This window comes from Gluconobacter sp. ESL1110, from assembly GCF_058107395.1.
On the sequence record NZ_JBYLUK010000003.1, the window covers coordinates 1 to 56793 of the forward strand.

General features: G+C 57.0%; 57 protein-coding genes and 2 tRNA genes (1 of these 59 only partly in view). 21 read left to right on the forward strand and 38 right to left on the reverse strand.

The window, feature by feature from the left end; translation table 11 throughout:
* On the forward strand, positions 1-388 hold a 388-nt coding region (locus AC3B6F_RS00920; RefSeq protein WP_489823047.1), incomplete at its 5' end, for a lysophospholipid acyltransferase family protein.
* 164 nt (positions 389-552) lie between these two features.
* Complete coding sequence (locus AC3B6F_RS00925) at positions 553-936, forward strand: hypothetical protein (RefSeq protein WP_211567339.1); 384 nt, start codon at positions 553-555, stop codon at positions 934-936.
* Between the two features lie 127 nt (positions 937-1063).
* Here AC3B6F_RS00925 and AC3B6F_RS00930 read toward each other — a convergent pair whose 3' ends face one another.
* A complete protein-coding gene (locus AC3B6F_RS00930; protein ID WP_489823049.1) occupies positions 1064-2356 on the reverse strand; it encodes a penicillin-binding protein activator in 1293 nt (430 codons plus the stop codon).
* A 149-nt stretch (positions 2357-2505) separates the two neighbouring features.
* Between AC3B6F_RS00930 and rsmI the strand changes: the two genes are divergently transcribed.
* Positions 2506-3339, forward strand: coding sequence for a 16S rRNA (cytidine(1402)-2'-O)-methyltransferase (gene rsmI, locus AC3B6F_RS00935; RefSeq protein WP_489823128.1), 834 nt, complete (start codon positions 2506-2508; stop codon positions 3337-3339).
* Positions 3340-3343: 4 nt separating this feature from the next.
* Here rsmI and AC3B6F_RS00940 read toward each other — a convergent pair whose 3' ends face one another.
* The 3 genes from AC3B6F_RS00940 to AC3B6F_RS00950 all read right to left on the reverse strand — a co-directional run bounded on the left by AC3B6F_RS00940 (position 3344) and on the right by AC3B6F_RS00950 (position 6261).
* Entirely contained in the window at positions 3344-3976 is a 633-nt protein-coding gene (locus AC3B6F_RS00940) for a LolA family protein (RefSeq protein WP_489823050.1), read from the reverse strand.
* Between the two features lie 92 nt (positions 3977-4068).
* Entirely contained in the window at positions 4069-5445 is a 1377-nt protein-coding gene (locus AC3B6F_RS00945; RefSeq protein ID WP_489823051.1) for a glutamate--cysteine ligase, read from the reverse strand.
* A gap of 75 nt (positions 5446-5520) precedes the next feature.
* A complete protein-coding gene (locus AC3B6F_RS00950; protein WP_489823052.1) occupies positions 5521-6261 on the reverse strand; it encodes a 16S rRNA (uracil(1498)-N(3))-methyltransferase in 741 nt (246 codons plus the stop codon).
* 36 nt (positions 6262-6297) lie between these two features.
* Here AC3B6F_RS00950 and ubiA point away from each other — a divergent pair, with 36 nt between their 5' ends.
* Positions 6298-7209, forward strand: coding sequence for a 4-hydroxybenzoate octaprenyltransferase (gene ubiA, locus AC3B6F_RS00955; RefSeq protein WP_489823054.1), 912 nt, complete (start codon positions 6298-6300; stop codon positions 7207-7209).
* A gap of 5 nt (positions 7210-7214) precedes the next feature.
* Positions 7215-7883 (forward strand): class I SAM-dependent methyltransferase, encoded by a 669-nt coding sequence (locus tag AC3B6F_RS00960; RefSeq protein ID WP_489823056.1) that lies wholly within the window; start codon positions 7215-7217, stop codon positions 7881-7883.
* Here the strand turns inward: AC3B6F_RS00960 and AC3B6F_RS00965 are convergent.
* The 5 genes from AC3B6F_RS00965 to AC3B6F_RS00985 all read right to left on the reverse strand — a co-directional run bounded on the left by AC3B6F_RS00965 (position 7852) and on the right by AC3B6F_RS00985 (position 14310).
* Positions 7852-9240: an MFS transporter gene (locus AC3B6F_RS00965; RefSeq protein WP_489823129.1), complete on the reverse strand. Its 1389-nt coding sequence runs from the start codon at positions 9238-9240 to the stop codon at positions 7852-7854. The genes AC3B6F_RS00960 and AC3B6F_RS00965 overlap by 32 nt on opposite strands.
* Before the next feature lie 5 nt (positions 9241-9245).
* On the reverse strand, positions 9246-10658 hold the full coding sequence (locus AC3B6F_RS00970; protein WP_415573483.1) for a sugar porter family MFS transporter: 1413 nt from the start codon (positions 10656-10658) through the stop codon (positions 9246-9248).
* A 181-nt stretch (positions 10659-10839) separates the two neighbouring features.
* Entirely contained in the window at positions 10840-12231 is a 1392-nt protein-coding gene (gene der, locus AC3B6F_RS00975) for a ribosome biogenesis GTPase Der (protein WP_489823059.1), read from the reverse strand.
* 4 nt (positions 12232-12235) lie between these two features.
* Positions 12236-13630 carry a PQQ-binding-like beta-propeller repeat protein gene (locus AC3B6F_RS00980; protein ID WP_489823061.1) on the reverse strand — a complete coding sequence of 465 codons (1395 nt, stop codon included), beginning with the start codon at positions 13628-13630 and terminating at the stop codon, positions 12236-12238.
* The gene (locus tag AC3B6F_RS00985) at positions 13630-14310 is read right to left on the reverse strand and encodes a tetratricopeptide repeat protein (protein ID WP_489823062.1); all 681 of its coding nucleotides are present in this window, start codon (positions 14308-14310) and stop codon (positions 13630-13632) included. The genes AC3B6F_RS00980 and AC3B6F_RS00985 overlap by 1 nt, the downstream gene beginning before the upstream one ends.
* 154 nt (positions 14311-14464) lie before the next feature.
* Here AC3B6F_RS00985 and AC3B6F_RS00990 point away from each other — a divergent pair, with 154 nt between their 5' ends.
* Positions 14465-14767 (forward strand): hypothetical protein, encoded by a 303-nt coding sequence (locus AC3B6F_RS00990; protein ID WP_489823063.1) that lies wholly within the window; start codon positions 14465-14467, stop codon positions 14765-14767.
* A gap of 6 nt (positions 14768-14773) precedes the next feature.
* Here AC3B6F_RS00990 and AC3B6F_RS00995 read toward each other — a convergent pair whose 3' ends face one another.
* Genes AC3B6F_RS00995 through AC3B6F_RS01045 form a run of 11 tightly spaced genes read right to left on the reverse strand, consistent with a single transcriptional unit; the run spans position 14774 to position 24474 of the window.
* Positions 14774-15154 (reverse strand): hypothetical protein, encoded by a 381-nt coding sequence (locus AC3B6F_RS00995; RefSeq protein WP_010502385.1) that lies wholly within the window; start codon positions 15152-15154, stop codon positions 14774-14776.
* 45 nt (positions 15155-15199) lie between these two features.
* The gene (locus AC3B6F_RS01000; RefSeq protein ID WP_489823065.1) at positions 15200-16519 is read right to left on the reverse strand and encodes a dihydroorotase; all 1320 of its coding nucleotides are present in this window, start codon (positions 16517-16519) and stop codon (positions 15200-15202) included.
* Between the two features lie 34 nt (positions 16520-16553).
* Entirely contained in the window at positions 16554-18314 is a 1761-nt protein-coding gene (gene asnB, locus AC3B6F_RS01005; RefSeq protein ID WP_489823066.1) for an asparagine synthase (glutamine-hydrolyzing), read from the reverse strand.
* Entirely contained in the window at positions 18314-19387 is a 1074-nt protein-coding gene (locus AC3B6F_RS01010) for a glycosyltransferase (protein WP_489823068.1), read from the reverse strand. The genes asnB and AC3B6F_RS01010 overlap by 1 nt, the downstream gene beginning before the upstream one ends.
* A 38-nt stretch (positions 19388-19425) precedes the next feature.
* Positions 19426-20334, reverse strand: coding sequence for a glycosyltransferase family 9 protein (locus AC3B6F_RS01015; protein ID WP_489823070.1), 909 nt, complete (start codon positions 20332-20334; stop codon positions 19426-19428).
* On the reverse strand, positions 20334-21020 hold the full coding sequence (dnaQ, locus tag AC3B6F_RS01020; RefSeq protein ID WP_489823072.1) for a DNA polymerase III subunit epsilon: 687 nt from the start codon (positions 21018-21020) through the stop codon (positions 20334-20336). The genes AC3B6F_RS01015 and dnaQ overlap by 1 nt, the downstream gene beginning before the upstream one ends.
* Positions 21017-21622, reverse strand: a complete 606-nt coding sequence (gene coaE, locus AC3B6F_RS01025; protein WP_489823074.1) for a dephospho-CoA kinase — start codon at positions 21620-21622, stop codon at positions 21017-21019. The genes dnaQ and coaE overlap by 4 nt, the downstream gene beginning before the upstream one ends.
* A 3-nt stretch (positions 21623-21625) precedes the next feature.
* Entirely contained in the window at positions 21626-22456 is an 831-nt protein-coding gene (locus AC3B6F_RS01030) for a shikimate dehydrogenase (RefSeq protein ID WP_211567353.1), read from the reverse strand.
* A complete protein-coding gene (locus AC3B6F_RS01035; RefSeq protein WP_489823076.1) occupies positions 22453-23217 on the reverse strand; it encodes an N-formylglutamate amidohydrolase in 765 nt (254 codons plus the stop codon). Before AC3B6F_RS01035 ends, AC3B6F_RS01030 begins: the two co-directional genes overlap by 4 nt.
* Before the next feature lie 16 nt (positions 23218-23233).
* Positions 23234-23869: a TlpA disulfide reductase family protein gene (locus AC3B6F_RS01040; RefSeq protein WP_489823078.1), complete on the reverse strand. Its 636-nt coding sequence runs from the start codon at positions 23867-23869 to the stop codon at positions 23234-23236.
* Between the two features lie 35 nt (positions 23870-23904).
* Positions 23905-24474 carry a TlpA family protein disulfide reductase gene (locus AC3B6F_RS01045; RefSeq protein WP_489823080.1) on the reverse strand — a complete coding sequence of 190 codons (570 nt, stop codon included), beginning with the start codon at positions 24472-24474 and terminating at the stop codon, positions 23905-23907.
* A 425-nt stretch (positions 24475-24899) separates the two neighbouring features.
* On the opposite strand from AC3B6F_RS01045, the gene argH reads away from it, so the two are divergent.
* The gene (gene argH, locus AC3B6F_RS01050) at positions 24900-26345 is read left to right on the forward strand and encodes an argininosuccinate lyase (protein ID WP_489823082.1); all 1446 of its coding nucleotides are present in this window, start codon (positions 24900-24902) and stop codon (positions 26343-26345) included.
* A complete protein-coding gene (locus tag AC3B6F_RS01055) occupies positions 26342-26479 on the forward strand; it encodes a hypothetical protein (protein ID WP_023945348.1) in 138 nt (45 codons plus the stop codon). Before argH ends, AC3B6F_RS01055 begins: the two co-directional genes overlap by 4 nt.
* A gap of 208 nt (positions 26480-26687) precedes the next feature.
* On the opposite strand, the gene gluQRS is transcribed toward AC3B6F_RS01055, so the two are convergent.
* Positions 26688-27521, reverse strand: coding sequence for a tRNA glutamyl-Q(34) synthetase GluQRS (gene gluQRS / locus AC3B6F_RS01060; RefSeq protein WP_489823085.1), 834 nt, complete (start codon positions 27519-27521; stop codon positions 26688-26690).
* Between the two features lie 144 nt (positions 27522-27665).
* On the opposite strand from gluQRS, the gene AC3B6F_RS01065 reads away from it, so the two are divergent.
* Both AC3B6F_RS01065 and AC3B6F_RS01070 read left to right on the forward strand, forming a co-directional pair.
* The gene (locus AC3B6F_RS01065; RefSeq protein ID WP_010502360.1) at positions 27666-28238 is read left to right on the forward strand and encodes an HNH endonuclease; all 573 of its coding nucleotides are present in this window, start codon (positions 27666-27668) and stop codon (positions 28236-28238) included.
* Positions 28239-28279: 41 nt separating this feature from the next.
* Positions 28280-28729 carry a CHRD domain-containing protein gene (locus tag AC3B6F_RS01070; RefSeq protein WP_061931686.1) on the forward strand — a complete coding sequence of 150 codons (450 nt, stop codon included), beginning with the start codon at positions 28280-28282 and terminating at the stop codon, positions 28727-28729.
* A gap of 60 nt (positions 28730-28789) precedes the next feature.
* Here AC3B6F_RS01070 and guaA read toward each other — a convergent pair whose 3' ends face one another.
* Positions 28790-30412, reverse strand: a complete 1623-nt coding sequence (gene guaA, locus AC3B6F_RS01075) for a glutamine-hydrolyzing GMP synthase (protein WP_282857786.1) — start codon at positions 30410-30412, stop codon at positions 28790-28792.
* A gap of 75 nt (positions 30413-30487) precedes the next feature.
* Between guaA and AC3B6F_RS01080 the strand changes: the two genes are divergently transcribed.
* From AC3B6F_RS01080 to AC3B6F_RS01090, 3 genes are all read left to right on the forward strand, one after another.
* Positions 30488-30862 carry a hypothetical protein gene (locus AC3B6F_RS01080; protein WP_489823088.1) on the forward strand — a complete coding sequence of 125 codons (375 nt, stop codon included), beginning with the start codon at positions 30488-30490 and terminating at the stop codon, positions 30860-30862.
* A gap of 62 nt (positions 30863-30924) precedes the next feature.
* A tRNA-Arg gene (locus tag AC3B6F_RS01085) sits at positions 30925-31001 on the forward strand.
* 38 nt (positions 31002-31039) lie between these two features.
* Positions 31040-31116: transfer RNA gene (locus AC3B6F_RS01090), tRNA-Arg, on the forward strand.
* Positions 31117-31134: 18 nt separating this feature from the next.
* On the opposite strand, the gene AC3B6F_RS01095 is transcribed toward AC3B6F_RS01090, so the two are convergent.
* The 3 genes from AC3B6F_RS01095 to AC3B6F_RS01105 form a co-directional block, all read right to left on the reverse strand.
* Positions 31135-31569: a response regulator gene (locus AC3B6F_RS01095; RefSeq protein WP_010502898.1), complete on the reverse strand. Its 435-nt coding sequence runs from the start codon at positions 31567-31569 to the stop codon at positions 31135-31137.
* A gap of 117 nt (positions 31570-31686) precedes the next feature.
* The gene (locus tag AC3B6F_RS01100; RefSeq protein ID WP_489823090.1) at positions 31687-32400 is read right to left on the reverse strand and encodes a trypsin-like serine peptidase; all 714 of its coding nucleotides are present in this window, start codon (positions 32398-32400) and stop codon (positions 31687-31689) included.
* On the reverse strand, positions 32397-32789 hold the full coding sequence (locus AC3B6F_RS01105; protein ID WP_026017513.1) for a cytidine deaminase: 393 nt from the start codon (positions 32787-32789) through the stop codon (positions 32397-32399). Before AC3B6F_RS01105 ends, AC3B6F_RS01100 begins: the two co-directional genes overlap by 4 nt.
* Positions 32790-32857: 68 nt before the next feature.
* On the opposite strand from AC3B6F_RS01105, the gene lysA reads away from it, so the two are divergent.
* Positions 32858-34189 carry a diaminopimelate decarboxylase gene (gene lysA / locus AC3B6F_RS01110; protein WP_489823132.1) on the forward strand — a complete coding sequence of 444 codons (1332 nt, stop codon included), beginning with the start codon at positions 32858-32860 and terminating at the stop codon, positions 34187-34189.
* Positions 34143-36863: a DUF4175 domain-containing protein gene (locus AC3B6F_RS01115; protein ID WP_489823092.1), complete on the forward strand. Its 2721-nt coding sequence runs from the start codon at positions 34143-34145 to the stop codon at positions 36861-36863. The genes lysA and AC3B6F_RS01115 overlap by 47 nt, the downstream gene beginning before the upstream one ends.
* A gap of 66 nt (positions 36864-36929) precedes the next feature.
* Here the strand turns inward: AC3B6F_RS01115 and AC3B6F_RS01120 are convergent, their stop codons facing one another.
* The 6 genes from AC3B6F_RS01120 to AC3B6F_RS01145 form a co-directional block, all read right to left on the reverse strand.
* Positions 36930-37616, reverse strand: coding sequence for an HAD family acid phosphatase (locus AC3B6F_RS01120; protein ID WP_489823093.1), 687 nt, complete (start codon positions 37614-37616; stop codon positions 36930-36932).
* Complete coding sequence (locus tag AC3B6F_RS01125; RefSeq protein WP_489823094.1) at positions 37613-38755, reverse strand: MFS transporter; 1143 nt, start codon at positions 38753-38755, stop codon at positions 37613-37615. Before AC3B6F_RS01125 ends, AC3B6F_RS01120 begins: the two co-directional genes overlap by 4 nt.
* A gap of 79 nt (positions 38756-38834) precedes the next feature.
* A complete protein-coding gene (locus AC3B6F_RS01130; protein WP_489823096.1) occupies positions 38835-39602 on the reverse strand; it encodes a CDP-diacylglycerol diphosphatase in 768 nt (255 codons plus the stop codon).
* Positions 39603-39610: 8 nt separating this feature from the next.
* Positions 39611-41089: a Ppx/GppA family phosphatase gene (locus AC3B6F_RS01135; RefSeq protein ID WP_489823098.1), complete on the reverse strand. Its 1479-nt coding sequence runs from the start codon at positions 41087-41089 to the stop codon at positions 39611-39613.
* A 5-nt stretch (positions 41090-41094) separates the two neighbouring features.
* Positions 41095-43287, reverse strand: a complete 2193-nt coding sequence (locus AC3B6F_RS01140; RefSeq protein WP_489823133.1) for an RNA degradosome polyphosphate kinase — start codon at positions 43285-43287, stop codon at positions 41095-41097.
* Between the two features lie 184 nt (positions 43288-43471).
* Positions 43472-44197, reverse strand: a complete 726-nt coding sequence (locus AC3B6F_RS01145) for a DnaA/Hda family protein (protein WP_489823099.1) — start codon at positions 44195-44197, stop codon at positions 43472-43474.
* Between the two features lie 100 nt (positions 44198-44297).
* Here AC3B6F_RS01145 and purM point away from each other — a divergent pair, with 100 nt between their 5' ends.
* Both purM and purN read left to right on the forward strand, forming a co-directional pair.
* Positions 44298-45359 carry a phosphoribosylformylglycinamidine cyclo-ligase gene (gene purM, locus AC3B6F_RS01150; protein WP_489823100.1) on the forward strand — a complete coding sequence of 354 codons (1062 nt, stop codon included), beginning with the start codon at positions 44298-44300 and terminating at the stop codon, positions 45357-45359.
* Entirely contained in the window at positions 45356-45946 is a 591-nt protein-coding gene (purN, locus tag AC3B6F_RS01155) for a phosphoribosylglycinamide formyltransferase (protein WP_489823102.1), read from the forward strand. Before purM ends, purN begins: the two co-directional genes overlap by 4 nt.
* A gap of 3 nt (positions 45947-45949) precedes the next feature.
* Here purN and AC3B6F_RS01160 read toward each other — a convergent pair whose 3' ends face one another.
* From AC3B6F_RS01160 to ndk, 4 genes are all read right to left on the reverse strand, one after another.
* Positions 45950-47209, reverse strand: coding sequence for a hypothetical protein (locus AC3B6F_RS01160; RefSeq protein WP_489823104.1), 1260 nt, complete (start codon positions 47207-47209; stop codon positions 45950-45952).
* Complete coding sequence (locus AC3B6F_RS01165) at positions 47206-47940, reverse strand: TVP38/TMEM64 family protein (protein WP_211567368.1); 735 nt, start codon at positions 47938-47940, stop codon at positions 47206-47208. The genes AC3B6F_RS01160 and AC3B6F_RS01165 overlap by 4 nt, the downstream gene beginning before the upstream one ends.
* Entirely contained in the window at positions 47937-48677 is a 741-nt protein-coding gene (locus AC3B6F_RS01170) for a glycosyltransferase family 2 protein (RefSeq protein ID WP_023945320.1), read from the reverse strand. Before AC3B6F_RS01170 ends, AC3B6F_RS01165 begins: the two co-directional genes overlap by 4 nt.
* Before the next feature lie 228 nt (positions 48678-48905).
* Entirely contained in the window at positions 48906-49328 is a 423-nt protein-coding gene (gene ndk / locus AC3B6F_RS01175; RefSeq protein WP_007282334.1) for a nucleoside-diphosphate kinase, read from the reverse strand.
* A gap of 114 nt (positions 49329-49442) precedes the next feature.
* On the opposite strand from ndk, the gene AC3B6F_RS01180 reads away from it, so the two are divergent.
* The 4 genes from AC3B6F_RS01180 to AC3B6F_RS01195 all read left to right on the forward strand — a co-directional run bounded on the left by AC3B6F_RS01180 (position 49443) and on the right by AC3B6F_RS01195 (position 54778).
* Positions 49443-51344: an ABC-F family ATP-binding cassette domain-containing protein gene (locus AC3B6F_RS01180; RefSeq protein ID WP_489823106.1), complete on the forward strand. Its 1902-nt coding sequence runs from the start codon at positions 49443-49445 to the stop codon at positions 51342-51344.
* Between the two features lie 134 nt (positions 51345-51478).
* Complete coding sequence (locus AC3B6F_RS01185; RefSeq protein WP_489823107.1) at positions 51479-52696, forward strand: Hint domain-containing protein; 1218 nt, start codon at positions 51479-51481, stop codon at positions 52694-52696.
* A gap of 87 nt (positions 52697-52783) precedes the next feature.
* A complete protein-coding gene (locus AC3B6F_RS01190) occupies positions 52784-53926 on the forward strand; it encodes an AI-2E family transporter (protein WP_489823109.1) in 1143 nt (380 codons plus the stop codon).
* Positions 53927-53986: 60 nt separating this feature from the next.
* A complete protein-coding gene (locus tag AC3B6F_RS01195) occupies positions 53987-54778 on the forward strand; it encodes a MerR family transcriptional regulator (RefSeq protein ID WP_489823111.1) in 792 nt (263 codons plus the stop codon).
* Here AC3B6F_RS01195 and AC3B6F_RS01200 read toward each other — a convergent pair.
* The 3 genes in view from AC3B6F_RS01200 to AC3B6F_RS01210 are tightly spaced (each overlapping or abutting the next) and all read right to left on the reverse strand, a layout consistent with a single transcriptional unit that may run on beyond the window.
* The gene (locus AC3B6F_RS01200) at positions 54738-55163 is read right to left on the reverse strand and encodes a hypothetical protein (protein WP_010502859.1); all 426 of its coding nucleotides are present in this window, start codon (positions 55161-55163) and stop codon (positions 54738-54740) included. The two genes, AC3B6F_RS01195 and AC3B6F_RS01200, sit on opposite strands and share 41 nt — an antisense overlap.
* Positions 55160-56302, reverse strand: a complete 1143-nt coding sequence (locus AC3B6F_RS01205) for a DegT/DnrJ/EryC1/StrS family aminotransferase (RefSeq protein ID WP_489823112.1) — start codon at positions 56300-56302, stop codon at positions 55160-55162. The genes AC3B6F_RS01200 and AC3B6F_RS01205 overlap by 4 nt, the downstream gene beginning before the upstream one ends.
* A protein-coding gene (locus tag AC3B6F_RS01210) for a polysaccharide biosynthesis protein (protein ID WP_489823114.1) crosses the window boundary here: on the reverse strand, positions 56299-56793 show its final stretch. It continues 1539 nt past the right edge of the window; 495 of the gene's 2034 nt are visible here — the last part of the coding sequence; its start codon lies beyond the right edge, outside the window; the stop codon is at positions 56299-56301. Before AC3B6F_RS01210 ends, AC3B6F_RS01205 begins: the two co-directional genes overlap by 4 nt.

Here is a 56793-nt window from a genome sequence, read left to right on the forward strand (position 1 = left end):
CAAAGGAGCACGTGCAGCCCTCAGGCATCTCTCAAAAGATGGCCATCTCGGCGTGCTGGGCGACCAGAAAATGAACGATGGCATCGAAGCTCAGCTCTTTGGCCGTCCAGCCATGACAGCTTCGGCTACGGCAGTGTTTGCGCTGCGTCATAACGCCCTGATCGTGACGGGTCATGTCCGCCGCGATGGTCCGGCGAGACTCGTACTTGTTGTAGACGAACCGATTGACTTTCAGCCAACAGAAAACCGGCAGGCCGACATTCTGTCACTGACACAGCGCCTCAACGACCGCCTTCAAGAGTGGATTGAGGAGAAGCCAGGATCCTGGCTCTGGCTTCACCGCCGCTGGAACAAAGACCTGTATCGGAATATGACAACAAGATGTTGAGCTATGCGTTTTTCGCATGGCAGATTTGCCACAGTCGGGAAAGTTTATGTCGCCAGACCGGGTTTTGACGTCATTTAAGATTGTGAAAGGCCCCGTTTGGATTTTAGCCTGACCTTATCGCAATCACAGGGCTCTTCCGCCCCGCTTTGATGAGGACTTACCTGATGGCGCAGGCAACTCCCCTTCTTGACCTTTCTCCCGTTTCCATGGGGGGGAATGTCATTACCCTGAGACAGGGTGTGCTTCCCCGCCACCGTGAATATCTGTCCCGGTGGCTCGAAGCTGGTATGCGGATGGGTCTGTTCGATGCGGAGATCACGCCGGTCGATTCCAGCATCACCAATTTTGATGGAACGACCCCGATCGAGCATGTTCTTGTCTGGGTCCGTGAAAATCCCGACCCTGCCTACATGCTGCGTCCACAAGGCATGCGCTGGGTTCTGATCGACCATCTGCGGGATCACGAACTCGGTAGCTACGCCAGCTTCGAACTGGCTCTACACACCATTCGCCCCGTCCTGCCGCTGGCAGAAACATACGCCGCCTGACAGCGCTTTGAGGCATCAAACGGCCTCTTTCTGCTGTTCCCGGCGTCTTGGCCAAAAGCAGGCATAAAAAAACACGCGCTGGTCGCCGCAGACGCGTGTTTCTTCCTTTAAGAAATAAGATGCTTTCTTAGCTCGGTCGGGCCGCGATATCCCGCGATGCCGGAACAATAATCCGGGCGCCGCCGCCACGCTGGATCTGGTAGATAGCCAGCGCGCGCGTCACATGCCCATCCGGACGCAACCGGAACAGACCATCCACCCCCATATAACCATCCGCCCGAGTCAAGGCTGCCGTCGTAGGGCCACCCTGCTTCATCAGACTTCCAGCCAGAGCGGTCGCATCATAGGCAAAGTCCGTGACCGGGGACGGTGCCTGCTTGTAGACGGCCTTATATTGCCCGACATATCCGTTGCGATCCTTGGCGTCTGGCGCAGCGTACCAGGCACCATGCAGCGCACTCAGCTTGCCATCAAACGCCTTCCAGAGCGCCGGCCCCATGATCTGAACCTGACTGGTGTCAATGTGATCATCGCGCAGAGCAGTAATGATATGCCCCAGTTCCATACCGGTGTCGGCCAGAACCAACGCGTCAAACGGCGGCGGCGGAACAGGAGGGGCTGCAACAGGCTGCGAAGGTGTTGCCTGAACCGGAGTTGCAGCAGTAGCCGAATCGGGAGCAGCTTCTGCGGTCGGGTCAACAGCAGACGGACCGGGTGGCACTGTCGGCGCAGGAGCAGGAGGCTGACGGTTCGCAATATCCGACAAGCCCTTCAGGCCATCATCAATGCTCTGGGCATCCATTGCGTGGAAAACGATCTTCGGATCGTTCAAACCATCGTCGCGACAGGCTCGCTGAAGCCCCTCTGCCATGGCGTGACCAAGCGCATTGTCAGGCAGGAAAGCAGCAAATGTTTTGCGACCCGTCGCCCGTGCGGCATCCACCATGCGGCGAACCTGCTGCTCCGGTGTCAGACCCATGACCCATACGCCCGGACGCGCCTGTGTCGAATCGCTTGTGAACGCCAGGACAGGCTTGCCTGCTTCCACAGCCAGTGGCGCAACAGCGGCCGTTTCCGTAGCGGTCAACGGCCCCAAAATCATCGCATCACCACGGGAAAGCGCATCATGCGCTGCCTGTGCGGCACCTCCTGCGGCGTTGCTGTCATGAATATCCAGCGTTGGAGACCCTTGGGCAGAAAGAGCAAGCTTGGCGGCGTCTCGCATACGACCACCAATGGCTCCGTAGCGCCCCGTCAGCGGCAGAATCAGGCCAACGTCATGCGCGCCCGGCGCCTGACTAGAGCCAGGAATACCGCCCACACCCGGGATCAGCGAGGAGCCTCCGCCCGAACAGGCAGTCAGCGTCAGGAAGGTTCCAGCGGCGAGGCCAGTGCTTACACCCTTGCGCAGACGGCTCATCGGTCCAGAATAGGGCCTTGAGTTCGTCACCGAGGATGCAGATGTCCGAAAAGTCATGTTCCGCTGAAACTCCCTTGAGCGATACGGCTGAAATATTAACGGCCGCCCCGCCATCGGAGCATGGCCCGAAAGTGGGGGGACAACTGATATTGGTTGCGACGCCAATCGGCAACCTGGCTGATATCAGCGAACGCGCGATAGAGACCTTACAGAGCGTTGAGGCGATTTTATGTGAAGATACGCGGGTTACGGCAAAATTGCTGATGTCCCGCAACATCTCCACGCCCACCAGAACGCTGCACGATCACAACGAACAGGATCGCACCCCGTTTCTCATTGAAAAACTTTCTGCAGGCGCACGATACGCCGTCGTGTCAGACGCGGGCACCCCACTGGTCTCAGACCCGGGCTACCGTCTGGTGCGCGCAGCCATTGCCGCTGGTATTCCCGTTACGGCCATTCCTGGCCCGAACGCGGTCATCACTGCTCTGACCCTGTCTGGCCTGCCCCCCCTACCATTCATGTTTCTCGGCTTTCCGGCGCCACGCAGCGAAGCTCGCAAGACCGGCTTTGCAACGCTCCGCGCAGCCGAACAGGCTGGCGTACGCTCTACGCTGATCTGGTATGAGGCACCGCATCGCCTGGTTGAAACACTGGAAGATCTGGTTGAGGTGTTCGGGCCAGATCGCGAGGCCGCCGTTGGTCGCGAACTGACAAAGCGTTTTGAGGAAATGGTGCGCGGAACGCTCATAGAAGTGCTGGCTCATTTCCAAACAACAGCACCGCGCGGAGAAATCACGCTTCTGATTGGTCCATCAGCAGAAGATGACAGTGGCGCGGATGATCTGGATACGCATCTACGACAGGCTTTGGAAAGCCATTCAGTCAAGGACGCTGCAACGCTTGTCGCCGGGATTGTGAAACTTCCGAAGCGCACGGTTTATGCCCGTGCGCTGGAACTCTCAAAAGAGATGAAGAACTAAGTCCTCAGTCTTCGGATTTTGGAAGCGTGAACAAAGACTGGGACACGCTTCCACCCGTCTTTACATCTGACAAAGCAATGCGGGTCGTTCGCCCCTGCGCATCTACAACTTCCCATCCCAGAAGAGTCAAAGGCGCCTCCGAAAACACGAGGGTCAGGTTCCCCTCACCCGGGTTATCGGTTTTCTCGACCTGAAGGTGGATCTGACCGCTTTTGCGCTCGAATCCTGTAACAGTCACGTCCCCAGACAGTTTCAGGTCAGGGCGAAGCAGAAGGCCCAGCGGGGTGCGGTCCAGCGGAATGACCGTGACCTGTCCGACGCTGCGATCCTGAAACACGACCTTCCCGTCATTCGCGACCAGTAGAAGCGGGCTTGGGCTGTCATAATCGAAACGCATCCGCCCCGGACGATGCAGCGTCGCCGTGCCACCAACGGTTTTACCGTCGGGAGCAATCTGCTGAAAGCGGGCCTGAAGGACCGTAATCTGACCCAGCGTATCCTGAATACGGGCGACCCATCCCTGATCCACAGGACGAAGCTGCGCCGGAACAGCCTGCGCCAGAGCAGGAAACGGGAGAGCAGCAACGGACATGAAAGCGCTGGCTACAGCCGCGCGAAAGAAAAGATGGTTCATCATCCCTCTGGAACTACCGATCGGGGAGCGGGTTGCAAAAAGCCCCCGCTTTCCCGATTCATAGCGCCCCCCGATAAAAACCGGAATGTTCAGCTTCAGATCGAAGCTTCACGGAACAGCGGCTTCACGCTGCCACCCCATGCGCCCTCATAAAGAGCCAGCCAGTATTCGGCCTGATTCGGGCCACCTTCTGCAATCAGATGCAGCGGATCGAGGAAGTGAGCCTCATTACGAACACGCGCCCGAAGTCCCTGCTCTGCCAGTGTCAGAACCCGCTTGGCAAGAGCTTTCAGACCGCCTGGGAATTCAGCCTGCATTCCCTTTGCGGGCACATCGGCACGAAGTTGCTGATAAACGCCCCAAGGCTGTTCCAGAACCAGCTTTTCGGCCGCTTCCAGCGTGGCCGGATCATACAGAAGACCAACCCAGAGTGCGGACTGCGCAACCATCATCTCCGGCTTACCAGCATCCGCGCCACGCATTTCAAGGAACTGCTTGAGGCGTACATCCGGGAACGCAGTCGTCAGATGGTCTTCGAAATCGCCGATGGTCGGGGTCAGACCTTCCAAACCGGGCTGCGCCTCGCCATTAAGCCAACGACGGAAGGAACAACCACTCACGTCGATATTATTTCCATCGCGGGCGACGAAATACATCGGAACGTCTAGCGCCCAGTCTACATATTTCTCGAAGCTGAAATCTTCTGCGAAGAACAGGGAAGGCTGACCCGCACGCTGGTTATCAGTGTCCGTCCAGATGCGGGCACGGTTGGACATGAACCCGTTGGCCTTGCCTTCCACGAAAGGCGAATTGGCAAACAGCGCCGTTGCCAGAGGCTGGAGGGCCAGAGACACGCGCATCTTGCGGGCCATATCCGCTTCGCTGCCAAAGTCCAGATTAACCTGTACGGTGCAGGTCCGCGTCATCATGTCCAGACCGAGGCTCCCGACCTTCGGCATGTAATTCCGCATGATGGCGTAGCGGCTTTTGGGCATCCACGGCATGGCATCCCGGCCCCAGAGCGGCTGGAACCCAAACGGAAGGAAGCCAATTCCAAGCTCGGAAGCCGGACCACGAATCAGGTCAAAATGCTCCTGCATTTCAGCCTGCGTTTCCTGAAGCGAGACAACTGGCGCACCTGAGAGTTCAAACTGCCCCGCAGGCTCCAGGGAAATCGAGCGACCTTTCTGGCTGTTCTGACCAGCCAGACCAATCAGCGCCTCTCCATCATGAATCGGCGCCCAGTCCGGCCCCTCCAGCTTCTGAAGAAGAGCGCCAATACCCTTAGGCTCGTAGGGGGGAGCCGACAGCAGCTCACGCCCGTCATCCTGTCCCGGTAGCACAAACCCGAACTTTTCATGCTCGGTGCCAATCTTCCACTCAGACTGCGGTTTGGAGCCACGCTCCAGAACCTCGACGAGTTGCGCCCGATTCTCGATCGTTGCGCTATTGGACGTGCCGGGATTGGACATGGCGGTTTTGCCTCGGTTTAAAATCGTTGTTCGATATTGATTGAACTTGTAGCAGGTCAGACGATCCTGTCACCCTCACGCGCCACGTCTGAGCGCCAGACGGGACAGGCCAGCACAAACAGCAGTCTCGGCCCGCAGCACAAGCGGTCCCAGCGTCAGAGCATGGACAGCGGGATGCCGCTGAAGCAACAGAACCTCGGCGTCAGAAAATCCGCCTTCCGGTCCAATCAGCAGCGCCGCCGCTTTCAACGGGCCGTCTTCGCCAGGCCGACGCTCCAGCGCCGCAAAAAGCGGCTTGTCATCTGGCCAGGTAGAGAGAACGGTTTTCAACGGTTCAGGCGGGTGAATCATCGGAATATCCAGCCGCTCGCATTGTTCAGCAGCCTCGGACGCAATCAGGGCAAGACGGTCCAGATTCAGACGATGGGTATTGGTTCGCTCCGTAATGACGGGTCGGAAGGCGGTTACGCCCAGTTCCGTACCCATGCGGATCACAAGCTCTGTCGCATCCCGCTTCAACGGCGCGAACAGAAGCTCCACACCGTCCGTTGGCTGCGGAGGACGCTCCATTGCCCCAAGGACAATTGTCCCACGGTCTTTGCGAAGAGTCTGGATCATCGCAGCCCACTCCCCGTCCGTCGCATTGAAAACACGAACAGCGTCTCCAACAGCCTGTCGCATAACATTGCCCAGGTAATGGGCTTGACCAGCAGGAAGCGGAAGTTCCAGCCCTTCCGTGAAGGTGACATCCGGAACTTCAAGATAAAGACGGGGATCAGATCGGCTCATCCTTTTCCGATAGCGCGCTCCAGCCATTGACGGAAGCGCCTCCGCCACGCATCAGGGGCTTTGATGAACAAAACCAGCCCCCATACCGATATCAGCCTGACAGGCTGGACCGGCCGCCTGCCTGAACCATGGCGGTCCTACGCGCTTCTGGCCCGGCTGGATCGGCCAGTCGGAACGTGGTTGCTGTTCCTTCCCGGCGTGTGGGGGCTTTTCCTTGCGCCAGACGCTCCGCTTGAGCTTCGCGCCCTCTACACGGCACTCTTCGCGTTCGGCTCCCTTGTCATGCGGTCTGCCGGATGTGTCGTGAACGACATCTGGGATCGCGATATTGATGCCAAGGTTGCCCGAACCGCTGGTCGCCCATTGGCCAGTGGCGCACTTTCTCTGAAACAGGGACTCAAGCTGCTCGCTGCCCTGCTCTTCTGTGGCCTGTGTGTTTTGCTGTGTCTACCCGTGGCCTGCTGGATTCTGGCCCCTTTTGCACTGATTCTTGTGGCCCTGTATCCCGCCGCGAAGCGTGTTACCTGGTGGCCTCAGCTTGTCATGGGCTTCACGTTCGGTTTCGGGGCCCCCATGGGCTACGCTGCGGCAGGCGGGCGCCTGGATGGGAACGGCGCCCTGCTCTATGGCGCTGTCATTCTCTGGCAGCTTGGCTTTGATACCATCTATGGTTTTCAGGACATGGATGATGATGCACGCATCGGTGTGCGCTCCACGTCCCGCCTTATGGAAAAGCGTGCGAAACCCTTCATCGCCACCTGCTATAGCCTGATGCTGCTGGCTCTGGGGCTGGTCGCCATTCACGCTCATCTGCATCTTGGCTTCTGGGTGTTCTTTGCAGTGGCAGGTCTGCTTCTTCTTCAGCAGGCCCGTACGCTTAACCCCTACGACGCACCGAACTGCCTGCGCCAGTTCAAACAAAACGTCCCGATCGGTTTCCTTTTGGCTCTTGCCTTCATCTGCGGAAGACTTTGAACACCATGCCCGTCAGACTGCAGGACCCAGCGGCATTCATCCGCGACAACACGGCAGTCGAAAGTGCCGGACTTGTTCCGGAAATCGCCCTGCATCTGGCAACAGATATCACTCCCATCTGGCAAGCCAGCGAGGCGTTTCTTGAAGCGCATGGTATTGAGCCGCCCTTCTGGGCCTTTGCGTGGCCGGGCAGCCAGCTTATCGCACGCTATATTCTGGACAACCCTGAGCGGGTTCACGGCAAGCGTGTTCTGGACGTCGCATGCGGGTGCGGTCTAGCCGCCATTGCTGCAGCAAAATCCGGCGCGTTTGCTGTAGAAGCCAACGATATCGATCAGATGGCTCTGGAAGCCACTGCTCTGAACGCCACACTGAATAGTGCCACGGTGACGCTTCTTGCTGGAGATCTGATAGGCTCAAAGCCGGACTGCGATCTCTTGGTCATCGGAGACGTCTGTTACAACGAGGCCATGGCCGCACGCATCATGCCATGGCTGCTGGACTGTGCCCAGCACTGCGAAGTCTGGCTCTGCGATCCCGGACGCCATTACGCTCCCAAACTGGATCTGGACATTCTGGTTCAACAGAACGTCCAGACCACTCAGGAGCTGGAAAGTACCGACCAGCGCACAACAACACTCTTCAGTCTGCGAGGTATTTCCGCCCAAGGCTAAGAGCGGATCCTGTCAACGCGGCGATCATCGCGCCGCCGAGGCAGATAAAGGCTGGGTGGGAGAAGATTGTGAAAAGGGCAGCCACGAGCAAGGCGCCCGTCGTCTGCCCTCCAAGACGTGCGACTGAGAGCATGCCACTGGCACCACCTTCCCGACCAGCGGGAGCCGACACCATGATGGCCCGGTTATTGGGAGGTTGGAACAGACCAAAACCACACCCGGCCAGCAGGGTGCGCCACGCAATCGCAGCATTGCTCGCGTCCAGTGGCAACAGCCAGAGCAGCAGAAAGCCAAAAGCTGTAAGCAGCAACCCCAAAGAAGACAGCACAGATGCAGGAAAACGGTCAGCCACTTTCCCGACCACAAACGACATCACAGCCACCCCAACAGCCCATGGCGCAATCAGAAGCCCGATTGTGGAATCGCCACGATGAAAGGCGGACGCCAGGGTGAAAGGCATGGCGACAATATAGAGGTTTGAGGCCACAAAGCCGAGAAAACCCACCAGACACGCCAGCAGAAATGGCCGCCGCGCCAGAAGATCCACGGGAACAATCGGCTCCCGACGCCCCTTCTGATACCGGAGCAGAAGCCACCAGCAGATCAGACCAGCGCCCGTCAACAGCGATCCCGGCAGGAAATCGCCATGCATCAATCCATCAAGACCAATCCCGAGTAGAGCGAAAGACGCCACAGTCAGGATGGAGCCGGGAATATCAGCCTGCGTTTCGCTTCGGGGCGTTTGTGGCAGAGCAAAATGCGCCATGGCGAGAGCCGCCAAGGCCAGAGGTAGATTGATCCAGAAAATCCATGGCCAGGTCGCGACCGAAAGAACAATCGAACCAATCGTTGGCCCTAGAGCCACTCCAATACCCACAAACAGACCATTCAGGGCAATGCCCTTACCAAGCTCTGCATGGGGATAAATGAACCGTACGAGCGCGATATTCACGCTCATGATGCACGCCCCCCCAACCCCCTGAAGGGCCCGGGCCAGCGTCAGTTCCAGCAGGTTCTGGGACAGGGCGCAGCCGACAGACGTGATGAGAAACAGGAAAATGCCAATCTGGCTCATACGGGCAAAGCCTACCCGCGACCCGAAAGACGCCAGAGGCAAGAGGCAGGACAGGTTGGCCAACTGATAGGCATTCACCACCCAGATCGCCCGCGAAGACGGGGCATTCAGATCATGGGCGATGGAAGGAAGCGCCACGTTCGCAATGGCGTAATCCAGAACGGAAAGCAGCAGTCCAAGCAGAACGGCTGACATGGCTTTGACACGCTGGGCTCCGTAAAGCCCAGCGTGTCGTTGGTGGTCGCAGTCGAGATCTTTCTCGCCAGCGGCAGCGACTTTCATCACGATTAACGCCCCAGATCCCTCAGTTTTTTACCGGCAAAAAGATTGGTCTCAATCGTCTCAAGAGAGACACCTTTCGTTTCCGGAACCATCATGAGCGTGACAAGCACGAAAAGTCCATTGAAAGCGGCAAACATAATAAATGTTGATGCAGCGCCCATAGCGACCATGACCATCGGGAAAGTCTTGGAAATCGCCCAGTTTGCCCCCCAGTTTGTGACAGTAGAGCATCCAATTCCGAAATCACGTCCGCGCGTGGGCTGAACTTCGGAGCACAGGGTCCAAACAAGCGGCCCCTCACCGATTGCGAATCCAGCCACGAACAATAGAACAAACCCGCACAGAGCAATCTGAGCCTCAAAGCTCGAAGCGCCGACCGCCAACAGGATGCCCACACCCAGCAACGCCAATCCCGCAATGACGCAGCTCAGGATGAGAAGCGGACGACGGCCCCATTTGTCCACGCAGGCAATCGCCACACCCGTTAGGATCATGTTCGTCAGACCGACAAGTGTCGTAGCCCAGATGGACGCGTTGACACCAAAATGGGCCGCCTGAAAAACGCGCGGCGCATAATACAGCAGGGCATTGATCCCGGTTAGCTGCTGCATGACCTGAAGAAGCATGCCCAGATAGACAGAGCGACGGAAATTGGGATTGCTACGAAACAGGCCGAACCCGGCATCGCTGCTTTTGTGCAAACGCGCCTGAATGTCGGCCAGTTCAGCTTCTGCCACTTCTTCGTCGGAACGCAGGCTGTTGAGAACACGGCGCGCATGGTCCTTGCGCCCTTGCATCATCAACCAGCGCGGGCTGTGCGGGAGGATCAACACAATGCCCAGAAACAGCGTTGCAGGAACCGCCATGATTCCGAGCATCCAACGCCAGTGCTGACCGCTCGCCAGAAGACTGTCAGACACGAAGGCGAGGAAAATGCCGAGCGTGACCATCAACTGGTAAAAGGAAATCATGGACCCGCGAGCGGATTCGACAGTGATTTCAGAAATATAGAGCGGCGCAGCAAACGCTGCGAGACCTACGGCCAGGCCCAGAAAGACACGCCCGATAATCAGGATCAAAGCAGACGGTGCCAAGGCGCACAGCAGCGTCCCGAGAAGAAATAAAATTGCGGCGCCAAGCATAGCCCCGGTACGCCCGTATCGCGTGGAGATACGCCCAGCAACCAGAGAACCAAATGCGGCTCCTGCCATCATGGACGATACAATCCACCCTTGCAGGGCATCACTGGCATGGAAATCTGTAGCGATAAAGGGCAAAGCGCCCGCAACCACACCAGTATCGAGACCGAACATCAGGCCAGCAAGCGCCGCCATAATCCCCAGTGCCGTAGCGCGTGCCGTGCTGCGTTGAGGCTCCCCTGAAACGTCCTCACTGCGGACCGCAGCAATCCCGACCATAATTCCTGTTCCTCATCCTTAACTCAGGCCTGGCTCATACCTGACGGTCTTTCTAGGACCGAACACAAACCAACACCAACGTTTGGAGAGGGATAGATATACGAAAAGAGGGAGTTTTATAGTCCACTTTAGATTTTCTGTTCCGGTATGCGTACGATGCATACCGGAACAGAAAAGAGCATCACTTATCTGCGTAAGGGTTTTTCGTGCCACGCAACTGAATACGAATTGGCACACCCGGCATATGGAACGTCTCGCGAAGACCATTGACCAGATAGCGCTTGTACGCATCCGGCAGCATTTCCGCGCGGGTTCCGAACAGCAGGAATGTTGGTGGACGCGCTTTAACCTGCGTCATGTAGCGCAACTTAAGACGACGACCATCCACCAGTGGCGGCTGATGCCGGTCCAGCATTTCCTCGAACCAGCGATTGAGTTCGCCCGTCGTGACACGCGAGTTCCAGACTTCGTAAGCCTTACGGACCGCGGGCAGCAGACGATGAACACCTGCTCCTGTCAGTGCAGAGAACGTCACCACAGGAATCCCGCGAACCTGCGCCAGGGATGTCTCGATCCGGTCAGAAATAGCCTTGCGGGTCGCAACACGATCTTCAACAGCGTCCCACTTGTTCAGGGCAAGAACGCAGGCACGACCCTCTTTCTCGATCAGACGCGCGATCTGGAGATCCTGCTCATGAACGCCGAGTGTGGCATCCAGAGTCAGAACAACCACTTCTGCCATTTTCAGCGCCTCAATGGACGCAGAGACAGACATGCGCTCCAGAGGCTGCTCGACGCGTGCGCGTTTCCGCATGCCGGCCGTATCAACAAGGCGGATCGGTCCAACCTCATCGAACAGTTCCACCGAAATGGAGTCACGGGTCAGGCCGGCTTCCGGGCCAGTAATCATGCGCTCTTCGCCCAGAAGGCAGTTCAGAAGCGTTGATTTACCGGCATTCGGGCGGCCAACAATCGCAAGATGCAGCGGTCCAGTCGGACGTTCTTCCTGCTCTTCGCCCTCTTCAGGCTCTTCGTCACGACGGCGATGACGAATCTGCCGAGGCGCGTGTGGCAGGCGGTCCACGATCTCACCCATGAGATCGCTGATGCCTTCACCATGCTCGGCCGAAAGAGCCAGTGGCGTACCCAGACCCAGCGAATAGGCTTCCAGTGCCGCATCAGTTCCGGCTTTGCCTTCTGCCTTGTTGGCAATCAGCATGACCGGGCGGTTCTGACGACGCAGCCAGTTGGCGAAATGAGCATCCGTGGGCGTGATGCCTGCACGGGCATCAATGCAGAACAGAACCAGATCCGCCATGGAAACAGCAGATTCGGAAGAGGCCCGCATACGCCCGAACAGCGTATCCGGAGCGGCTTCTTCAAGACCGGCCGTATCGATGATGCGGATACGACGGCCGCGCATGAGGGCCTCGCCCTCCTTGCGGTCGCGCGTTACACCAGGCTCGTCCGAAACAAGCGCCTGACGGCGCCCGACGAGCCTGTTGAAAAGAGTGGATTTCCCGACATTAGGGCGCCCGGCGATAACAACGATGGGCAGGTTCTCAGAGGTCATTCGTTCAGCCATAGGCCCGCAGAACAGCATCCTGGGACAGTGTCAGCACCAGACCGTCACAGACGATTGGCTGAACCTGGCATGGCGCCGTGGTTTTACGGGTCGATTCAATTTTGCCAGTTACGGCATCAACAACCACCATGCCTTCCTGTGGCAGAGTGGAGAAACAGATCAGCTTGCCGTTTACCAGAAGAGGACCGACCCATTGGACGGCATCCTTCTGAACTTCCTGACGACGGAAGCGACGAAGCTGTGTAATCCAGCGCACATGACCAGACAAGCGGTCCAGACAGGCAAGCTGCTGATCCATGGACAGGACAAACATCCAGTCGCCACAGATTGTCAGGGGTGTCTGGCCACTGACTTCACGCTCCCAGAGGCGACGACCAGACCGCATGTCCACAGCCACGAGAACGCGGGACATGGAGATGGCGTAGGCCGTTCCCTTAACGATGACTGGTGCACCACGGATACAGGAGAAATCCAGCATGGCGCCCATACCATTGGCACCGCCAAGACTGTCACTCCAGACCATTTCGCCGGATGTCGCACGCAGGGCAACGAGATCACCGCTGCCAAAGCCTGCAAGCACCACACCATCTACGATGGCGGAAGCGGCCTGACCAAAGACAACCGTATCCGCACCAGTAGCCTGATACGTCCAGACCTGACGACCTGTCGCCGCTTCCAGCGCAAACAAACGCTCGTCAATCGTCCCGAAAACAACTAGGCCGTTCGCAATGGTTGGCGCAGAGCGGCCCGGCGTTCCGAGATCGACAGTCCATTTTACTTTGCCAGTTGCAGCATCGACTGCCAGCGCCTGCGCCACACCGTCAACGATGTAAAGCGTATCGCCTTCCAGTGCGACGCCACCACCAATATTGGTGGAGCGGGACTTTGCTGGTGCTGGCTGGTGTGACCAGAGTTGCTTCATACCCGGCCAGGTCCATGCTTTCACGACACCCTGTGCGTCCGTCGTGAAGATACGACCATTTCCAATCACTGGCGGCGACTGAATTGCACCACGACTGTTCGGCAAGATGGCCACCATGGACAGGAAGCTCGTCGGATTGACCTCGGCGCCGATCGAACGGCTCCATTTGAGATCAAGGCCACTACCAATCGCATTAACCGAAACATGATCCGGCGTGCGATCCGGCTGGAGCCATTCCGTTACAGCCTGCGGCGCTGAGAGGCTGATCGGCGTATGATCTTCGGGATCAACGGTCAGGCCAGCCCCGGTAGAGAGAACGTCAACACGATGGCCAGCCAGCATTGGCTTTTCATCATCATTGAACAGACTGCATCCGCCCAGTGCGGTCAGGGCAGCACCGGAACAGGCGACCTGTAACAGGGAACGACGGTTCACGGTCGGGGAAGATCGGTCAGGGCGGCGCATCAACCAGCGTCTCCAAAGGTTTCAAGCAGAGCCTGTGCACGGGCACGAACCCCTTCAGGCGCGTCAGCATTCCCGCTGATCTGCGTCAGCAAACGCTGGGCTTCTTTCTGCTGTTCGGCAGTTGCGCCAGAACGCAGATCCAACCCAACAAGACCTTCCTGCGCCAACGCCCCCCAGGCCCCACCATTCTGGGCAAGACCTTCATAGCCGGGACGCAGCGTCTTCGGATCTGCCGTGTTAGTCTGGGCATTCAGGACCATGTACCGCGCCAGATCCTTCAGTGCAGGTTCGGCAGCAGAATCGGACGCAACACTGTTCCAGGCTTTCAGCGCGGAGACTGTATCGTGATTCTGCATTTTCAGATCAGCCAGACGCAGCGCAGCATAGGAGCGAACTCCCGCCGGGCCATGATCGGCCAGATCCTGAAAAGTTGCTTCAGCCTGCTGCGTGACAGACTTGTCATGCTTGGGATCAGTCAGCGTTTCGAGTGCCGTGAAATACCGGGCGGAAGCCACCCCCTGCGCCGCTTTGCGGGCATGAGTCTGCCATTCCCAGACGCCACCGCCGATCGCGCCTACGACGACGACACCTGCCACGACAGCACCCCATCGACGTGCAGCTGCCCGTAAGCGCTGAAGCCGAATTTCCTCGTTCACCTCTGTGATGAAATCGTCCGCCACCTGGTCCCCTGTTGGATCGGTTTTGTAAAGTTCTGGCGGAACCATACAGGTGCCGCACGTTTGCGGCAAACGCTTCGCTTGAGAAGCTGTTACCGAAAGAAACTCATCGCCGTTTTAGGGCTTCCTTAACCCCTGCTAGATGATCCTCTCCGGCATGAAGAAACCAGCCCTGCTGCTGCCATCAGCCCTGATGCTTTGCGTTCTCGGCGGATGTGCCCCGGACCGCATTGCCTCTGCCCTAACCGGCAAAGACTGCAACACAGCCTATCTCTATGACGACGAGAGTTTCTGCTCCCGTCCAGTTGGGCCGCCCCCGCCCCAGCCTTACTGCACGACCAGCTTTGAAGGGACGGATTGCTGGGCCAGGCCGGACCTGATGCCCAATGTGGCCCGCCAGACCTATGAAGGCCCGACGAGCCTTACCCCTCTGCAAAATCAGACACGTATGGGGCAGTAACGTTTTTTAGTGGTGCCCGAGCTTACGGCCAGCAGCCGTCAGTTCGGTGGACAGCTTCTGGAATGACCCGGCAATGCGGGACTGCACAGCCGCACTTGCCGTATGGATGTGCGAAATCCTAGCGCTGGCCTCCTGACTGATGGCAGTTTCTTCGCGATTGGCCTGCCCTGAGACACAGGCGTTATAGGCCCGGGCCTCTTTTTCGTAAGCTGTTACGCGGTCCACGCTCTCGTTGTACTGGGCGACCGTCCCGGCCTTGACCGTGGGTGCCGTCGGCTCGGCACCACATTTGGGCGCACTCCAGCCGGAGTCGGCAGCCGTAGCTGTTCCAGCAGCAAGCACGGACAGAAGAGACAGGCCGCACAACGCGGCAACGGGACGAATCATAAAGCTCCCTTTCTTGGTCGAAGCGTCGCGCGCCCTACGCCCCGATCAAGGCGCAAATTTGGCAAAACGTCCTGTTGCGTTTCCAATTACTTCATCGTCCTGCATGACGACTGTTCCGCGCACGATGGTTGCCATCGGCCAACCCGTCACCTGCGTGCCGTCAAAAGGCGTCCAGCCGGCCGGAGACGCGATCCAGTCATTCTTGATTTCGCGCTGCGCCTTCATATCTACTAGCGTGAAATCCGCGTCGAAACCGACAGCCATCCGTCCCTTTGTCTGAAGTCCGTAAACGCGCGCCGGACCAGCAGCCATCAGATCGACAAGGCGGGACAGACTCAGGCGACCCGCATTCACATGATCCAGCATGACCGGCACGATCGTCTGAACGCCCGTCAGACCTGCGGGGCAGTTCGGCCACGGACGTTTCTTGGCCTCAAGCGGATGCGGCGCATGGTCGGACGAGACGACGTCCACGCGGCCATCCTGAATGGCTTTCCAGCTTGCTTCGTAATGATACTGATCGCGCAGAGGCGGATTCATGACGGCGAGACCACCTAGCTTTTCGTAGCAGTCCGGGCCGACCTGCGTGAGATGGTTGACCAGAACTTCAACAGTTGAAACATCCCGGAAACCTGCCAGATACTCCAGTTCTTCCGCCGTGGACGTATGAAGAATATGGGCCGGGCGACCTGTCTTGCGGGCAATCGCCATAATCCGGCGGGTACCGAGAAATGCGCATTCCACATCCCGCCAGATGCTATGTGTGGCGTAGGGCTGCCCTTCATGGAACATGGGCTTGCGTTCCTGAAGACGGTATTCATCTTCAGAATGGAAGCAGACACGACGATGACCGGAGCGCATGACCGCTTCGATGCCCTCATCGTCTTCAATCATCAGATTGCCGGTTGAAGATCCCGCAAAGACCTTGATTGCGCAGACGCCCGGCTGCTGCTCCAGCATCGCAAGGTCCGGCGTGTTCTCACGGGTCGCACCGATATACATACCGACGTCCACATGGGCGACGTTGCTGATATGCTCGCGCTTCCAGTCCAACATCGCCTTATCGGTGACACTTGGGGACGTGTTGGGCATATCGAACACGGTCGTCACACCCCCAAGGGCGGCAGCGCGTGTTCCGGTTTCCAGCGTTTCAACAGCCGCATTTCCCGGATCGCGCAGATGCACATGGCTGTCGATCAGGCCGGGCAGAACATGCAGCCCGGTCGCGTCAATCACACGGTCGGCGTCATCGTCTTTCGAAACGGACAGAGAAGCGATGCGACCATCCCGAACACCCAGATCAGCCTCGGCCTCACCCCATGGAAATACACAGCGGCCATTCCGGATAATCAGATCGTAATGCATGGTCTGTCCTCATTGAGTCTGGTGAAAGCCGCGTTCAGTTAACGCGGGAGAGCGTTTCGAAAACATCCCCATCCACTGGGATGTTTTCGATATGATGACGGTGCCACAGCGCATAGAACAGCAGCGTCCAGGTTTGTCGGGCATGTCCGCGCTGCGTTGCTGTGGAGAAAAGACGTTCGACCCGATGCGCAGGCATAATGGCCTGAATGCAGGCATGCTGCGCTACGAGCGGAGCCAGTCGTTTTGACTGCCCCTCAATCCAAGGCCCGACAGGAACGGTGAAGCCCTGTTTGGGTGCAAACGGCCGAGCCTGGGGCAAAGCCTCCTGAAGCCAGCGTCGCAGAAGCCATTTGCCATACCCATCACGGACTTTGAACCGATCAGGCAAGGACCAGACAGCCTCAGTCACAACCGGGTCGAGCAAAGGTGTACGGCCTTCAGCAGAATGCGCCATCAGGCAACGATCCAGCTTGAGCAGAAGATCGTTCGGCAACCATTCGGCAATATCGAGTGCCTGCACAGCAGGAAGCCCCGTCAGACTCTGTGACAATTCCATGGCTGCCAGCCCGGACCGCCACTGCCGTCCGCGCCCCGGAAGGCTGCGGCCAAACGTTCCCGAGCGCCAGGGCGCTCTTCCGCCTCGCCACCACGGTTTCAGTGCACGGCGATAACGGCCATATCCAGCGAATAACTCGTCCCCGCCCTCTCCGCTCAGGATCACCGTGACGTCCTTGCGAGCCTCCCGTGCGAGGAACCAGGTTGGAATGATGGCGTAATCTGCAGCCGGGTCATCCATACAGGCCACGATGGCCGGGAGATGCTCCCAGACCATGGCTTCCGTAACGGTCAGAACATGGTGATCGGCTCCAACAGAAGCCGCCAGAGCCGCAGCATCATTGGCTTCATCCGCCTTTCCGCTATCAAAACGGGCGGTCCAGGTTTTGGGATGAGGCAGACCCAGCTTATGGGCGGCGGCAAGGATCGTGGAGCTGTCTATCCCGCCCGAGAGAAACAATCCGAGGGGTACATCAGCCCGTAGATGAGCGTGAACGCTATCCAGCAGGGCAGTATCTAATCGACGGAGAGCCTGATCGTCCGTCAGATCGGCCGGAACTGACGTTGTGGCTTCCTTGAGAACATGCCTGCGACGGGACTCCACGATGCGACCGTCTACGATGCGCAGGGTCTCGCCTGGAAGCAGGCGCCGGATGCCCGGAAAGATCGTTTTCTGGCCCGTCGTAAACTGGAGTTGCAGCAGTTCATCCCGCGATTTTGCTCTTGCGCGACGAATACCGAAACCTCCGGCCAGAAGCGCCTGTGCCTCAGAGGCAAACGCTATGCCGCCTTCATACTCCGCGATGTAGAGCGGTTTGATTCCGAATGGATCACGGGACAGCACCATTTCATGCTGGCCTTGCTCATTTTCCACCGCTGCAATCGCATACATGCCGCGAAGATCATGCGTATAGCCCGTGCCGTCCCTCAGCCAGAGAGAGAGCGGCGGCTCGCAATCACTACCAGTCTTGAAATAATTGGCTGGAAAACTCGCACGAATATCGGGATCATTATAGATCTCGCCATTAGCGATCAGGGCTGCATGCCCTACGCGAAAAGGCTGCGTCCCTCCTGCAATATCGACGATAGACAGTCGCCGGTGCCTGAGTGCTGCTCCTGCGAAATCGAGACGTCCCTCACCGTCTGGCCCGCGATGGAAAATAGCCGCGGACATGCGCTCCAGCGCAGCTTGATCCGGCGTATGACCCGGAAGGCAGGACAGTCCGGCAATCCCGCACATCAGGACAATCCTCCGTCCAGAAACTCGGACCACTTGGCCATGACAACACTCTCGGCAAACTCGCGCTCGAACCGGGCACGACCGTTCTGCCGCAAACGTCCTGCCAGCGCTGCATCCTCCAGAATGGCTCCAATCTGACTGGCAAAAGCGTCGGCGTCTTCAACAGGAGCAAGAAGACCATCTTCTGTTCCCACAAGAATTTCTTGCGGCCCCTGAATGGCACTTCCGACGACTGGAACACCAGCAGACAGCCCCTCGATCACCACATTTCCAAGCGGCTCGATCCGGGACGGACAGACCATGACGTCACAGGCTCTCAGCCATGGGCCACTTTCCGCCACCCATCCCGGCAGATGAACACGGTCCGAAAGCCCTTCTTTGCGAATAAGATCTTCGAGTGCGGAGCGTTCCGGCCCCTCCCCCCCAATCACAAGATGCACGCCCGGAAGATGCGTCATGGTCCGGATCAGAACGTCAAAGGCCTTGTTTTCATGCAACCGCCCAAGAGCCAGTACAAAAGGCACGTCTGAAGGCAGAAACTCCGGACGGACAGCGGGAACAAGAGAAAAATCGGTCGCAAAATTTGGAACGTAATGAACGCGGTCTACGGGCCAGCCCTGAGCCTTCATCCAATCCGCGAGCCCACGCGTATTGCCGATCAGGTGCTCGCAGTTCCGGTAATTGGACAAATCATAATATCCGCCAAGACGCCCTGCCGTCCGCCACGGCCCTGACGGCAGTTTCCGAGCCGCACGACTCATCCAGGCGACGACCACATCCGGCTGAAACTCGCGTAAACTTTTCTGAAGACGCGGCTTTGTGCCCACATCCAGCATTCCGCCAAAACGGAACGTCTGCGTCTCCACATTGGCGGCCCGCAGGCGTGCTTCACGCCCGGCATCGTGCCGGATCAACGCCCGAACGGGCCGCAGATCAGCCGTCTGGGCCATGGAGAGACGCTCGAAGAACAGTTCCGCGCCCCCTCGCGCAGACCCGGCCATAACATGCGCCACTCTGGCTTTTCGCCCCGAAGGAGAAGACGGTGCCGCAGGCAGCTGAGAAGAAACGCTCATGCCCTCTCTATCGGCCATGCAGCGCGACGCTTCAAGCGTCAGGTTCGGAAGGCTTCGGCTTTTCCATCCAAAATCGCTCGCGCAACTTCAAGGACTTTCGAAGCAGAAAGACCCGTCAGAGGCGCCTCTCCATCTGGTCCCGGAGCCGCAAGAGCAAAAGCGTTTTCTCCAGATGGCGCATATTCTGACATACGGGACGGCCCGAACAGGCCAAGCGTGGGTGTTCCCGCTGCTGCTGCGAGATGCATTAATCCAGAGTCATTTCCAATAAAGAGCGCGCACCGCCGCAGCAACGCTGCAACTTCGCCAAGCTCCCGATTTCCACCAAGGTCGAGTGCATCCGGCAGTGCCTCCAGAACCGGCCGTGCACGTTCTTTTTCCGCCTCTCCCGGCCCATAAAAAACTACTGCCCGTAGTCCCTGCGCACGCAGACCTTCAGCCAAAGCAACAAACCGTTCCGGCGGCCAGATCTTGCCATCCCAGTTTGCAGTTGGCCCCAGAGCGAGCCATTGTCCGCTTGGGAGAAGCGTACGCGCCATTGCCTCCTGATGGTCGTACACACAGACACGCGGCATAGGCGTCTGCCGGCGTCCCAGTGCCTGACCAAGTTGCTCGACCTTGCGTCCGTCCCGACGCCCACCCCGAACAATCACGCGACGGCGCGTTCGCAACGTAAGACTCAGCAGCGAGCCACGAAGATCAACCACCATAAACCATCGGGTTCTCACGCATTGCTGCCAGAGATCCAGCCAGTGGCGATCATGCCGGCGCTTTTCCAGTGTGATGACGCGCTCACACCGGGGATCAGGCTCGAACACCCCCGTCGCAACCGGGCCGCAGACAACGGTGAAAAGCGCGGCAGGATAACGCGCCTGCAATGCTCCCAGAACCCCTGTCGAAATAACAGCATCGCCCAGCCGGTTGGACGTAATGAACAGAATTTTCATTAGTCGCGACGCCACACCGGCTCCTTGAGGCCGTCTACGAAAGCCGCATGGGCGGCCAGTTCTTCCGCACTGGGAGGTGCCATTTTCCGGGGTGTACGATTGGCCAGAAAGTCTTCTGCCCCTGCGAGATTCTTGTTGCGCGATGGGCCGGCAAGCCCAAGCCCGCGCTGACGGCCACCCATCAGTTCGACATACACTTCGGCCAGAAGTTTACAGTCCAGCAGCGCGTTATGGGTTCCACGCTGGGACAGGTCGATGTTGAAGCGACGGCACAGCGCATCAAGGCTGGCGGGCATACCCGGATACTTCTTGCGCGCCATTTCCACGGTATCGACCGCCCGACTGGCATAGTCCAACGGGGGGCGGCCACACTTCTCAAGTTCGGCATTCACGAATTTGAAGTCGAAGCGTGCGTTATGGGCAATCATCGGAGAATCCGCGATGAATTCCAGAAACCCATCCGCGATTTCGGCAAATTTTGGCGCGCCCTCCAAATCCTCGATCCGAAAACCATGCACTTTCGTCGCTTCGGCCGGAATGTCGCGCTCGGGATGCACCATAACGTGGTAATAATTGGTGGTCGGCAGGTCATCGATCAGTTCGATAGCCGCAATTTCGATGATGCGATCGCCCTGCTCCGGGTCAAAGCCTGTAGTTTCCGTATCGAACAGGATCGAGCGTTTCATGGGGCCTCGCGCAGACGGTGCAGAAGAGCGCGAACCTGCCGGGCAGCAGATCCACGGGAAAGGCCGGTTCGTATCACGATGTGCGCCCGGCGTCTGCGTTCATGGTCTGGCATCTGTCGGGCAAGCAGGGACCGGGCCTGCTCCTCGGTCATTCGAGCTTGCCCGCGTCCGCGCTGTCGAATGCGACTCAGACGCGTCGTCATGGGGGCCTGCACTACCACGACAACATCACAGTTCCGGTCCTCCCCAATTTCCATCAAAAGCGGAATATCCAGAACGCAGAACGGCTCTTTGCGCGTCCGGCATTGCCGCAGGAACCGCGCTCGTTCAGCGCGAACCAGCGGGTGCATAACGGATTCCAGCCGTTTCAGCGCCAGTTTATCGCCAACAACCGCCTGACGCAGGGCATGGCGATCAAGCTGCCCATCCGTGACGGTACCGGGAAAAAGGCGTGCAATTTCGGGGAGAGCCCTCCCGCCCAGCGCCTGTAGCGCGCGCACGGTCGCATCGGCGTCAAAAACCGGCACACCAGCCCGGCGGAACAGGGTGGCAACCGTACTCTTCCCCGCTGCCATCCCGCCCGTGAGGCCAATGATTTTCATGAGTCAGCGCAGGCTGGCAGCCAAAAGATTGAACGTCGCCTCATCTGCTTCCGGGTCAACACCGAACCAGGAACGGAAACCGGCCCGTGCCTGATGGATGAGCATTCCCAACCCATCAACCGTGCGCAGACCTTCCTTCTGGGCGGCTATCAACAGTGGGGTATCGCGTGGGGTATAAACAATATCCGTCACGCACAGATTGGCCCCTGCCTGACGCAGTAGCGGTTTCCAGTCGATATCCGCTTTGCCGTTCATGCCAAGGGACGTTGCGTTGACCAAAAGGGAACAGCCCGACAGCAGATTGGGCCAGTCATACCATTCCACCGCTTCCCCGCCCTTCAGGGCTGCAACCATGGCTTCGGCCCGTTCCATTGTGCGGTTTGCCACGATAACCTCGCATCCACGATCCAGAAGCGCCGCAGCAACTGCGCGGGCGGCTCCCCCTGCACCAAGAATCAGTGCACGGCCTGACAATGTGACGTCATGAGCCGTCAGATTGTCGCAGAAGCCCGTTCCGTCCGTGCAATCGCCGATGATCTGGCCATTTTCGAAACGAACGGTGTTCACCGCCCCCGCCCGCCTGGCCGTATCCGTCAGGCGGTCACAGGCGCGCATGGCCGCTTCCTTGTGCGGAATCGTGACATTGACGCCCTGAAATCCAGCAGCAGCCAGACCTTTCAGGGCAGCATTAAAATGCTCGGGACGCGTTGGCAGCGGGACATAAGCGCCATTGACGCCATGCACACGACACCAGTGATTGTGCAGCAGCGGGGAGCGTGAATGCTCGACTGGCCAGCCCATGACGCCAGCAAGTTTGGTATGTCCGTCAATCATGCAGCCAGTTTCTCCCAGACCTGAGGCAGAAGCCGCGCAAGGCGCGCTGCCCATTCCTGTTGCCCCGCCTCATCAGCGATAAGATCCTGCCGGAGTTCAATTTCCAGATACGGCAGGCCGTTCGCTTCTGCGTGCCGAGGGACGGTGTATTCGTTGCTGTCCGTCAGGACATAAGGTTCATTGTCGCCCACACAGAGGTCTCCCTCTGCACGAAGCATTTCGATCATCACCTGCGCCAGACGACTATCTTTATGATGCAGGATTCCGATCTGCCATGGCCGCTTTACACCTGCCATTTCCGGCGTGAAGCTGTGCAGGGCAATAAGAGCCGTTGGGCGCCCTTCCCGCTCCAGCAGTGCTTCAGCGATCGCATCATGATAGGGGTGCAAGATTTCGCGTTCGCGTCGGGCACGACACTGAAGCGGAGCGGCACTGTTGCCCGGAACAGGCGTTCCGTCACTGACATGCGGCATGGACGTCGGATGGCCCGGCGCACGGTTACAATCGATTACGAGACGGGAATAGACCTGCTCGATCAGAGTTGAGCCCAGCCTCTCATGCAAAGCCCGTCCGACCCCGAGAATGCCAATATCCCAGGCGATATGCCTCTGCCATTCCGCCTCTTGCACCCCCAGAAATCCAAGCGTTCGGGGAACGGCTTTGCCTGCATGGTCACTGACCAGAACGAATGGCGAGGGCCGCGTTTCGGGAAACAGGAGGAATGGTGCCGGATCATCGGCACCCAGCAGAGGAAGGGACATTGGCTCTTTAGTGTTGTTAACCTGCGAGAGCGGACAGAGTATGGCGGACTGCATCCGCAGACCAGTCCATATTCCCGATTGCTTCGGCCACGACCTCTCCCCTGGCGTTCAGCAGCAGGGAGCGTGGCACACCATGCAGAGACATGACGCTTGGTGTCAGATCCTTGAGATCCGCCGGCCGAACCTGTTTGACAGACGCCACCAGAGCGTCCTGATCCGCCGTTTCCATCATGACGGAAGACATCGGATCCACAAGCAGAGGCAGCGCATCAATCTGATGGGCGTCATAGAAAGCACGGACCTTGGGGATGGTGCTTCCACGCACAGCCACTGTCACGATCTGCGGCCCGTCTGCACCCAGCGCCTTGGCTGTCGCATTCACGGACGGCAGTTCACGGATGCAGGGCGGGCACCATGTTGCCCAGAAATGCAGCACGAAGGGTTTGCCGAACCAGTGTGACAGAGGAACGTCCTGATCCTGCTCGTTCTTGACAGACAGGGCTGGCAGAACACGCGGCTTGGCGAGAACACCAAAAGAGTTCGGGACGAAAGGAATACCCTTGTCTTCAGCAGACGCACTGAATGCACGGGATGTCGCAAGAAGTCCTGCAGCCCCGGTGAGCGCCGCGCGACGGGTCAATGAAAAAGCCATCCGTCAGATCCTGATATCGTCAGTGGAATAAAATTTCAGAGTTCAGCAAGAATATCGTGAAGCTGCTGGGCAGCATCCGGTGCAGACCAGTTGACTCCGCCCTCGGCCGAGGCTCGGAGACGGCCTGATCCATCGATCAGATACGTCACAGGAATGGCAACATCGGATGTCTTGAGCCATGCTTTGTAGGCTGCTTTGTCCACAGTCCACGCGGGAATATGCTTCAGACCCGCCGCATCCAGAAAGGCTACAACCTTTTCAGGTGTTGCGCTGGCAACGGCGACAGGGATGATCGGACAGTCCGTTCCAAGGGACGCCATGAAAGCGTCCAGCTTTGGAAGTTCCTGCTTGCAAGGGCCACACCAGGTTGCCCACACATGCAGAAGAAATGGCTTACCGCGCTGAGCTTCGAGGCTTGTATTTGCGCCAGACGGACCGGATAACTGCAGAGTGACTGGATCAAGCTGCGCCTTACCAGCCTTCAGGCTCTTCACAGACCGAAGATTTTCCTGCTGTTCCGCCCACGCTGCCCCTGACAGGGCCGCAGCAATGCTGACACAGCCAACACCCGCGATAAATCCACGCCGTCCAATCGGGATTGTCATTAAAACACTCTCTTTTCTGTTCCCATTCCCACAACACCATCACTCTTTCAGAGCCGCAATCATTTTTCTGAACTACGTGATCGCGTCCGGGACTCCCCAGTCCATTTCCTCTTCAATAAACGCTCGCAGACAGCCCTGAGAATCAATCAGAATGTGCCGGGGAAACTGAGTTCACTCACACCCAGCCGCCGCCCGGAAATCGTGTCGATCTACGGTCCATGGATCGATACGGGTCAGATTGGGGTTTTGGGAAAACAGCCACTGCGTCTGCGCCTATGCTGGGACATGTCATCAGGAACAATCGGTTTTGGACGATCTTCAGCATGTGCGGAATTGCGCAGGCTGGCCACGGCAGGTAGGCTTGGGCCTCCTGAAAGAAGGGTTCGCCGGTCGACCTGCTTCTGTTTCACCCTGTTACGGTCATCATGAAAAACGTTCCTGTCGAAAAAGAAACCGATGCTGCCTCGAGCTTTGAAGGCACGGCTGCCAACCCGCAATGGGGTGGTCGTTTTGCTTCCGGACCGGCCGCCATCATGAGCGAAATCAACGCCTCCATTGGCTTTGACAAAGTTCTCTGGCGCCAGGATATCCGCGGCTCTCTCGCCCATGCCGCCATGCTCCAGAAGGTTGGCCTGCTGACGGAAACCGAACTGGCAGAAATCCGGCAGGGTCTGGGTGACATTGCGCAGGAAATCGGCGAAGGACGTTTCGAATTCTCACCGGCCCTCGAAGACATTCACATGAACATCGAGGCCCGCCTGTCCGAACGGATCGGTGAAGCTGGCAAGCGCCTGCACACAGCACGCTCACGCAACGATCAGGTGGCGACAGATTTCCGCCTGTGGGTTCGTGATGCGATTGACGGGCTTCAGGAGCAGACCGCGTCCCTCATGCGGGCACTTGCAAAACGCGCACTTGAATATCACGCCACGCCGATGCCTGGCTTCACGCATCTTCAGGTCGCTCAGCCTGTGACGTTCGGTCATCATCTTCTGGCTTACGTCGAAATGCTGTCCCGTGACCGGGGTCGTCTGCGCGATGCCCGCGCACGCCTGAATGAGTGCCCGCTAGGCTCTGCTGCTCTGGCTGGAACGTCCTTCCCGATCGACCGCGCCATGACGGCAGCGGCGTTGAATTTTGACCGCCCAACAGCAAACTCCCTTGATGCCGTGTCTGACCGGGACTTCGCACTGGAGTTCCTGTCCGCGCTCTCCTTGCAGGCCATGCATCTCTCCCGCCTGGCGGAAGAAATCGTCATGTGGGCGTCGGCCCCGTTCGGCTTCGTCACGCTATCCGATGCATTCACAACCGGCTCGTCCATCATGCCGCAGAAGCGTAACCCGGATGCTGCTGAGTTGGTCCGTGCAAAGATCGGCCGCATCATGGGCAACTTCACCGGCCTCTTAACGGTCATGAAGGGGCTTCCGCTGGCCTATGCCAAGGACACGCAGGAAGACAAGGAACCTGTCTTTGATGCGACGGAAGCCATGACGCTGTCCCTCGCCGCCATGGACGGGATGATCCGTGACCTGAAGCCGAATGAGACGCGGATGCGTGAAGTTGCCGGTATGGGCTTCTCCACCGCGACGGATCTGGCGGACTGGCTGGTTCGGGAACTGCGCGTTCCATTCCGGACAGCCCATCACGTCACGGGACGTCTCGTCGGCCTGGCGGAGCAGCGTGGCTGTGATCTGGCGGACCTGTCTCTTGAAGACATGCAGGCCGTGGAATCGGGCATCAACGCCGGCATTTTCGATGTTCTGACGGTTGAATCTTCTCTGGCGTCCCGCACCAGTCTGGGCGGAACCGCTCCATCCAACGTGCGTCAGCAGGCTCAGGCCTGGCTGGAAAAACTTGGAGACGCTGCATGAAACGTTTTCTGCTTGTTGGCCTGACCCTCGTAGCACTTGGCACTGGCCTGAGCGCGTGCGGAAAGAAAGGGGCTCCTCATGCCCCCGGCCCGGCTTCAGACATCACCTATCCGCGCAGCTATCCGCCTGAATAATTGACGTTTGCAGGGATCTGTGAACGCGTGAAAAACAGCCTGTAAAAATCGGTAGATTTTCAGGAATGGAAATTCTCTTTCTGTATCAGTATGTTGTCAGGAAGAGTGTTCCCCGCGTGAGCGGGGATACTCTCCGCTTGAAACGCTACGCCGCTTTTTCAATCTCAGACATAACAGGGTTATGGCCGCTCCCGGCGAGCGGCTACCATCAACTCTCCCCCAGCGCTTTGACCACCAGTGGGTGCTGCATCACATTTTGTGCAGACCAACCCAGCGCGCGGAGGACACGCACCCCTTCTGCGCCGTCACGTTTGGAGAGCTTCTTTCCCTTCTCATCCAGAATAAGGGCATGGTGCCTGTAATCAGGTTGAGGCCATTTCATCAGAGCCTGAAGCACACGATGAACGGATGTGGCAGCGTAAAGGTCCTGCCCTCTTGTGACACAGGTTACGCCTTGTAGGGCGTCATCATGGGTCACGCACAGATGGTAAGACACACCCGTGTCTCTGCGCCCCAAGACGATATCGCCAAATTCATCAGCGCGCCCCGCAATCCGCCCCTGCCCGACTTCATACCAGGACGGAACACCGTGGATTTCATTCAGGGCCCGTTCCATATCGAGCCGCCAAACCGGACTCCGCCCGTTTTCTGACGCGCCCGCCCTGCACGTCCCCGGATAGACAGCGCTCCCATCGGGGGCATGGTGTCCTGAGAACGCAGCGGCGATTTCGGATCGGGTGCAAACGCAGGGATAAAGTAACTTGCGCTGCCGGAGATGATCCAGAACAGCCTTATAGGCATCGATGTGCTGCGACTGCTGACGGACCGGTTCAGTTGGCCACAAACCAAGCCACTGAAGATCCTGCCGAAGACTCTCTGTCAGATCAGGTGTGCAGCGTGTCGTATCAATGTCCTCAATCCGTACCAGAAAGCGTCCCGACGGCCCCGCCGTTTGCCGCGCATGGAGCGCGGACACGACGTGCCCGAGATGCAGGTATCCGGTCGGGCTTGGAGCAAAGCGGGTTACAGGCGGAAGCGTCATCAAGCTGTCATCAGGGTTTTCTTGCAGTCTGGGGAGTTTACTGAAATAGTCGTTGCAAAGAAGCCGACGACGCATGTTTATCGGCGTTTGTCTTACTGTTTTCTACGCCGAAGTTTCCCGCATGTGCCGTCCTCTCAAAAAGGGATGCGCGTGGTGCCTGTCAGTAGTCAGCATTTTCCGGCTCTTGTTCTGAATGCGGATTTCCGTCCGCTGTCGTATTTTCCGCTCTCGCTATGGTCATGGCAGGAAGCCGTGAAGGCTGTCTTTCTCGATCGGGTCTCCGTTCTGTCTGAATATGAAGACGGCGTCGTTCATTCCCCAAGCATGACAATGCGCCTCCCCAGTGTGATTGCCCTGAAGGACTATATTCCCTCAGCCCGAAAACCTGCTTTCACGCGCTTTAATGTGTTCCTGCGGGACAATTTTTCGTGTCAGTACTGCCATGACCGATTGCCAACGCATGAACTGACATTCGATCACGTCATTCCCCGCGCCAAGGGTGGCAAGACAACCTGGCAGAACGTGGTGACAGCCTGCAGCCCCTGCAATCTCCTCAAGGGTTCCCGGCTTCCCAGCGAAATCGGCATGTATCCTCACCGAAAACCAGATCAGCCGAGCAGTCGCCTCCTTCAGGAAAACGGGAGGACCTTCCCGCCCCACTATCTCCATGAAAGCTGGCGTGATTATCTGTACTGGAACACTGAACTGGAGACGTAAGCCCGCGTTCAGTGTCTCCAACTCAGCAAGGATCACATTCCATGCGTAAAAGTTTTCTGACTGCTGCTCTCGCCCTTGGCCTGTCTGTCACGGCTCTTCCGGCTTCGGCTGAAACGATCCATCTTTTCGGCCCGTTCAAGGGCGAACACGGTGCAACGTCCCCGATCAAGGGATCAGCATCCGCCATGCTGGACACGACCAAGAACACCCTCACCTATCGCTTTGAAGACAATGGCCTGACAGGCCCTGTCACCGCAATCCATCTGCATGGGCCTGCAGCAGAAGGCGAAGATGCAGGCGTCATTGCACCAATCAATGGTCCCTACCAGACGCGCATGACTGGCACGCTGAACCTGACGGCCGATCAGGTGAAAGACGTTCTGGCAGGCAAGAGCTACATCAACCTGCACACCGAAAAATTCCCGGATGGTGAAGCCCGCGCCCAGCTCACAACAGAGCTGACCGGCCACAAACATCACGGCAACCACTAAGCCATAAAAAAAGGCCTGCCCTTTTCCAAGGCAGGCCTTTTTCCAGTTAGAGCTTGGCCCTTATTCCCACTCGATTGTTCCCGGCGGCTTGGACGTGATGTCGTAAGTCACGCGATTGATACCACGAACTTCGTTGACGATACGGCCAGCGACACGGTTCAGGAACGCGAAGTCGAACGGATAGACTTCGGCCGTCATGCCGTCCGTGCTGGTCACGGCGCGCAGGGCACAGGCCTGATCGTAGGTCCGGCCATCGCCCATAACGCCGACGGTACGCACCGGAAGCAGGACTGCAAAGGCCTGCCAAATAGCGTCATACAGGCCAGCGTTGCGGATTTCTTCCAGATAGATTGCATCGACCTTGCGGAGCAGATCCAGCTTCTCACGGTCAATATCGCCCGGAATACGAATCGCCAGACCCGGCCCCGGGAACGGATGACGGCCAACGATATTTTCAGGAATACCGAGTTCGCGGCCCAGTTCGCGGACTTCATCCTTGAACAGTTCCCGCAGCGGCTCGACAAGCTGCATGTTCATGCGCTCGGGAAGACCACCGACGTTGTGATGGGATTTGATGGTGACAGACGGCCCACCTGTGAAGCTGACGCTTTCAATCACGTCCGGATAGAGCGTGCCCTGTGCAAGGAACTGCGCGCCACCAAGCTTTGCAGCTTCTTCTTCGAAGACTTCGATGAACAGACGACCAATCGTCTTGCGCTTGACTTCCGGGTCCTTGACGCCAGCCAGTTCTCCAAGGAACAGGTCTGAGGCATCGCGATGAACCAAACGAATGTTAAAGCGACCACGGAACGTCTTGACGACTTCGTCGGCTTCGCCGGCGCGCAGGATGCCCGGATCGACGAAAATACAGGTCAGTTGGTCGCCGATCGCATCGTGTATCAGCTTTGCAGCCACGGAGCTGTCCACACCGCCGGACAGACCGCAAATGACGCGACCATCACCAACCTGCTTGCGGATACGGGCGATTTCCAGCTCACGGAAGCCAGCCATCGTCCATGTTCCGCTGCAACCCGCAACATTGTGCGTGAAGTTACGGATTAGCGCGGCACCATGCGGCGTATGCACGACTTCCGGATGGAACTGCACGCCATACAGGCGACGACCTTCATCAGCGATAATCGCGAAGGGGGCACCTTCCGAATAGGCAACAGCACGGAAGCCCGGCGGAAGCTGCGTGACGCGATCGCCATGGCTCATCCAGACCTGTTCGCGCTTGCCGCGCGCCCACACGCCCCGGAACAGGGCGCAGTCTTCTGCGATGTCGATATAAGCGCGACCGAATTCACGGTGCTCGTGCGTTTCGACCTTTCCGCCCAGCTTCTGGCACATGGCCTGCTGACCGTAGCAGATCCCGAGAACCGGACGGTTCAGGGAGAACACGATTTCCGGAATCGCAGGAGCGTTCTCATCGTGGACGCTGGCAGGGCTGCCCGACAGGATGATACCGCGCGGATTGAACTCGCGGATTTTTTCATCTGTCGCCGTGAAAGGCCAGATTTCGCAGTAAACACCGCTCTCGCGCACGCGGCGGGCGATAAGCTGCGTTACCTGGCTGCCGAAATCCAGAATGAGGATGCGGTCTTCGTGGAGCGTTTCGTCGAGTTTCGCGACGGTGCTGGCGTCCTGCTGGGTCAATGTGATGGCCTCGCGTTCCGTGTTCATGGTGCCTTTTGATGCTCTCCTATAAGGTGTTGTGTCGTCTGCGTCATCCATTCTGCATCACAGGACAGGCACAACATGCGCCCGATTGCTCTTTTTTCTTTCTCAACACTGGCATTTCTCGCCGCCTGCGCTGCTCCTGACCCGGGGAAAGACCCCACAGGACGTTGGGTTGGTGCTCTCGTGACCGATCAGGGCACCTGCCCGACCGAACGGACATCCACGTTTGAAATCCGCGGAAAGACGATTGTTTTCACACCGGGTGATGGATCGCAGGTTCTGACCGGCGTCTATCAGCCCGGCACGCACCATTATCATGCAGAACTTATGAGCAAGGACACCAGCGGCCATCCAAGCCCGCTCGTTTTCAACGGATATCCGGTAGGTCAAGCCATTGGTGGGACATTCGGCTCCGCCGCATGCCGCGCTCACATCACCATGACAAGAAAGTAGAAATTATTTTCAGAGGGGGGTTGTCAGGTTCAGAAACCGCCTGTAAAACCCCGCCTCAAGACGCACCCGTAGCTCAACTGGATAGAGCACCAGACTACGAATCTGGGGGTTAGAGGTTCAAGTCCTTTCGGGTGCACCATCTTACTTTCGGTTTTACCGAGAGACTACATTGTGTAAGCACCCGTAGCTCAACTGGATAGAGCACCAGACTACGAATCTGGGGGTTAGAGGTTCAAGTCCTTTCGGGTGCACCACACAGCTTTTCCTGAAAATCAGTGCGTCAATTCTTCCAGAACGCGATAGACGTCTTCCCATTCGTACGGCTTGGGGAGAAAGGCCGTTTTTTCCGGAAGGATCCTCTGCCCTTTCAGAAACGCACCTGATGTCAGAACAACTCCAATATTTGGCCAGCGCTGCACGACAGTCTCTGCCAGATCAAGGCCATTGATCCGTCCGGGCATATTCACGTCAGAAAAAACCAGATCGACGGTTTCGCCCTTCAGCAGAATATCCATCGCTTCATCGCCAGTGGCAGCAAGAATCGGGTTGTAGCCTGCATCCTCAAGCATATCTGCGGCGAGAAATCTCAGCAGAGCCTGATCCTCGACAACAAGAACATTTTTCCGCTCAGTCAGATAATTGCCTCCAGCATGCATGCCGTGAGACTGCCCGACTGACGCCGTTCCTTTCCCTGACATGACATACATAAAGAAGCGCCCTCCTGGACCAAATATTGGTTGGAAAAACCAAAAAGGTGTTTCCCAGGCTTTCAAACGTCCGATCTGGAGGATGTTTGCAGAATTATGAAAATTCTTCTTTCGGCTCTACCGAACAAGAGGGGCAGCAAGCCCCCCGGGACCGACATCTGCCCCCACGGCCAGACCGCCTATTCCCCACGAGCCGTCGGATATGCGGACCAACAGGGGCGCGCCACTCACCCCTTTGGTTGCCTCACAATCGTGATGCACAAGGCCGCTCACTGTGACGCCGTTGATATTACATTCCACATCCCCGAACGGTACTTCACTTCTGTCCTGTGGATACCCGACCAGCATGGCACTCATGCCATCTTTGACCGCCACAGCCGGAAGGAGATCGGAGGCAACAGCGACCGGCTGATCCATAAGCAGCGTGGCGCGGTCATTGCTGCCTGTTGCCGCCTCATTCGCTGGATCATAACCCGCTGGAATGACGAAACGCTTGACCTGTGCGTGCTGTCGGTACCCGCCACGGGCGTATCCCATCAGAACATGAATGTCCTTGGGCTGAATATAATGATGCGTTGCAGGTAGCCAGAGGCAATGGGCCGCTGTCATCACAACAGTCGGAGCAACGGCAAATCCGGTACAGCGACCGCCCAACTCTGTCTGCACCCGCGCTAGAATCCGCCATGGTGCCTGATTGACGTCTATCAACTCCCGCCGCGCTCCGTCTCCCAGACCCGGAAGCGTTGAAGGCACTTGCGCAAACGCACCAGCCGCCCAACACAGCCCGAAAAGTTCCAGAACACCGGCCAGCAGGCAGGAGCGGAGTTTCATCCCAGATTGTCCGGCCCGAACGCGTCAGGCAGCAACTCGGCAAGTGTCCGAGTCAAGAGAATCTCACCTTTTGTAGAAATCATATGCACCTTCAGATCTGGCTGACCGAACTCACGAAGTTTCTGTCGGCACCCTCCACACGGTGTACACGGCTGGTCGCCACCACCAACAATCACAATTTCCTCAATACGTGTACCGCCACCAAGAACCATTGCGGAAATGGCCCCGCCTTCTGCGCAGGTTCCCAACGGATAGGCTGCATTCTCTACATTACAGCCCGAATAGACGACACCATCACATCGCAAAGCCGCCCCCACCTGAAAGCGGGAATATGGCGCGTAAGCACGGGAACGGGCATCAAGGGCCCGGGAGATCAGTTCTTCCATCATAATTCCGACATTAGCGCCTGTGTGAACGGCTTGGAACATCCATGCGTCCACGATACGGTAGAACCATCATGAACGCTCCCTCTTCCGCCCCCTCCTTCAATGACCTTCTGACAAGCCGCCCTCCTCTGGAGGTCAATGCGCGCGATGGTCTTCTTTTTGAAGGCGTGCCCCTGCACGTCATCGCCGCTGTCGCCGGTACCCCCTGCTGGATCACGGGGGCCGGTACGCTGCGCCGTCGCGCCAATGCACTGAAAGCGGCATTTGAAGCTCGGAACCTGCCGGTTCACTTCCACTTTGCCATGAAATCCCAGGATCATCAGGCAACCCTGACCATTCTGCGGGACTGTGGCTACGGCGTTGACATCGTCAGTGGCGGCGAAATGACCCGTGCACTCCGCGCTGGCATCGCCCCCGATGAAATCGTCTTTTCCGGTGTTGGCAAGTCTGATCTGGAACTGCGTGCCGCCGTGGAACGCGAAATTCGTCAGATCAATGTGGAGAGCGTGGAAGAGCTTTACCGCCTGAACGAGATTGCACATGCCTGCGGGAAGGTGGCCCGTGCGGCCCTGCGTGTGAACCCGGACGTCGATGCACAGACTCACGACAAGATCAGCACTGGCCGCGCTGGCGACAAGTTCGGGATCGAGCATCGTCGCGCCGTCGAACTCTATGCCGAAGCCGCTACGCTTGATCATGTGCAGCTTGTTGGTCTGGCAGTGCATCTTGGCAGCCAGATGCTAACGGCTGAACCTTTCCGCCAAGGCTATAGCCGCCTTGCGGATATGGTTCGTGAAATTCGCGCCGCCGGTCACACGGTCGAAACCATCGACTGCGGTGGTGGTTTGGGTATCCGCTACAAGGATGAAGTCGCCCCTCCCCCGGAAATGCTGGCTGGCGTCATTGCTGAAACGCTAGGTGATCTTGATGTCGCGCTCAGTATCGAGCCGGGCCGCTGGCTTTCCGCGCCAACAGGGGTTCTTCTCTCCCGCGTCATCGAAACCAAGGCGGGCAATCCGGATTTCGTCGTGATTGATGCCGCTATGAACGATCTGGCCCGTCCGGCGCTTTATGACTCCTGGCATGGTATTCTTCCCGTCGCCCCGGCCGCGTTCAGTGACGCGCTTAAGCCGTGGGATGTGGTGGGGCCTGTCTGCGAAAGCAGTGATATCTTCGCGAAGGATCGCATTCTGCCTGCGTCCCTGAAGCGCGGGGATCTCATTGCCCTTCTGGATACGGGAGCCTACGGATCCGTCATGAGTTCGACCTATAATTCCCGGCCATTTGCCGCTCAGGTTCTGGTCGATAACGGGCGCTGGGAGATCATCCGCCAGCGCCAGACCGTAGAAGACCTGATTGCCGCAGAAACTGTTCCAGACTGGCTCCTGCCCGCCCATGGCTGATCCGATTGCCGCAACAGCCCGCCTCGTTTCCCTTCGCCGTCGCGCAAGGCGCGTTCTGTGGTGGGAACGTGCCTGGCCAGCTTTGCGCTGGTCGCTGCTTCTTGCGGCATTCTATGGTCTGGCCAGTCTGGCCCGTATTCCCCAGTCTTTGCCGGACTGGCTTCATGCCCTCTTTGAAATGCTCGTTCTGGGAACGGCACTCTGGCTCGGCATCAAGGGGCTGCGATCCATACCACAGCCTACGGAAGCGCAGGTTGATCGCCGGATTGAGCGTGACTCCCATCTGGCGTATCAGCCACTTCTAACACTTGCTGACCGCCCGGCCTATGCAGGCAATGGGGAACAGGCCGCCATTTGGGCGCAGCATGTTCACCGCGTTGTCGCATCCCTTGGCCCTTTGAAGGTCGGATTTCCAAAGCCGGAGACAACGACCGGTGAGAAGCTGGGTCTTGCCTCTGTCACGGTTGCGCTTGCCGCGGCTGTGGCGCTGAGCGGGCCTCACTCCCTTTCCCGCCTGCATTCAGGCTTTGTGCCCGGCGTGGATGATGACAGCGTTCCCCTGCCATCGGTTCAGGCATGGATTGATCGCCCATCCTACGCACCCGGCGCACCCGTTTTCCTCTCCCAGACGCAGCAGGCAAAACCGGTAACGGTGCCGCAAGGCGCAATCCTGAACGCGACGATTACAGGCTCCAATGGACGCCCTGTTCTCCGTGGAGCCACATCTCTCAGCCATGACCGGCTCGATGAGAAAAGCTGGAGCGAGAAGGCAACGCTTCAGCAGACAGGCACCATCACACTCTCCTCGCGAGGCCGGACGCTTGGTTCCTGGCGCGTCGCTGTCGAGCCTGACCTTCCGCCCGTAGTTTCATGGGACGGAAAGCCAGCGCCACAGAAGGACGACTGGCGGACCAGCCTTCCGTGGCATGTGAAGCAGTCTTATGGCGTCGCGTCTCTGGACGCTGAAATCCGACTGCCGGGGATTTCGAAGGGCCGTGTGCTCCGCGTTCCCATTCCTCTGGATGGTCATCCCAAGGATGCCAAAGGTGAGGCACGACCAGACTTGTCGTCCGACCCGTTTGCAGGAATGGAAGTTGAAGGACGGCTACATGCTACGAGCGTTTCGGGCCGTGAGAGCCTGAGCGATCCTATTCGTTTTCATCTTGGCGCACGCAAGTTCACGGACCCGCTGGCGCGCGCCATCGTGTCTCTGCGTCGTCGCCTGATGCTTGGGCAGGAACGCCCTCAGCAGGCCGCAGACGAACTGAAACTCCTGACCCAGACCACAACCGTTCACCCAGTTCTGGCCCCGCTGGGCCTCGATATCGCATCCCTCCAGCACGATGCGCCGGAAGGTTCAGCCGAACAGGTTCCGGGGCAACTCTGGGCACTCGCTCTGTATCTGGATGACCTGCGACGGGATGGTCCCGAAATTGCAGATGCCGCCGCAGCCGTGCGTGCGGCCCAACAGAGCGTCCAGCAACAGCTCGATCACATGCGGGAACTGGGCGAAAAGGGACATTCCCTTGCCGAACAGGAAGAACTTCAGCGCCGGACAAAAGATCTCAAAGACGCCTTGAATCGCCGAATGCAACTCCTGTTCCAGAAGGCGGCGCAAAGCGGCATCATGATGCCTCAGTCCGGTACCAGTTCGGCTGATCCATGGTCCGATCAGATGCAGCGCCTTCAGAACGATGCCTCCCAGGGGCATGGTGACGAAGCCCTTCGCAAGCTCCAGCAGATGGAAGATATGGCCGAGCATATGCGTCAGGCCACACCGGAAGATCTGAAAGCTCTTGCCGCCCAGATGAAGGCGCAGGAAGAAGCCCGCGCCCAGCGCGCCGCCCTGCATGATCTGGTCCATCGGGAAACGATGCTTCTGGATCACGCACAGGCGCGCCTATCCGCTGCTCGCAAGGCCGCCCTCCCCCCCGATCAGCAGGACGGTCATGAGGATATCAGCCAGATGTCCACGGCTGATCTGATGCGTCAGTTGGGCATGCAGCCTCCGCCGGATATGGAACAGGCCACCCCAGCTAAACCCGCTGCTCCGACCGACCCGGCTACTGTTGCGTCCCAGTCTCCCGAGCGCCGTGTCGACCATGCGCTTCAGCGTGCATTGTCCCGTGTGGATGATATTCTTGGTCGTCGCGTCAAGGATCTGACCGGCAAGCCTGCGACGGCCTTTGAAAAAGCCAAGGCGGACATGCAGGATGCCCGGAAGGCTCTGGCAGACCGTCACGATGATGAAGCTGCGACGGCAGAGCAAAAAGTTCTTGCGGATCTCTCCGAAGCCGGAAAACAGATGCGGCAGAACCAGAAGTCAGGTGGATCGGGTCAGGGTAAAGGCGGAAGCCTGAGCTTCATTCCGTCCATGGGAAGCGGCGGTTCCGGCCAGCAGCAGCATGGTGCAGCCGGGCAGCAGGGCGATGGCGGAGACCAGCCCGATGCCGGTGACGACGATGATGGGGATGAAGACCGCAAGGATCAGGATCCGTTGGGCCGGAAACTGGGCGAAGGCCAGAATGGCAAGGATTCCGACGCGCACATCCCCGATCGGAATGCGCGAGACCGGGCTCGGGATATTGAGCGCGAACTTCGGCGCCGTGCGTCAGACCGTACCCGGCCTCAAAGTGAACTGGATTATCTGGAACGACTGCTGAAGTCGTTCTAAGGCCACAAAAAAGGCGCTCAGGTCATTCCCCTGAGCGCCTTTTTTCATATCAGAAACAAGCTTGCCTTACGGCACGCGATAGAACGGGTTCGGCAACAGAAAGCCCTTCTCGGCATGACCATCCGCGAGATCGGAAGGCTGATCTCCGATGCTGGCGATAATAGTGTAACCCTTGGCTTCAATCGCCGCACGGGCTGGTGCCTTGTAATGCGCGGCATAGCCATGTGAAGTCATGGGACGTAGATCCAGTCCGTCCCAGTGCCTGATCCCAGCCAGATGAAGATTGCGGGCCGTTGCCTCACGTTCGTCTTCATGGCGGCCCGTAATGAAGAAGACCGCAACATGGTTCTTCTCGGCTTCATTAATCAAAGCCAGCGTCGAGGCAAAAGCTGGCGCACGGCCGCTCTTTTCCCAGGCAATGGCGCCGCATGGCCCTTTGGGCAGAGCATCACACGGACCGTTGGCGATATAGCCAAAATTATCCGCGCGGATTTCATCCCAGTTGGACAGGGTCGTCTCGTCAATATCGAGAACGATCGCAGGCTTGTGCACCTTGGGCGCACGCTCGAAGACCCAATGACGGGCTTGAGCAATCACCGTATCAAAATCGTGCTGGTAGTCGCCGCTGTCATGATAGGCGCTGGCCGCCATAATGGCATCACCGACATTGGCAGGCTGCTCGGCATAAGCAGCAAGTGGCGTCAGAGCCGCACTGAAAAGAAGCCCGGTGGCGAGCAAAAAGGAACGGGTCATGGCGGAGCCACCTTTCGGGACAGGAGAACAAGACCGACCCCAACAAGGGCCAGAGCCGTTCCGATAACGGAAACACCCGCATAACCCAAGCCCATGGACAGCGCGATTCCGCCAAAAGCGGCACCAATTGCGTTTCCAAGATTGAAGGCACCGATATTCACCGAAGAGGCCAGAGCAGGCGCATCATGAGCAGCCTGCATGACGCGCATCTGAAGAGCGGGCATCAATGCGAACGTCGCAGCGCCCCACACAAGCGTGGCAATCAGCGCGCCCGGCACCGTCTGGGCAGCCCAGGGAAACAGCAGCATGACGGCCCCCAGAATGGGGAAGAACATCAGAAGACTGCCATCCAGCGAGCGATCTGCACTTCGGCCACCAATCGCATTACCGATCGAAAAGCCTACGCCAGTCAGCATCAGAGCAATCGTAATCACCAGCGGACTGGCATGGGTGATGTGCTGAAGGATTGGCGCAATATAGGTGTAGAGCACAAACATGGCCCCTGCCCCGATCGCGGTCGTCAGCAGCGCCAGAAGAACATTCGCACGCAGAAGAGCTTTGAGTTCGCTGGCAACGTCCGGAACGGGTCCTGCCTCACGCGCTGGAAGCGCCCACTGTACGGCAACCATTGTTAGAAGACCGAGAATAGCGGTCACCCCAAAAGCCATATGCCAGCCGAAATTCATACCCAACCATGTCGCCGCCGGGACGCCAATGATGTTGGCAATCGTCAGACCCATGAACATGGTTGCCACTGCACTGGCCCGGCGCTCCGGCGCGACAACGGCAGACGCTTCAACTGCTCCGAGACCGAAAAAGGCCCCATGGGCCAGGCTGGTGAGCACGCGGGAGGCAAAAAGAAGTTCATAGCTTCCGGCCACTGCGGACAGCAGATTGCCAGCAACGTAAATTCCCATGAGCAATGTCAAGGCAGATTTACGGCGTAGTCTCGCCAGCAGAAGCGTAATGAAAGGGGCGCCAACCATGACGCCCGCGGCATAGGCCGTCACAAGGCCACCCGCCTTCGGGACAGTAACCTGAAGGCCCTGCGCGATAACGGGCAGAAGGCCCATCGGAGTAAATTCGGTTGTACCGATGGCGAATGCGCCCACGGCCAGAGCCAGCAAAGGCCAGTTCACGGGCAATCTCCGGAAATAACAGGTGGTTCGAGGATCATCGAACCATGCCAGTCCCGGAGCATCAGAACAAGATGAAGTGTTACATCATCCCGTTCATGTGCATGCCGGGTTCCATGCCATCCATATGCATGGACTTGTGCTTCGGGTCATCGACTTTGCACTTATGGTCTTGAACTTCCTCACCGGAAGCCCGGTCCAGAGCGTGAGCGACGTCATCCAGAATGACGAAACCACCGTGATGGCCCGGCGTCACCACAATCGTGTGATCGGCCATATCCCCTGCATCGCCCACAAGACGGAAAGGCGAAGGATCCAGTGTCTGTACCAACCGCGCCCGATACGGATGGCCATAGAGCGAAACAGGCGTCCAGGCTTCACCGATCATGTTCTTGTCGATTTCAGCGCGAACGTAAGGCGTTAGGCAATCAATATGAATGTGGAGCTGGTCCTGCGTCCGGCCATCACGGGAGTTGATGGCGAGAGACAAATGCTCATCCGGGACTGGAAAACCATATCCTGCCGGAACACGCTGCCGTTCGGCCCAGGCTTCTGCGAAGTAGTTTGGTGTTTCCGGCTGAAGCAGCGATGCGTCCTCAATCCCAGGAACCTTCTTTGTCGGGATCAGAAGATACTGACCGTGCCCGTACAAATCCTTGAGCAAAGCATAACCGTCCTGAGGGTCATAAACTGCGCACGGGTGATGCTCTGCATCCTTGGCGCATCGACTGCCTACCAGTTCCCAGAGCTTGTTACGGTCATGCCCCGGCACCTTTCCACACGCCACCAGCCCGCCGCCGATCGTAACGGCTGCCATCAGGCCCAGAGCGGCCCCAGCGCCAAACTTCATCCTCAAACTCATTCTTCCCTTACCTGACACTCTAACTGCATGACTGCTGCCAGTCTTTCAAAACGTCGGCGGACTGCACTGCCCGCAGCGCGCACGCTGCGTGCCCCCAAAATCAGGACAAGCTGCTGGTCTTCCACCAGCAGGCGACATTCCTCCAGCAGCACAGTCGTCCCGGCGCAGAGTGTATAGGCCAGACGGAGAGCCAGACCCAGCCTCACAGCTCGCTCAATTTCCGAACGGGACAAAAGCTGGCGGGAAGGTTCGATCAGGGACGCATCCATCGCCACTTCATAACGAACCGCAAGTGTCAGTCCGATAAAAGCGCGGGCTGCATGTTCAAATCCAACCCCATGGCAATGCATCACGCGCTGATAAGTCTGTTCGGCACGATACTCAGGATGATCGTAAGATCCGATATCCGACAGCGTACAGGCAAGCTGGCGCAAACGGCGCTGCCATGGTGTTTCGTCGCGGAACAGCGGTGCTGTCCATCCAGTCAGGGCATTGGACAGTGTAACGCTGCGCGCAAGACGCCCGGCCATTTCCTCAGCCAAAGCCGTCATCGGGTCATCGCCAGCGACGGACGAGGCCACATGCTTCATGTACCAGCCTTCCCGCAGGCCATCGACACTGAACACAACCTTGGACGGACGCACGCGCTCCATCAGGCATTTTAGAACAACGGCGGCGAAAGGCGCATCCCCAAGACGTTTACGAGGCGCATTCGGAAGTTTTTCAAGAGTACGCTTGGAAGCACCGATCACCCAATCCGACATCTCCCGCGCTTCCCCTTCGGACAGCGTGAAAAGATGAACCAGATTGAGCGGATACTGCGTACGGGCAATCTGCAACCTAGCCAGCGCACGGAAAGCCCCACCCACCAGATACAGCGGACGACCCGTCATACCCGGAAGCCAGTTAACCTCCCGAAGCAATTCAGATGCGATCTCCGCTGCGCTTTCGATACTGCCCTTGGCGCGATCCTGAAGACGGATCACACCTAGTTTAGTCGTCAGGGCTTCGTAATACTGACCATCGGCGACATGGATCAGTTCGAGCGAACCACCACCAATATCCGCTACGAGACCGTTCGCTTCGGGCAGTCCGCACAATACACCCCGGGCGGCATAATCCGCCTCTTCCGTCCCTTCGAGAACACGAATGGGCACACCCGGCATCCGTGCACGGATGGCCGATACGAAATCCGGACCATTGGATGCATCCCGCACCGCCGCGGTGGCCAGAACCTCAAAAGGCTCTGCTCCCATGGCACGGGCTACCGTATGAAAACGTCCCAGCACGTCCATCGCCAGCGTAACGCCTTCGTCATTCAAGCGCCCCGTTGCATCCAGACCGCGCCCCAGCTTGAGCGTAACTTTCTCATTGAAGATGGGGAGCGGGTTGCGCGCAACGCCTTCAAAAACCACGAGCCTGACTGAATTGGACCCGAGATCAACGATGGCGGAACGCTGTGCAGATAATGACATGTGGTTCAGTCTTCCAGAATCCGGTCAGGCCGCTCGCGTGGACGATGGGCCTCCGGAAGAGCTTTCTCCCGCGCGGCCGAACCCCGGCCGGACAGGGATGGATTGTTCATGAAGTATTCATGGGCAGAGAATGGATGCGCACTCGGAGACACCCGATGCCAGCGGCCGTCTTTCAACAGCGTCCAGCTTTGGAGGGTGTCCTTGATGTTCATCGTCATGATCTGGCCGAGAATCTGGGCATGAACGGTTGGATTGGTAATGGGCACCATTGCTTCTACCCTCCAATCCATGTTCCGCACCATCCAGTCCGCCGAAGAAATGAAAACTTTTGCCTTATGAGACGGCATGCGATGGCCATTTCCGAAGGCAAACACGCGGGCATGTTCCAGAAAACGCCCGACGATGGATTTGATGTCGATGTTTTCCGAAAGCCCCGGAACACCCGGACGGAGACAGCAGATCCCACGGATGATCCCGACGATCTTCACGCCAGCCTGAGAAGCCTCGTAAAGCAGATCAATGAGTTCCGCATCGACGAGGCTGTTCATCTTCAGCCAGATGCGAGCCGGACGACCCGCCTTGGCATGCGCGATTTCATCCCGGATCAGTTGCTCAATCGTCGGCCGGATCGTGATCGGAGAGAATGCGAGGGCATCCATTTTCTCCGGTGTGGCGTAGCCGGTCATATAATTGAACAGCTTGGCTGAGTCGGACGCCAGCTTTGGATCACAGGTGAAGAAGGACAGATCCGTGTAAATCCGCGCCGTGATCGGATGGTAGTTGCCCGTTCCGAAGTGAGCATAGGACCGCAGCGTTCCGCCTTCGCGGCGGACCACAAGGCTGAGTTTCGCGTGCGTTTTCAGATGTGCGAAACCGAACACGACCTGCACACCCGCTGCTTCCAGAGCGCGGGACAGACGAATATTGGCTTCTTCGTCAAACCGCGCCCGCAATTCAACCATGGCCGTGACGGACTTGCCTGCTTCAGCAGCCTCGATCAGCGCCTGAACGATGGGGCTGTCGCGGGAGGTGCGATATAGGGTCTGCTTGATGGCCAGAACATTCGGGTCCAGCGCAGCCTGACGCAGGAACTGCACCACGACGTCGAAACTCTCAAACGGATGATGGACCACGATGTCCTTGGCACGGATCGCTGCGAAGCAATCCCCGTCATAATCCAGAATGCGTTCCGGGAACCGTGGTGTGTAAGGCGGGAACACCAGATCCGGACGATCATCGACAATCAGTTGCTTGAGATCGACAACGCCTACGAAGCTGGGAAGAACAACGACATCTTCATCGCCGACGCCCAGTTCTTCACCCATCTCGCGACCAAGCGTTTCTGGCAGCTTCTGGTCGAGCGCAAGATGAATTCCCACGCCACGACGACGCTGCTTCAACGCCGTCTCGTAGGAACGAACCAGATCTTCCGCTTCGTCTTCAAATTCCACATCCGTATCGCGGATGATTCTTAGAACACCCGCGGCCCCGATGGAGAGACCTGGGAATAGGCGATCCGCAAAAAGCTGAACCAGATCTTCCAGCAACACAAAACGGATGTCGCCAGACGCATCTCCTTCTGATCCGACTTTGGACGGCAGGCGCAGGAAACGCGGAACCTGTGCCGGCAACAGGATCAGGCCATCCATGACATGCTTTGCCGTCATCGGGTCCTTCAGCCGCATGACCAGTGCCAGACCCATGTTGGGAATGAACGGCAACGGGTGGGACGGATCAACAGCCAACGGCGTCAAAACGGGGAAGACGCGCTCCTGAAACATCGTGGCAAGCTGCGCGAGATCAGCCTCATCGAGACCTTCCGTTGGCAGGATGGAGATGCCTGCATCCTTCAGTTCAGCTTCAAGCTGGCGCCAGACCCGCTGCTGCTCTTCCAGAAGAAAGCGCGCTTTTTGCCGCACCGCAGTAAGTTGTTGCGCGGGTGTAGCCCCATCGGGGCTGCGCACGACCATCCCTTCCCGAACCTGCCCGACCAGACCTGCTACGCGGACGGAATAGAATTCATCAAGGTTACTGGCACTGATGGACAGGAAGCGAACCCGCTCCAGAAGCGGATTTCGTGCGCTTTCCGCTTCCTCAATGACACGCTGGTTGAAATCGAGCCAGGACAGTTCGCGATTGATGAACCGTTCCGGAGATGTCGGCATGTCCGCGTAGTCTCTGGCAGTCGGGACGACCATCCGTCTGCGCCGGGCGCGGCTAACAGCAGGGGTCATGCTACCCTCACGCGGCTGGCGGGATGTACGGCGACGGGGCGCCGGTTTCTTGTCTTCAATCGTCACGATGGTCTCTTCCGGGAAGCTTGAACCAAAATCCCCATCAGGATCGGGACTCGGAAGAAGCGTGTCAAACGTCGGTTTTATGTCACTCGCCAGAATGCTCTGACATCAGAAGGTCGGGAAGCATTTCTCGCGCCAGTGCCAGCGTAATAGCCGTTCCGCGCGCCAACGCCGCATCATCAAGGCGCTCGACAGCAGAGACAAGCGCACTTCCCGTACGAGGAAGGTGCCGCCACAGCCAATCCGTCACAGATTGCGACACCACAAGCTGCCGATGCGCCAGAAGCGAGAGCAGCAGTGTGGCGCGCAGGTCATCCTCCGGCTCACCAGTCGCCGTCGTCGCAGTGGCGCGGAGACGACTGGCCAGATCCGCAAGAGCGAAATGACTACGTGACGGGGGCAAACGTCCTACCATCAGAACGCGATCTCCCTGCGCCAAGGCATCGTTGAGAAGATGGAGCAGTGTAGCCTCGTCCCCAGGCGAATCGGCATTATCAATCGCAAGATTGCCCTGCACACGGATACGTCCACCAGAAGAAGAGTGCGAAAACAGACGCGCATCCAGAACGGTAGCGTCATATTCCTGAGCCCAGACGGACAGAAGATGCGTCTTCCCCGTCCCGGCAGGCCCCCAGAGCCATAGCCGTCCATCCGGCCAGGCTTTGCGAGATAGCCATGCTCTTGCAGCGGCATTGGACGGACTCGTAATGAAACGATCAGCTGTGAACGCCACAGGTCTGCGTAGAGGAAAGGCCATCTGAAGACCTCCACCCCCTCCCAAAGGCCCGGTCTGTCCGTCCTGTTTTGTCATGCAAACCCTTTTTCCATGTCGTTCCGCTCTCAAATAGCGTTCCGCCCGTGCGCAGGATGCTCTAGAACGGCGTCACGTCAACCAGCGGGAAGCTTTCACGATGACCGATCAGCCCGATACCCCTCAGGGCGCCAGCTATGCACAGGCTGGCGTGGACATTGCCGCAGGCGACGCTTTGGTCGATGCCATCAAGCCAGCCGCCAAGGCAACGAACCGTCCTGGAACGATGGGTGGTCTCGGTGGTTTCGGGGCCTTATTCGATCTGAAAGCTGCTGGTTTCACGGACCCGGTTCTTGTCAGTTGTACAGATGGGGTCGGCACTAAACTGATGGTGGCGATCGAAGCCGGGAAGCATGATGAGGTCGGTGTGGATCTTGTCGCCATGTGCGTAAACGATCTGGTCGTGCAGGGCGCAACGCCCCTCTTCTTTCTCGATTATCTCGCGACCGGCAAACTGTCCGTCGAAGACGCTGCTACCGTCGTGAAAGGTATCGCACACGGATGTGCAGAGTCCGGCTGTGCTCTGGTCGGCGGTGAAACCGCAGAAATGCCAGGCATGTACGCTCCAGGACATTACGATCTGGCGGGCTTCAGTGTGGGAGCCGCAGAACGCGATAGCCTCCTTCCCGCAGGTATCCGCGAAGGTGATGCACTGATTGGCCTCCCTTCTTCCGGTGTTCATTCCAACGGCTTCTCACTGGTTCGGGAAATCGTTCGACGCTCTGGCCTGGGCTGGAATGCTCCAGCACCTTTTGCAGAAGGACATACACTCGCAGAAGCCCTGCTGACACCGACGCGCCTCTACGTCCGCACAGTTTTGGATCTTCATGCCAAAGGTCTGCTACATGGCTGCGCCCATATTACGGGTGGTGGGCTCCCGGGGAACCTGCCGCGCGTCCTGCCAGAAGGCCTGGGTGTTCGCATTGATGGCGCGTCCTGGACTGTCCCAGCCGTGTTCCGCTGGATGGCCAAGGTAGGCAACGTCGCGGCCGATGAAATGTTACGGGTCTTCAACTGTGGCATTGGCATGGTTCTTGTCACGCCCGAGCCAGAACGGGTTCTGACGGAGCTCGAAGCCCGTGGAGAGAGTGCCTTCGTGATTGGCGAAGTTGTTCGCTCGGATAAAAACTACGCGCTGACAGCACCGGTTTCCTTTTCATGATGCAGAAAACGCCGATTGCCATTCTGATCAGCGGCCGCGGCAGCAACATGCGTGCCCTGATCGAAGCTTGTGAAAGGCCCGATTATCCCGCCCGCATCGCGCTGGTTCTTAGCAATCGGCCAGATGCAGCGGGCCTTGAAGTCGCGCGAGCAGCTGGCCTTCAGACGATTGCCATAGACCATAAGTTATTCGGCAAAGATCGGGAGGCGCATGAACACAAGGTCGATGCAGCCATCCGCGCCTCAGGTGCCGAGATTGTGTGTCTCGCAGGTTATATGCGTGTTCTGACGCCATTACTGGTCAATGCCTGGGAGGGACGGATGCTGAACATTCATCCAAGCCTCCTCCCCGCCTTTCCTGGCCTACATACCCATGAAGCTGCCTTGACCGCAGGAGCCAAGGAACATGGATGCACCGTTCATCTTGTAACATCTGGCGTCGATGAAGGGCCTATTCTTGGACAGGCCCGAGTTTCTGTTTTTCCCGGCGACACTCCCGACACTTTGGCAGCCCGCGTTCTGGAACGTGAGCATGAGCTTTATCCAGAAACGCTGGCCCATATGATTACTCACCGGCCTTATGGTTAATCATTAAGGCAAATTGACAACCCAGTTACCAGGCCATGTCTTCATGGGATAACTATGGTTGGCTTCCCATTTATGCACTTCAGGCCGCCATGCATCTCCTGTTCTGTTGAACATCGGATGCCAGTATGAATGCATACCCACTGCCAACATCCACAGAACCACAAGAGGTGTAAAACGGCGTATCACCGCGCTCGAGGTAACAAACATTGCAAGCACAGTAAGAGCCAGAAGAGATTGGCCTACAAAAACGTATCTTTCGCCCCCATACATATCGATCTGGGAAACAGCGCCGCCGATAGATCCGAATAGGGCAGCCCCAGTAAAAGTCGCGTTGGCCAGCAGAAGCCAAAAGCATACCCTACTCTTTTTGAATAGGAGTGATATGCAGAGTAGGCATCCAAAGAAAAAGATAGTTGCGAGCTGTGGCCAGATCAAACCAAATGAGTTTTTAGAAAATGACTGCTGTACATGAAGAATAATTTTTGCCGTCTCGGCAGTTAACCCCCCAAAGACCAGCAATGGCTCGCGACAAAATACCGCAGCCAGAGCAGGTTGAAACCAATGTTCTCCGCCGCGACCACCATCCGTATGGTAGAAAAAAGCCAGTTGAAGCGCCGCACCAGAAGTTATTGCTATAAACTGGAAAAGCCGCGCCCGATTGCGATCTGTTAGAAGACGAAGACAAAAAGGAGCAACAAAAACAATTGAACCCGGCCCTGACAACGGAGCAAGAAACAGAACAAATAGCCTTAACCCGCCCATCACTCCAGAAGTTGTATCCATAGACAGAATCAGGGCACTGGAAAGAGCCAGTTCAAACTGACAATGCAAAACCTGCAACCACACCTCCGAAGAGGACGGAATAAATAAAAGCAGGGCCACAGCACTCATACGCACCAGAGGTGGCCGCAACCATTCATCCTGGGCTGTCAAAAGCAGGAATGGAGGTAAAAGTTGAAAAATAAGCCCAATCGTAATCGTAACGTATGGAGCATAAGCGATAGATGTCGTTTTATATGCTAAAAGGGTTGCAGCATTCGCCACTAAATTAAGATAGCCCCCATACGAATTAAACAAAGCTTTTAATGGGGGCATGACCATGGCATTATAGAAGAATATTTTTCCTTCCTCTGCCCAAAATCTACCAGTTATGATTATTTGAGGAGCACGGCTGCATATTAATACTGCATATACAAAAAGAACCATGGAAATAAAAAACCATTTCTTTTTGCCATATTCATAGTGACTAAAAAAATAATTCATTTTGCACCACTTTTATTTTTATCCTGAAAATAACGCGCGCCAAATCGGCCAAACTGCCAGACTAATAGCACCGTGGCCAGAACAGCCAGCGTTGTCATAGTGAGGTGAACCCAGCTCATACTTCCATGCGTAGCATTAGAGACTTCGTTTTCTGCAAGATGCCCCATTACCACATACCCAAGTAAAGCCGGAAGGGATGCCAGCGTACCGACGAGGTAATCACGGGCAGTAATTGTCGTAAGACCAAGTGCATAACTGGTGATTGCAAACGGCAGAACCGGTGACAACCTGAGAAGACAGACAATTTTCCACCCTTGGTCCAGCGCCATCTGATCCAGCATCAACAAAAACCGTCTGCGGGCTAGAATACCTTGTATCTGCTCTCGAAAAACAGCACGGCTCAGATAAAAAGCTCCCAATGCTCCGATAAGGGTAGCCGCACCAGAGAGAATGAAACCGTCTCTGATCCCAAATACCATTCCTGATACTATAGCACCTATTGATGCGGGTAAAACTCCACAAAGCGCTACCACTGTTTGCAGAAAACCAAATATAATCCAGCTATAAACAGGAGAAACCTCATGTATATGCTGTATGGTATGAACCATACGCTGAATAATTTCTGTATTGCCTCGGAAAATAATTCCCGAAGCAATCAACAGAACCAATACAACACCAACTACTATAGCTCGCATCAGATGAGAACGTTTTCGTTCAGAAAGTGAGCTCATTTTCCGAACAGGCTTGAACGCTTGATACCCAGACGATGCAGACGGTACTGCAAAGAGGTCTTTAGGCAGCCAAGCCCATAAACAATGCTTCGCTTGAGATTAATTGAAGACGCTTCAGGGAAATAACGCGTCGGACAGGAAATTTCACCGATTTTGTATCCACGACCAATAGCCTGAGCTAGCATCTGATTATCGAAAACAAAATCATCCGAACATTTATCGAGCGGAAGATTTTCTAGAACAGATTTAGTCCAGCCGCGATACCCGGTATGATATTCAGACAGTTTAGCGTTTAGAAGTAAATTCTGGGCGAATGTCAGAAACCGATTTGCAATATATTTATAAAGCGGCATTCCGCCCTTTAGAGCGCCTTTACCCAGAATTCTAGACGCGATAACTACGTCATAATGACCAGATGTCAGCATACTACACATTGCACGCAATAATTTGGGCGAATACTGATAATCAGGATGGAGCATAATGACCACATCAGCCCCCCGCTCTAGTGCTGTATGATAGCAGGTCTTCTGATTGCCGCCGTAGCCCCGATTACGTTCATGAAGAACGACATGTATCCCAAGCTTTCGCGCGATATCTGCTGTGTTATCACGACTAGCATCATCCGTTAGGATAACATCATCAACAATGTCCTGAGGGATTTCAGCATAAGTCTGCTCCAGGGTTTTGGCTGCATTATATGCAGGCAAAACGACCGCAATCTTCTTTCCATCGATCATAACAAGATCCGCTACCTATTCTATCGTCTGATGACACTTCGTCAGCATAAAGCCCGAAACCTACGCTGGAAAAATTAATTTCAAATTATATAATATCACGAGTTTCTCTTTCTTACCATCTCGACCATGGCAGGAAGCAACACACAAATACACTACAAATGTATCAAAAATAAAAAAAGCGTAGCTTATGCTACGCTTTTCCTTGAAACCCAACTGTATTTAAAAGAGTTACGGAAGAATTTCCGTCTCTGCAAAGAAGAATGCGATTTCGTTCTTCGCATTCTCGAGGCTGTCAGAGCCATGTACAGAGTTGGCTTCAATGCTTTCTGCGTACAGCTTGCGAACAGTGCCTTCAGCAGCGTCAGCCGGGTTTGTAGCACCCATGACTTCGCGATGCTTGGCAACAGCGTTCTCAGCCTGCAGAACCTGCACGACAACCGGCTCGGCAATCATGGAAGACACGAGGCTGCCGTAGAACGGGCGTTCCTTGTGAACAGCGTAGAAAGCACCAGCCTGCTTTTCGGTCAGCTGGATGCGCTTCTGTGCAACGATGCGCAGACCGGCCTCTTCGAACACGGCATTGATCTTGCCGGTCAGGTTACGCTTCGTAGCGTCGGGCTTGATGATGGAAAGCGTGCGCTCGAGAGCCATCTTTCTTCTCCTGTTGGACAAAGGGGTAAATCCCGCCGTTCCACTAGAGCAAATTCGTCGTTCCTGATAGGTCTGTCGCGGTTTTTTCACTCTTCCCGACTGATCGAGGCGCCCGTGAGCCTGCTCACCATCACTGACCTGACACTCCGTATCGCTGGCCGCACTCTGCTGGACGGCGCATCGCTGACTGTCGATCCCGGTCGGAAAATCGGCCTCATTGGAAAGAACGGGGCCGGAAAATCAACGCTCCTTGGGGCCATCGCGGGCGATATTGCCCCTGATGGTGGTACGATCACGTTAGCCAACCGCGCAACAATGGGGCGCGTGAAGCAGGAAACACCGTCGGGCGAGACATCCCTGATCGATACAGTGCTGGAAGGCGATCTCCAACGGGCAAAACTTCTGGCTGAAGCAGAAACCGCCACAGATCCGGAGCGGATTGCAGACATTCATGAGCGCCTGATTGCGATTGATGCCTACACCGCCCCTGCTCGCGCCGGCGCTATTCTGTCCGGCCTCGGATTTGATCAGGAAGCACAACTCCGTTCGGTTTCGGACTTCTCTGGCGGCTGGAGAATGCGCGTTTCCCTTGCCACAGCACTGTTCCTGAGCCCTGACCTGTTGCTGCTGGATGAACCGACCAACCATCTGGATATCGAAGCCACTCTTTGGCTTGAATCCTGGCTGGCCAAATTTCCTGGCGCGGCCATCATCGTCAGCCATGATCGCTCACTGCTCGACAATACCGTCGATGCGATTGCCCATCTCGATCATCAGAAACTCAGTCTGACACCCGGAGGATACGACAATTTTGTGCGTATCCGTACGGAACAGGCTCTCCAGCAAAATCGCATGGCAGAACGCATCGCGACCCAGCGCGCCCATATGCAATCTTTCGTGGATCGGTTTCGTGCCAAAGCCACCAAAGCCAAACAGGCTCAGGCCCGATTGAAAGCACTGGAACGCCTCCCCCAGATCGACAGTGTTGTGGAAGACACGCCAACACGCTTTTCCTTCCCCGAGCCACAGCCTCTTCCGCCGCCAATGATTACCCTCAACAACGTCAGCATTGGTTATGATGAACGCGTGGTTCTCAAAGGACTGAACCAGCGGCTGGATATGGAAGACAGAATCGCGCTTCTGGGTCAGAACGGGCGCGGCAAGTCCACTTTTGCCAAGCTCCTCGCGGGTCGTCTTGAACCCATGAGTGGCTCTTACAACCACTCATCAAAACTCCGGATCGGATATTTCGCCCAACATCAGGCCGATGAACTCGTCCTCTCCGAAACACCGATCGACCACATGGCGCGCGCCATGCCGGATGCGACACCGGTGGCGGTGCGATCCCAGTTGGCGCGATTTGGACTGGATGTAAACCGCGCAGAAACACGGGTATCCGAACTCTCGGGCGGTGAAAAAGCACGACTTCTTCTTGCGCTCTCCACACGGGAAGCCCCTCACCTTCTTATCCTTGATGAGCCGACCAACCATCTGGATCTGGACGCCCGAGATGCCCTAATCCGTGCGCTATCAGAATTTGAAGGCGCCGTAATTCTGATCAGCCATGACAGCCACCTGGTCGAATCTGTCGCAGACCGGTTCTGGCTGGTTGAGGATGGAACGATCAGCGCCTTCGAAGGGGATATGGCTGAATACAAGGAGTGGCTGATCGAGCGGGCCCGCAAAGCCCGTGCAGACAATGCAGAACGCACGAAAGGCACGGCGCGTTCGCCTTCCCAGGACGCGCCCCAGAAAAGGGTTGATCGTAAAGAACTGACGCGCGCTTTGGCTCCTCTCCGACGGAAAATCCGTGATGCAGAAGCGAAACTTGCCCAGATCACAAAAGAAAAAGAAAAAATAGAGGCCAAGCTTGCTGATCCGGCATTGTATCAGTCAGGAAATCCAGGAGAAATTGCATCGCTGAATGCACATTTGTCCGCACTCAACACAACACAGGAACAAACAGAAGAGTTATGGCTGGAGGCCCAGGCAGAACTGGAGGAAGCATCTGCCTGAAATCAAAATCCTCGCGCTCGCGCCAAGGCAATAAAGAGTTTATTTACTTTTAATTGGTAGAATCCTGTCTGAATTTCAAACATCAGGCGACTAGCTTTTTCAAAGTCGCCTGCAAGGACAGACAGGACTCCTGCGTGCCTCAGAAAATTTCCCATGCACCTCATGAGGCACACGCCAAACCTTCCTCCAAGTCGTTCTTTTCGCATCCAACCTTCAACAGCCATTATGGAAAATCTACTGCAGGTCACCCTCACCACAATCCTGCTCCATCACAGTCGCATCATGAAAAGCATACGGGCCACAAGCCCGCTTCCAGAAAGCAAAAAATTGAGGACTTTACCGAAGCCTGCTTTTTGCCTGGCAGTCTTATTGCCACTCCACAGGGTGAAAAACCCATAGAAACCCTGGTTATTAACGATGAAGTTCTGACAGTCGGGGGGCGAAGTGAAAAACTGGTCTGGGTTGGAAAAAGCCACTGTTGTGTTCGGCCAAATCTTCCAGATGATCTGGCAGGCTGGCCCATCCGTATCCGGGCCGGTGCAATCGCTGATCATCTGCCGCACACAGATCTCCTTGTAACAGCAGAACATTGTATTTTTATGAATGGTGGTCTCATTCCAGCAAGAATGCTGGTCAATGGTGTATCCATCATGTGGGATCGGAATATTCACTCCTACGAATATTTTTACATTGAAACCGAGACGCATACAATTATATCTGCAAATGGAATTTTTACTGAAAGTTATTTTGACACTGGTGACAGACGTGCTTTTCGGCAAACAGGTCAGATTGCAACACTGCGTTCCATTCAGAAAAATTGGGACAAAGATGCGGCTGCCCCACTCCTGACATCTCGGTCCCAAACCGAAGCGGCTTGGAAAGCCATCGCTACCAGAGCTGGTATTGAAGGGTTTGAAGCCTTCACAACAACAGACCCCGCCCTGCATCTGATCCTTCCTGACGGCACACGCCTCTATCCGAGCCGTCAGAGTGGTGGATACGTCATCTTTACTTTGCCAACCCCTGTCAGAAGTCTGCGGCTTGTTTCCCGCGCAAATCGCCCTTGTGACGTGAAGGGTCCTTACATTGATGATCGGCGCACTCTCGGCGTACTGATCCGAGACGTGCTCCTTTTCGATGCGTCCAGAACCCGAAAAGTAACCGATCATCTGGTTCCACCAGAACCAACCTCCGGCTGGATAGCAGACGAGACACAGGGTCAGGGCTGGACCGATGGAGATGCCGCCTTACATCTCAATACGGAAGGTCCGAGTACTCTGGCTCTCGAAATTATTGGCGGTGGCCCTTACAGTCTTTCCCAGCCTGCTTCACAGATCCGTTGGGCTGGCTGACCGTTGGTTTCTTCCAAGGCCCGATTGACCCGTCCTCTCTAAATCCATAAGCCGATGCTGGTCTACAGATTCAGGATGGACCGGCTGATGCCTATTTCGTTTTCCGACCCGAAGGACCGTGACGAAAAGGAGCCTCGCGCGCGCGAGTTATCCCGAATCGCAGGATTGCTCCGTATTGCTCTCGCTGTCACGCTCATCCTACTGGCCGTCTGGCTCATGAAAGACGTGTTGGCCGTTGTTTTCGCCTCTGCCCTGATGGCCGTGGTGCTTCATGGTCTCGCCCGCATGGTACGACGTCACATCACGTTCATCCCTTATCAGGCAGCCGTAGCGCTTGTGACCGTTATCATCCTTTTGGCCATGGCAGGCCTTGTCTGGAGTAGCGGTCCAGCGATCGGAGATCAGTTCATTCGCCTCAAGCAGGCTCTTGTTCAGCAGTCGGGAGACCTCAAATCCCACCTTTCCGGCTCTACGCTGGGTCAGATGGTTCTGGATCACCTCCCCACCGCTGTAGGCGGCAATGACGCGACCTCAGGCAGCCTCGGATCCTTGGGATCAGGGCTCGCTGGATCCGTAACCGGCATTCTCAGCAGCGCCTTCGGCGTTCTCGGAACTTTGGCGGTCATTCTGATTGCTGGTCTCTACTTTGCTCTGTCTCCTGCCATTTACATTGATGGCTTCCTGCGCCTGTTCCCAACTCAGCACCGTAGTGCAGCCCGTACGCTGCTCATGGCTGCGGGCACCACGCTCTGGGCCTGGACGGCGGGACAGGCTCTGGACATGCTGGTCGTCGGTATTCTGTCAGGTATCGGATTGTCGCTGATCGGAGTGCCGCTGGCGCTGGCGCTCGGTGTTGTTGCAGGGCTGTGCAACTTCATCCCTTATATTGGAGCCATTCTGGGAGCCGTTCCGGCAATATTGCTAGGCCTCTCGATGGGAACGAAAGAAGCGCTGTTTGTTGCCATTCTCTACAGCGTAATCCAGTTCTTCGAGGGCAATGTTCTGGCCCCTCTGATCCAGCGCCGCGCGGTTCATATGCCACCGGCTGTGGCCATCCTGTCCCAGACCGTTTTCAGCACGATCCTCGGCATTCCAGGACTGATTCTCGCATCTCCGATTACGGCGGCTCTCCTTGCCATGGGAGACAAAGCGACTGCCCCGCTTGAAGACGAAGATCAGACCAAGCGGGATGTTGGAGAGATTTCCGAGACCGAAGCACACAAAGAGTAAATTTTCTCTTGCTCCTGACGTAACGTCATCATGACACATGGCGCGTCAGGAGGAAGATCCATGACACCACAGACCCTGACAATCGGAGAACTGGCCAAAGCAAGCGCCACCACACCCCGAACCCTTCGACATTTTGAAGCAATGGGGCTTATCAGGCACATCCGAGCAGAAAACGGCAGGAGAGTTTATGATCTTTCCGCCGTAAGCACCCTTGCTCATGTGCTGCTTCTGAAGCGTATGGGCTTCAGTCTTTCAGAAATCAAAGAGATGGAACGCAGGCCCACCGCTCCCGAAGCTATAATCGACGCTCAACTGGCGTTACTTTCAGTGCGAAAGACGGCCCTCGAACGCACGATCAACCAACTTCACGCAACACGCCATCTGCTAAAAGAAAACGATATCGGTCATGGTGCCGTTGATCTTGCCGCATTCTGCCTCCTGCTGCATGAAGGAGAAGCGGCTCTTCAATGGGAAAATACACGACCTGTTTTCGAGCAGTACTTCACGCCTTCCGAGCAACGTGAATGGCAAAAGCAGATGGATACTCATTTCGGCTGCAAAGACGAAAAGACATTCTATCAGATTCGATGGGTAAAACTGATCGCCCACTGTGAAGACGCCATCGGTCGTAAAGTCGCGCCTTCGAGCCTCGAGGCCCAGCACCTTGTCAAAGAGTGGATGGAGTTGCAGAAGCCGCTCCAGGATGCCGTAGGACCGGATCTATGGCGCAAAGCTGCAACCATGTACGAGCAGATGCAGGACTGGCAGACGCCCGAGCGGCAGGCGCCTTTCAGTCCTGAAGTTTATACTTTCATCCGTGAGGCTGCAGCTCAGCGGGTTGTAGCGCCTTGAGAGACGCATCTTCAAAGGCATTCATACGGTAAGGACCATCATCTTCAAGCTGAACGCCAACGATATCGGCCTCATGCTTGTGCTTCCAGATGGAGATGATGACGGGGTGGTTTTCAGCGTTGCTCAGCCGCAGAATCACCTGTCCCTTTTGTGGCGGTTGTTCACCGCTCGGCCCCCAGCCCGTCGTATGGGACTGAAGCCAAAGGTTGACGTCACTCACTTCCGCGGACGTCAGATCCCGACTGACAGGAGCCACGATTTTACCCTCCGTGACGGGTGGGAATTTCCATGCGTGAATCAACGGCCAGGCGACGAACCAGACGATACCCACGGGAATAAAAACCAGTGCACAAAAAGCCAGAAGCAGCTTCTGTTCGCGCCTCATGTATTTTCTCCTGCCCAGCTTTTAAGGGCATCCGTAATACGGCTGACTTCATCATCAGTCAGCTCCGGGTGAATGGGGAGCGCAAGCACCCGTGCGCCAAGACCTTCGGAAACAGGCAGTGAAGCACCGTCATGATGCTCGCTATAGGCAGGCTGATGATGCAGTGGCTTGGGGTAATAAACCGCTGTTGGCACGCCTGCCTCTTTCAAATGCACCTGCAATGAGTCCCGGGCCACGGCATCCGGGAGCAGAACGCTATATATCGCCCACGCGCTTTCACTTTCCGCGACGCGCGCTGGCGCCTGAATTCCTTCTGGCATGGCAGCGTCATAGGCACTGGCAATAGCGTCCCGGCGCTTCAGTTCATCTTCAAAAGCATCCAGCTTGGCAATCAGAACAGCCGCCTGAAGGGTATCGAGGCGCCCATTGATCCCAATTCGCTCGACTTCGTAACGGGTTTTGCCCTCGCCATGGGTGCGGAGCGACCGGTAAAGCGCAGCCAAGTCAGCATCATCCGTCAGGATCGCGCCGCCATCCCCGTATCCACCCAGCGGCTTGGACGGAAAAAACGAAAGTGTCGTAGCGCGAGCTTCGTGTCCAAGACGACGTCCATGATAGGAGGCCCCAAAAGACTGGGCGCAGTCTGCAATCAGGGTCAGCTCTTCCCGAGCAGCAAACGCCTTCAGTTCATCCCAGGGTGCAGGCTGACCAAACAGGTCGACACCGATGACAGCGCGTGGCTCCAGTTCCTCTCCAGCCCGCACAGCCGCCAGGCGCTCGGCCAGAGAGGTCATGCTGATCTGGAATGTATCTGGCTCAACATCCACAAAAACGGGCGTTGCCCCAAGAAGAAGCACGACTTCCGCAGTCGCCGTGTAGGTAAAGGCAGGCAGGAAGACCGCGTCCCCCGGCCCAATTTCTTCACCCATCAGCACCATCAGAAGCGCATCCGTCCCTGAAGACACGCCAACCGCGTACTTCGCGCCACCGAACGCGGCGAGACGCTGCTCCAGTTCCTCAACTTCTGGCCCCATAACGAAGCGGCAATGCTCGAAAACCGTCTTTACTCGACGGTCGATCGCATCCTTGAGACGGGCCTGCTGTTTCGGAAGATCCAGAAAAGCAATTGGATCAGTCATGCAATCGTCTCCACATCGGGCTGGGAATGGTCTGTTTGAGACGGTGTCTTGCCGTCCCGGTTATGATGAGACGGTGTCTTGCCGTCCCGGTTATGATTGAATTCAGGCACAAGCCGCTGGAAAATCGCCATGATGGCGGGAAGATCTTCCTCTAGACAGGCGGCTTCAAGCGTATCCATGGCCTCAGCCGCCACATCGAAATCGACTGTCCGTGGGGATGCCATACGCAAGCCGGGTGCATCCGTTGGAACGGGAGCTTCGCGACCGTGGAACAACTCTTCAAACAGTTTCTCCCCAGGGCGAAGACCTGTAATCTGGATTTCCACATCCGTCTCAGGCCTCAGACCTGCCAGGCGGATCATCTGACAGGCGAGATCCATAATCCGAACCGGATCACCCATATCGAGCACGAAGATGCCACCCTGACGCAGCTTCTGATCCGTCGTGTCTTCACCGGATGCTTCCTGTGTGCCACGAACCGCCGCCTGAAG

Coding starts and splice junctions, on each gene's coding strand:
- AC3B6F_RS00925 (WP_211567339.1), top strand. CDS start 553: ATGGCGCAGGCAACTCCCCTTCTTGACCTTTCTCCCGTTTCCATGGGG.
- AC3B6F_RS00930 (WP_489823049.1), bottom strand. CDS start 2,356: ATGAGCCGTCTGCGCAAGGGTGTAAGCACTGGCCTCGCCGCTGGAACC.
- AC3B6F_RS00940 (WP_489823050.1), bottom strand. CDS start 3,976: ATGATGAACCATCTTTTCTTTCGCGCGGCTGTAGCCAGCGCTTTCATG.
- AC3B6F_RS00945 (WP_489823051.1), bottom strand. CDS start 5,445: ATGTCCAATCCCGGCACGTCCAATAGCGCAACGATCGAGAATCGGGCG.
- AC3B6F_RS00950 (WP_489823052.1), bottom strand. CDS start 6,261: ATGGCTGGAGCGCGCTATCGGAAAAGGATGAGCCGATCTGATCCCCGT.
- ubiA (WP_489823054.1), top strand. CDS start 6,298: ATGAACAAAACCAGCCCCCATACCGATATCAGCCTGACAGGCTGGACC.
- AC3B6F_RS00960 (WP_489823056.1), top strand. CDS start 7,215: ATGCCCGTCAGACTGCAGGACCCAGCGGCATTCATCCGCGACAACACG.
- AC3B6F_RS00965 (WP_489823129.1), bottom strand. CDS start 9,240: ATGAAAGTCGCTGCCGCTGGCGAGAAAGATCTCGACTGCGACCACCAA.
- AC3B6F_RS00970 (WP_415573483.1), bottom strand. CDS start 10,658: ATGGTCGGGATTGCTGCGGTCCGCAGTGAGGACGTTTCAGGGGAGCCT.
- der (WP_489823059.1), bottom strand. CDS start 12,231: ATGACCTCTGAGAACCTGCCCATCGTTGTTATCGCCGGGCGCCCTAAT.
- AC3B6F_RS00980 (WP_489823061.1), bottom strand. CDS start 13,630: ATGCGCCGCCCTGACCGATCTTCCCCGACCGTGAACCGTCGTTCCCTG.
- AC3B6F_RS00990 (WP_489823063.1), top strand. CDS start 14,465: ATGAAGAAACCAGCCCTGCTGCTGCCATCAGCCCTGATGCTTTGCGTT.
- AC3B6F_RS00995 (WP_010502385.1), bottom strand. CDS start 15,154: ATGATTCGTCCCGTTGCCGCGTTGTGCGGCCTGTCTCTTCTGTCCGTG.
- AC3B6F_RS01000 (WP_489823065.1), bottom strand. CDS start 16,519: ATGCATTACGATCTGATTATCCGGAATGGCCGCTGTGTATTTCCATGG.
- asnB (WP_489823066.1), bottom strand. CDS start 18,314: ATGTGCGGGATTGCCGGACTGTCCTGCCTTCCGGGTCATACGCCGGAT.
- AC3B6F_RS01010 (WP_489823068.1), bottom strand. CDS start 19,387: ATGAGCGTTTCTTCTCAGCTGCCTGCGGCACCGTCTTCTCCTTCGGGG.
- AC3B6F_RS01015 (WP_489823070.1), bottom strand. CDS start 20,334: ATGAAAATTCTGTTCATTACGTCCAACCGGCTGGGCGATGCTGTTATT.
- dnaQ (WP_489823072.1), bottom strand. CDS start 21,020: ATGAAACGCTCGATCCTGTTCGATACGGAAACTACAGGCTTTGACCCG.
- coaE (WP_489823074.1), bottom strand. CDS start 21,622: ATGAAAATCATTGGCCTCACGGGCGGGATGGCAGCGGGGAAGAGTACG.
- AC3B6F_RS01030 (WP_211567353.1), bottom strand. CDS start 22,456: ATGATTGACGGACATACCAAACTTGCTGGCGTCATGGGCTGGCCAGTC.
- AC3B6F_RS01035 (WP_489823076.1), bottom strand. CDS start 23,217: ATGTCCCTTCCTCTGCTGGGTGCCGATGATCCGGCACCATTCCTCCTG.
- AC3B6F_RS01040 (WP_489823078.1), bottom strand. CDS start 23,869: ATGGCTTTTTCATTGACCCGTCGCGCGGCGCTCACCGGGGCTGCAGGA.
- AC3B6F_RS01045 (WP_489823080.1), bottom strand. CDS start 24,474: ATGACAATCCCGATTGGACGGCGTGGATTTATCGCGGGTGTTGGCTGT.
- argH (WP_489823082.1), top strand. CDS start 24,900: ATGAAAAACGTTCCTGTCGAAAAAGAAACCGATGCTGCCTCGAGCTTT.
- AC3B6F_RS01055 (WP_023945348.1), top strand. CDS start 26,342: ATGAAACGTTTTCTGCTTGTTGGCCTGACCCTCGTAGCACTTGGCACT.
- gluQRS (WP_489823085.1), bottom strand. CDS start 27,521: ATGACGCTTCCGCCTGTAACCCGCTTTGCTCCAAGCCCGACCGGATAC.
- AC3B6F_RS01065 (WP_010502360.1), top strand. CDS start 27,666: ATGCGCGTGGTGCCTGTCAGTAGTCAGCATTTTCCGGCTCTTGTTCTG.
- AC3B6F_RS01070 (WP_061931686.1), top strand. CDS start 28,280: ATGCGTAAAAGTTTTCTGACTGCTGCTCTCGCCCTTGGCCTGTCTGTC.
- guaA (WP_282857786.1), bottom strand. CDS start 30,412: ATGAACACGGAACGCGAGGCCATCACATTGACCCAGCAGGACGCCAGC.
- AC3B6F_RS01080 (WP_489823088.1), top strand. CDS start 30,488: ATGCGCCCGATTGCTCTTTTTTCTTTCTCAACACTGGCATTTCTCGCC.
- AC3B6F_RS01095 (WP_010502898.1), bottom strand. CDS start 31,569: ATGTATGTCATGTCAGGGAAAGGAACGGCGTCAGTCGGGCAGTCTCAC.
- AC3B6F_RS01100 (WP_489823090.1), bottom strand. CDS start 32,400: ATGAAACTCCGCTCCTGCCTGCTGGCCGGTGTTCTGGAACTTTTCGGG.
- AC3B6F_RS01105 (WP_026017513.1), bottom strand. CDS start 32,789: ATGATGGAAGAACTGATCTCCCGGGCCCTTGATGCCCGTTCCCGTGCT.
- lysA (WP_489823132.1), top strand. CDS start 32,858: ATGAACGCTCCCTCTTCCGCCCCCTCCTTCAATGACCTTCTGACAAGC.
- AC3B6F_RS01120 (WP_489823093.1), bottom strand. CDS start 37,616: ATGACCCGTTCCTTTTTGCTCGCCACCGGGCTTCTTTTCAGTGCGGCT.
- AC3B6F_RS01130 (WP_489823096.1), bottom strand. CDS start 39,602: ATGAAGTTTGGCGCTGGGGCCGCTCTGGGCCTGATGGCAGCCGTTACG.
- AC3B6F_RS01135 (WP_489823098.1), bottom strand. CDS start 41,089: ATGTCATTATCTGCACAGCGTTCCGCCATCGTTGATCTCGGGTCCAAT.
- AC3B6F_RS01140 (WP_489823133.1), bottom strand. CDS start 43,287: ATGGTCGTCCCGACTGCCAGAGACTACGCGGACATGCCGACATCTCCG.
- AC3B6F_RS01145 (WP_489823099.1), bottom strand. CDS start 44,197: ATGACAAAACAGGACGGACAGACCGGGCCTTTGGGAGGGGGTGGAGGT.
- purM (WP_489823100.1), top strand. CDS start 44,298: ATGACCGATCAGCCCGATACCCCTCAGGGCGCCAGCTATGCACAGGCT.
- purN (WP_489823102.1), top strand. CDS start 45,356: ATGATGCAGAAAACGCCGATTGCCATTCTGATCAGCGGCCGCGGCAGC.
- AC3B6F_RS01160 (WP_489823104.1), bottom strand. CDS start 47,209: ATGAATTATTTTTTTAGTCACTATGAATATGGCAAAAAGAAATGGTTT.
- AC3B6F_RS01165 (WP_211567368.1), bottom strand. CDS start 47,940: ATGAGCTCACTTTCTGAACGAAAACGTTCTCATCTGATGCGAGCTATA.
- AC3B6F_RS01170 (WP_023945320.1), bottom strand. CDS start 48,677: ATGATCGATGGAAAGAAGATTGCGGTCGTTTTGCCTGCATATAATGCA.
- ndk (WP_007282334.1), bottom strand. CDS start 49,328: ATGGCTCTCGAGCGCACGCTTTCCATCATCAAGCCCGACGCTACGAAG.
- AC3B6F_RS01190 (WP_489823109.1), top strand. CDS start 52,784: ATGCCTATTTCGTTTTCCGACCCGAAGGACCGTGACGAAAAGGAGCCT.
- AC3B6F_RS01195 (WP_489823111.1), top strand. CDS start 53,987: ATGACACCACAGACCCTGACAATCGGAGAACTGGCCAAAGCAAGCGCC.
- AC3B6F_RS01200 (WP_010502859.1), bottom strand. CDS start 55,163: ATGAGGCGCGAACAGAAGCTGCTTCTGGCTTTTTGTGCACTGGTTTTT.
- AC3B6F_RS01205 (WP_489823112.1), bottom strand. CDS start 56,302: ATGACTGATCCAATTGCTTTTCTGGATCTTCCGAAACAGCAGGCCCGT.